Annotated in this window: 57 protein-coding genes and 1 pseudogene (1 of these 58 running past the window's edge); 46 read left to right on the forward strand and 12 right to left on the reverse strand. The window is 37.3% G+C overall.

Features of this window, described 5'->3' with window-relative positions; translation table 11 throughout:
• Positions 1 to 467 precede the first annotated feature (467 nt).
• The gene (gene mtnN / locus ACQKN4_RS09770) at positions 468 to 1,160 is read left to right on the forward strand and encodes a 5'-methylthioadenosine/S-adenosylhomocysteine nucleosidase (RefSeq protein WP_079562864.1); all 693 of its coding nucleotides are present in this window, start codon (positions 468 to 470) and stop codon (positions 1,158 to 1,160) included.
• A 465-nt stretch (positions 1,161 to 1,625) separates the two neighbouring features.
• Here mtnN and sigK read toward each other — a convergent pair whose 3' ends face one another.
• Both sigK and pssA read right to left on the reverse strand, forming a co-directional pair.
• Positions 1,626 to 2,333: an RNA polymerase sporulation sigma factor SigK gene (gene sigK / locus ACQKN4_RS09775; protein ID WP_049667745.1), complete on the reverse strand. Its 708-nt coding sequence runs from the start codon at positions 2,331 to 2,333 to the stop codon at positions 1,626 to 1,628.
• Positions 2,334 to 2,420: 87 nt separating this feature from the next.
• Complete coding sequence (gene pssA / locus ACQKN4_RS09780; RefSeq protein ID WP_079562895.1) at positions 2,421 to 2,921, reverse strand: CDP-diacylglycerol--serine O-phosphatidyltransferase; 501 nt, start codon at positions 2,919 to 2,921, stop codon at positions 2,421 to 2,423.
• Between the two features lie 136 nt (positions 2,922 to 3,057).
• Here pssA and ACQKN4_RS09785 point away from each other — a divergent pair, with 136 nt between their 5' ends.
• The 13 genes from ACQKN4_RS09785 (at position 3,058) to ACQKN4_RS09845 (ending at position 11,530) form a co-directional block, all read left to right on the forward strand.
• Positions 3,058 to 3,840: a phosphatidylserine decarboxylase gene (locus ACQKN4_RS09785; protein WP_079562865.1), complete on the forward strand. Its 783-nt coding sequence runs from the start codon at positions 3,058 to 3,060 to the stop codon at positions 3,838 to 3,840.
• Between the two features lie 36 nt (positions 3,841 to 3,876).
• Positions 3,877 to 4,398, forward strand: a complete 522-nt coding sequence (locus ACQKN4_RS09790; RefSeq protein ID WP_079562866.1) for a YqeG family HAD IIIA-type phosphatase — start codon at positions 3,877 to 3,879, stop codon at positions 4,396 to 4,398.
• Positions 4,395 to 5,498, forward strand: a complete 1,104-nt coding sequence (yqeH, locus tag ACQKN4_RS09795) for a ribosome biogenesis GTPase YqeH (RefSeq protein WP_079562867.1) — start codon at positions 4,395 to 4,397, stop codon at positions 5,496 to 5,498. The genes ACQKN4_RS09790 and yqeH overlap by 4 nt, the downstream gene beginning before the upstream one ends.
• 30 nt (positions 5,499 to 5,528) lie before the next feature.
• Positions 5,529 to 6,359, forward strand: a complete 831-nt coding sequence (gene aroE, locus ACQKN4_RS09800) for a shikimate dehydrogenase (protein WP_079562868.1) — start codon at positions 5,529 to 5,531, stop codon at positions 6,357 to 6,359.
• A 5-nt stretch (positions 6,360 to 6,364) separates the two neighbouring features.
• Entirely contained in the window at positions 6,365 to 6,667 is a 303-nt protein-coding gene (gene yhbY / locus ACQKN4_RS09805; RefSeq protein WP_079562869.1) for a ribosome assembly RNA-binding protein YhbY, read from the forward strand.
• A 9-nt stretch (positions 6,668 to 6,676) separates the two neighbouring features.
• Positions 6,677 to 7,267 (forward strand): nicotinate-nucleotide adenylyltransferase, encoded by a 591-nt coding sequence (locus ACQKN4_RS09810; RefSeq protein ID WP_079562870.1) that lies wholly within the window; start codon positions 6,677 to 6,679, stop codon positions 7,265 to 7,267.
• Positions 7,236 to 7,808, forward strand: coding sequence for a bis(5'-nucleosyl)-tetraphosphatase (symmetrical) YqeK (gene yqeK / locus ACQKN4_RS09815; protein WP_427483551.1), 573 nt, complete (start codon positions 7,236 to 7,238; stop codon positions 7,806 to 7,808). The genes ACQKN4_RS09810 and yqeK overlap by 32 nt, the downstream gene beginning before the upstream one ends.
• A complete protein-coding gene (gene rsfS, locus ACQKN4_RS09820) occupies positions 7,805 to 8,149 on the forward strand; it encodes a ribosome silencing factor (RefSeq protein ID WP_079562872.1) in 345 nt (114 codons plus the stop codon). Before yqeK ends, rsfS begins: the two co-directional genes overlap by 4 nt.
• A 2-nt stretch (positions 8,150 to 8,151) precedes the next feature.
• A complete protein-coding gene (locus ACQKN4_RS09825) occupies positions 8,152 to 8,892 on the forward strand; it encodes a class I SAM-dependent DNA methyltransferase (RefSeq protein WP_240518338.1) in 741 nt (246 codons plus the stop codon).
• Positions 8,893 to 9,090: 198 nt separating this feature from the next.
• Positions 9,091 to 9,663, forward strand: coding sequence for a helix-turn-helix domain-containing protein (locus tag ACQKN4_RS09830; RefSeq protein WP_079562874.1), 573 nt, complete (start codon positions 9,091 to 9,093; stop codon positions 9,661 to 9,663).
• A 108-nt stretch (positions 9,664 to 9,771) separates the two neighbouring features.
• The gene (locus tag ACQKN4_RS09835) at positions 9,772 to 9,948 is read left to right on the forward strand and encodes a toxin-antitoxin system TumE family protein (protein ID WP_368483756.1); all 177 of its coding nucleotides are present in this window, start codon (positions 9,772 to 9,774) and stop codon (positions 9,946 to 9,948) included.
• Positions 9,949 to 10,353: 405 nt separating this feature from the next.
• On the forward strand, positions 10,354 to 10,629 hold the full coding sequence (locus tag ACQKN4_RS09840; RefSeq protein WP_427483552.1) for a DUF4085 family protein: 276 nt from the start codon (positions 10,354 to 10,356) through the stop codon (positions 10,627 to 10,629).
• Positions 10,583 to 11,530, forward strand: a complete 948-nt coding sequence (locus ACQKN4_RS09845) for a DUF4085 family protein (protein WP_427483553.1) — start codon at positions 10,583 to 10,585, stop codon at positions 11,528 to 11,530. The genes ACQKN4_RS09840 and ACQKN4_RS09845 overlap by 47 nt, the downstream gene beginning before the upstream one ends.
• Positions 11,531 to 11,695: 165 nt before the next feature.
• Here the strand turns inward: ACQKN4_RS09845 and ACQKN4_RS09850 are convergent, their stop codons facing one another.
• On the reverse strand, positions 11,696 to 14,281 hold the full coding sequence (locus ACQKN4_RS09850; protein ID WP_427483554.1) for a polynucleotide kinase-phosphatase: 2,586 nt from the start codon (positions 14,279 to 14,281) through the stop codon (positions 11,696 to 11,698).
• Positions 14,278 to 15,573: a methyltransferase domain-containing protein gene (locus ACQKN4_RS09855; RefSeq protein WP_427483555.1), complete on the reverse strand. Its 1,296-nt coding sequence runs from the start codon at positions 15,571 to 15,573 to the stop codon at positions 14,278 to 14,280. Before ACQKN4_RS09855 ends, ACQKN4_RS09850 begins: the two co-directional genes overlap by 4 nt.
• Before the next feature lie 308 nt (positions 15,574 to 15,881).
• On the opposite strand from ACQKN4_RS09855, the gene ACQKN4_RS09860 reads away from it, so the two are divergent.
• The 3 genes from ACQKN4_RS09860 (at position 15,882) to ACQKN4_RS09870 (ending at position 19,824) form a co-directional block, all read left to right on the forward strand.
• Positions 15,882 to 16,529: a helix-hairpin-helix domain-containing protein gene (locus ACQKN4_RS09860; protein WP_427483556.1), complete on the forward strand. Its 648-nt coding sequence runs from the start codon at positions 15,882 to 15,884 to the stop codon at positions 16,527 to 16,529.
• Between the two features lie 455 nt (positions 16,530 to 16,984).
• Positions 16,985 to 17,554 (forward strand): ComE operon protein 2, encoded by a 570-nt coding sequence (locus ACQKN4_RS09865; protein ID WP_079562880.1) that lies wholly within the window; start codon positions 16,985 to 16,987, stop codon positions 17,552 to 17,554.
• Between the two features lie 140 nt (positions 17,555 to 17,694).
• The gene (locus ACQKN4_RS09870; RefSeq protein WP_427483557.1) at positions 17,695 to 19,824 is read left to right on the forward strand and encodes a DNA internalization-related competence protein ComEC/Rec2; all 2,130 of its coding nucleotides are present in this window, start codon (positions 17,695 to 17,697) and stop codon (positions 19,822 to 19,824) included.
• A 50-nt stretch (positions 19,825 to 19,874) separates the two neighbouring features.
• On the opposite strand, the gene ACQKN4_RS09875 is transcribed toward ACQKN4_RS09870, so the two are convergent.
• Complete coding sequence (locus tag ACQKN4_RS09875) at positions 19,875 to 20,012, reverse strand: YqzM family protein (protein WP_079562882.1); 138 nt, start codon at positions 20,010 to 20,012, stop codon at positions 19,875 to 19,877.
• Between the two features lie 164 nt (positions 20,013 to 20,176).
• Between ACQKN4_RS09875 and holA the strand changes: the two genes are divergently transcribed.
• Positions 20,177 to 21,187, forward strand: a complete 1,011-nt coding sequence (gene holA, locus ACQKN4_RS09880; protein ID WP_079562883.1) for a DNA polymerase III subunit delta — start codon at positions 20,177 to 20,179, stop codon at positions 21,185 to 21,187.
• Between the two features lie 142 nt (positions 21,188 to 21,329).
• Here the strand turns inward: holA and rpsT are convergent, their stop codons facing one another.
• Positions 21,330 to 21,578, reverse strand: coding sequence for a 30S ribosomal protein S20 (gene rpsT, locus ACQKN4_RS09885; protein WP_079562884.1), 249 nt, complete (start codon positions 21,576 to 21,578; stop codon positions 21,330 to 21,332).
• A 162-nt stretch (positions 21,579 to 21,740) separates the two neighbouring features.
• On the opposite strand from rpsT, the gene gpr reads away from it, so the two are divergent.
• The 3 genes from gpr (at position 21,741) to ACQKN4_RS09900 (ending at position 26,060) form a co-directional block, all read left to right on the forward strand.
• Complete coding sequence (gene gpr, locus ACQKN4_RS09890) at positions 21,741 to 22,757, forward strand: GPR endopeptidase (RefSeq protein ID WP_427483558.1); 1,017 nt, start codon at positions 21,741 to 21,743, stop codon at positions 22,755 to 22,757.
• A gap of 52 nt (positions 22,758 to 22,809) precedes the next feature.
• Complete coding sequence (spoIIP, locus tag ACQKN4_RS09895) at positions 22,810 to 23,655, forward strand: stage II sporulation protein P (protein WP_240518340.1); 846 nt, start codon at positions 22,810 to 22,812, stop codon at positions 23,653 to 23,655.
• A gap of 509 nt (positions 23,656 to 24,164) precedes the next feature.
• Positions 24,165 to 26,060, forward strand: coding sequence for an acyltransferase family protein (locus ACQKN4_RS09900; protein ID WP_427483559.1), 1,896 nt, complete (start codon positions 24,165 to 24,167; stop codon positions 26,058 to 26,060).
• Positions 26,061 to 26,395: 335 nt separating this feature from the next.
• Here the strand turns inward: ACQKN4_RS09900 and ACQKN4_RS09905 are convergent.
• Positions 26,396 to 26,497: pseudogene (locus ACQKN4_RS09905) on the reverse strand (tyrosine-type recombinase/integrase); the annotation flags it as partial.
• A gap of 424 nt (positions 26,498 to 26,921) precedes the next feature.
• Between ACQKN4_RS09905 and fmdA the strand changes: the two are divergent.
• From fmdA to ACQKN4_RS09925, 4 genes are all read left to right on the forward strand, one after another.
• Positions 26,922 to 28,100, forward strand: a complete 1,179-nt coding sequence (fmdA, locus tag ACQKN4_RS09910) for a formamidase (RefSeq protein ID WP_079562888.1) — start codon at positions 26,922 to 26,924, stop codon at positions 28,098 to 28,100.
• 20 nt (positions 28,101 to 28,120) lie between these two features.
• Positions 28,121 to 28,390, forward strand: coding sequence for an FmdB family zinc ribbon protein (locus ACQKN4_RS09915; RefSeq protein WP_240518341.1), 270 nt, complete (start codon positions 28,121 to 28,123; stop codon positions 28,388 to 28,390).
• A gap of 965 nt (positions 28,391 to 29,355) precedes the next feature.
• Positions 29,356 to 31,182: a translation elongation factor 4 gene (gene lepA / locus ACQKN4_RS09920; protein ID WP_079562889.1), complete on the forward strand. Its 1,827-nt coding sequence runs from the start codon at positions 29,356 to 29,358 to the stop codon at positions 31,180 to 31,182.
• A 497-nt stretch (positions 31,183 to 31,679) separates the two neighbouring features.
• On the forward strand, positions 31,680 to 31,835 hold the full coding sequence (locus ACQKN4_RS09925; protein WP_170939016.1) for a hypothetical protein: 156 nt from the start codon (positions 31,680 to 31,682) through the stop codon (positions 31,833 to 31,835).
• 234 nt (positions 31,836 to 32,069) lie between these two features.
• Here the strand turns inward: ACQKN4_RS09925 and ACQKN4_RS09930 are convergent, their stop codons facing one another.
• Entirely contained in the window at positions 32,070 to 32,975 is a 906-nt protein-coding gene (locus ACQKN4_RS09930; RefSeq protein ID WP_079563528.1) for a LysR family transcriptional regulator, read from the reverse strand.
• A 132-nt stretch (positions 32,976 to 33,107) separates the two neighbouring features.
• Here ACQKN4_RS09930 and hpaI point away from each other — a divergent pair, with 132 nt between their 5' ends.
• From hpaI to ACQKN4_RS10015, 17 genes are all read left to right on the forward strand, one after another.
• Positions 33,108 to 34,034: a 2,4-dihydroxyhept-2-ene-1,7-dioic acid aldolase gene (gene hpaI, locus ACQKN4_RS09935; RefSeq protein WP_079563527.1), complete on the forward strand. Its 927-nt coding sequence runs from the start codon at positions 33,108 to 33,110 to the stop codon at positions 34,032 to 34,034.
• Between the two features lie 70 nt (positions 34,035 to 34,104).
• Positions 34,105 to 35,622 carry a 5-carboxymethyl-2-hydroxymuconate semialdehyde dehydrogenase gene (gene hpaE, locus ACQKN4_RS09940; protein ID WP_079563526.1) on the forward strand — a complete coding sequence of 506 codons (1,518 nt, stop codon included), beginning with the start codon at positions 34,105 to 34,107 and terminating at the stop codon, positions 35,620 to 35,622.
• 27 nt (positions 35,623 to 35,649) lie between these two features.
• Positions 35,650 to 37,119: a 4-hydroxyphenylacetate 3-monooxygenase, oxygenase component gene (hpaB, locus tag ACQKN4_RS09945; RefSeq protein ID WP_427483560.1), complete on the forward strand. Its 1,470-nt coding sequence runs from the start codon at positions 35,650 to 35,652 to the stop codon at positions 37,117 to 37,119.
• 30 nt (positions 37,120 to 37,149) lie between these two features.
• Positions 37,150 to 38,133, forward strand: coding sequence for a 3,4-dihydroxyphenylacetate 2,3-dioxygenase (gene hpaD, locus ACQKN4_RS09950; RefSeq protein ID WP_427483561.1), 984 nt, complete (start codon positions 37,150 to 37,152; stop codon positions 38,131 to 38,133).
• Positions 38,134 to 38,156: 23 nt separating this feature from the next.
• Entirely contained in the window at positions 38,157 to 38,630 is a 474-nt protein-coding gene (locus ACQKN4_RS09955) for a flavin reductase family protein (RefSeq protein WP_079563523.1), read from the forward strand.
• 21 nt (positions 38,631 to 38,651) lie between these two features.
• Positions 38,652 to 39,548 carry a cytidyltransferase gene (locus ACQKN4_RS09960; protein ID WP_427483562.1) on the forward strand — a complete coding sequence of 299 codons (897 nt, stop codon included), beginning with the start codon at positions 38,652 to 38,654 and terminating at the stop codon, positions 39,546 to 39,548.
• 28 nt (positions 39,549 to 39,576) lie between these two features.
• Positions 39,577 to 41,019, forward strand: a complete 1,443-nt coding sequence (locus ACQKN4_RS09965; protein WP_427483563.1) for an aldehyde dehydrogenase family protein — start codon at positions 39,577 to 39,579, stop codon at positions 41,017 to 41,019.
• 62 nt (positions 41,020 to 41,081) lie between these two features.
• Entirely contained in the window at positions 41,082 to 41,435 is a 354-nt protein-coding gene (locus ACQKN4_RS09970; protein WP_170939056.1) for a DUF485 domain-containing protein, read from the forward strand.
• A gap of 4 nt (positions 41,436 to 41,439) precedes the next feature.
• The gene (locus ACQKN4_RS09975) at positions 41,440 to 42,996 is read left to right on the forward strand and encodes a solute symporter family protein (RefSeq protein ID WP_427483564.1); all 1,557 of its coding nucleotides are present in this window, start codon (positions 41,440 to 41,442) and stop codon (positions 42,994 to 42,996) included.
• Positions 42,997 to 43,049: 53 nt separating this feature from the next.
• On the forward strand, positions 43,050 to 43,808 hold the full coding sequence (locus ACQKN4_RS09980) for a fumarylacetoacetate hydrolase family protein (RefSeq protein ID WP_427483565.1): 759 nt from the start codon (positions 43,050 to 43,052) through the stop codon (positions 43,806 to 43,808).
• Between the two features lie 33 nt (positions 43,809 to 43,841).
• Entirely contained in the window at positions 43,842 to 44,630 is a 789-nt protein-coding gene (locus tag ACQKN4_RS09985) for a fumarylacetoacetate hydrolase family protein (protein WP_427483566.1), read from the forward strand.
• A 14-nt stretch (positions 44,631 to 44,644) separates the two neighbouring features.
• Positions 44,645 to 45,031, forward strand: coding sequence for a 5-carboxymethyl-2-hydroxymuconate Delta-isomerase (locus ACQKN4_RS09990; RefSeq protein WP_427483567.1), 387 nt, complete (start codon positions 44,645 to 44,647; stop codon positions 45,029 to 45,031).
• 394 nt (positions 45,032 to 45,425) lie between these two features.
• Positions 45,426 to 46,919 carry an aldehyde dehydrogenase family protein gene (locus tag ACQKN4_RS09995; protein WP_427483568.1) on the forward strand — a complete coding sequence of 498 codons (1,494 nt, stop codon included), beginning with the start codon at positions 45,426 to 45,428 and terminating at the stop codon, positions 46,917 to 46,919.
• A 261-nt stretch (positions 46,920 to 47,180) separates the two neighbouring features.
• Positions 47,181 to 47,999 carry a helix-turn-helix transcriptional regulator gene (locus tag ACQKN4_RS10000; protein WP_079563515.1) on the forward strand — a complete coding sequence of 273 codons (819 nt, stop codon included), beginning with the start codon at positions 47,181 to 47,183 and terminating at the stop codon, positions 47,997 to 47,999.
• A gap of 421 nt (positions 48,000 to 48,420) precedes the next feature.
• Complete coding sequence (locus ACQKN4_RS10005) at positions 48,421 to 48,984, forward strand: APC family permease (protein ID WP_427483569.1); 564 nt, start codon at positions 48,421 to 48,423, stop codon at positions 48,982 to 48,984.
• Positions 48,938 to 49,801, forward strand: coding sequence for an APC family permease (locus tag ACQKN4_RS10010; RefSeq protein WP_427483570.1), 864 nt, complete (start codon positions 48,938 to 48,940; stop codon positions 49,799 to 49,801). Before ACQKN4_RS10005 ends, ACQKN4_RS10010 begins: the two co-directional genes overlap by 47 nt.
• Before the next feature lie 121 nt (positions 49,802 to 49,922).
• Positions 49,923 to 51,302 (forward strand): aspartate aminotransferase family protein, encoded by a 1,380-nt coding sequence (locus ACQKN4_RS10015; protein ID WP_427483571.1) that lies wholly within the window; start codon positions 49,923 to 49,925, stop codon positions 51,300 to 51,302.
• A 494-nt stretch (positions 51,303 to 51,796) separates the two neighbouring features.
• Here the strand turns inward: ACQKN4_RS10015 and ACQKN4_RS10020 are convergent, their stop codons facing one another.
• Both ACQKN4_RS10020 and ACQKN4_RS10025 read right to left on the reverse strand, forming a co-directional pair.
• Positions 51,797 to 52,414, reverse strand: coding sequence for an exosporium glycoprotein BclB-related protein (locus tag ACQKN4_RS10020; protein ID WP_427483572.1), 618 nt, complete (start codon positions 52,412 to 52,414; stop codon positions 51,797 to 51,799).
• A gap of 223 nt (positions 52,415 to 52,637) precedes the next feature.
• The gene (locus ACQKN4_RS10025) at positions 52,638 to 53,162 is read right to left on the reverse strand and encodes a SpoIIIAH-like family protein (protein ID WP_427483573.1); all 525 of its coding nucleotides are present in this window, start codon (positions 53,160 to 53,162) and stop codon (positions 52,638 to 52,640) included.
• 209 nt (positions 53,163 to 53,371) lie between these two features.
• On the opposite strand from ACQKN4_RS10025, the gene ACQKN4_RS10030 reads away from it, so the two are divergent.
• Entirely contained in the window at positions 53,372 to 53,875 is a 504-nt protein-coding gene (locus tag ACQKN4_RS10030) for a GNAT family N-acetyltransferase (RefSeq protein WP_427483574.1), read from the forward strand.
• 107 nt (positions 53,876 to 53,982) lie between these two features.
• Here ACQKN4_RS10030 and ACQKN4_RS10035 read toward each other — a convergent pair whose 3' ends face one another.
• Entirely contained in the window at positions 53,983 to 54,408 is a 426-nt protein-coding gene (locus tag ACQKN4_RS10035; protein WP_427483575.1) for a GNAT family N-acetyltransferase, read from the reverse strand.
• Between the two features lie 306 nt (positions 54,409 to 54,714).
• Here ACQKN4_RS10035 and ACQKN4_RS10040 point away from each other — a divergent pair, with 306 nt between their 5' ends.
• The 3 genes from ACQKN4_RS10040 (at position 54,715) to ACQKN4_RS10050 (ending at position 56,643) form a co-directional block, all read left to right on the forward strand.
• Entirely contained in the window at positions 54,715 to 54,960 is a 246-nt protein-coding gene (locus ACQKN4_RS10040; RefSeq protein WP_427483576.1) for a YoaP domain-containing protein, read from the forward strand.
• 358 nt (positions 54,961 to 55,318) lie between these two features.
• The gene (locus ACQKN4_RS10045; protein ID WP_427483577.1) at positions 55,319 to 55,576 is read left to right on the forward strand and encodes a hypothetical protein; all 258 of its coding nucleotides are present in this window, start codon (positions 55,319 to 55,321) and stop codon (positions 55,574 to 55,576) included.
• Between the two features lie 71 nt (positions 55,577 to 55,647).
• Positions 55,648 to 56,643, forward strand: coding sequence for a zinc-dependent alcohol dehydrogenase family protein (locus ACQKN4_RS10050; protein WP_427483578.1), 996 nt, complete (start codon positions 55,648 to 55,650; stop codon positions 56,641 to 56,643).
• 141 nt (positions 56,644 to 56,784) lie between these two features.
• Here the strand turns inward: ACQKN4_RS10050 and ACQKN4_RS10055 are convergent, their stop codons facing one another.
• A protein-coding gene (locus ACQKN4_RS10055) for a PLP-dependent cysteine synthase family protein (protein ID WP_079563506.1) crosses the window boundary here: on the reverse strand, positions 56,785 to 57,671 show its 3' portion. 109 nt of this gene lie beyond the right edge of the window; only the last 887 of its 996 coding nucleotides appear in the window; its start codon lies off the right edge, out of view; the stop codon is at positions 56,785 to 56,787.

The following is a 57,671-nucleotide window of genomic DNA, read 5'->3' on the forward strand; positions in this document are numbered from 1 at the left end:
TGCGAAAGCGAAGCGACAGCAACATGGTTTTAACTGTGCGAAAGCGAAGCGACAGCAACATGGTTTTAACTGTGCGAAAGCGAAGCGACAGCAACATGGTTTTAACTGTGCGAAAGCGAAGCGACAGCAACAACAACAACACACGACTGAGTGACCAACTTCATGTTGCTGCCGCTACGTTGCACTACGCTTTCGCACAGAAAACATTTGTTGGCCCAAAGCCTCCGGCGGACGTCGCGGTAATCGGAAAGGAGTGCTTAAAAAGGATGTTAGCCTAAAATCATCGCATCCATGCGATAACGGCTAGCTGACCTGCATCGGTAAAAACGCCACGTCCTGTGGCATTTCCGAAATGACCGACATCGTGTCGGCCCTCGTGCAGGCCTAAGCACAAAGCCGATTCCCGGACGCAATTATGCCGAGGCATAATTGATTTGAAGTGCATAAAGAAGGGAAGTAACGTAGATATGAAAATCGCAGTAATTGGCGCAATGGAAGAGGAAGTAGAGCTTTTACGAGCGTCTATAGAGAATGCAAAAAGCACAACAATTGCAGGAAGTGAATATACAACAGGAACTTACAAAGGCAACGAGGTAGTTTTATTAAAAAGTGGTATTGGTAAAGTGAATGCTGCAATGTCAACTACTATTCTATTACATGAATTCAAACCTGATGTAGTCATTAATACGGGTTCTGCAGGAGGCTATGATGAAAAGCTTGAAGTAGGCGCAATCGTTATTTCAGATGAAGTCCGTCATCATGATGTAGATGTAACGATTTTCGGTTATGAAATGGGCCAAATGGCTGGTATGCCAGCAGCTTATAAATCAGATGAAAAACTTATGAAAGTGGCTGAAGAGGCAGTAGAGGCTGTTGGAGAGCACCAATATGGTATTGGTTTAATTTGCTCAGGTGATGCTTTTATGAATGATCCTGTTCGTGTAGAAGCAGTCCGTCGTCACTTCCCGCAAATGAAGGCAGTAGAGATGGAAGCAGCAGCTGTTGCACAAGTATGTTACCAATTTGGTACTCCGTTTGTTGTTATTCGTGCTTTATCAGATATTGCTGGAAAAGAATCGAATATTAGCTTCGATGAGTTTTTACCAGTAGCTGCAAAGCATTCAACACAAATCGTACTAAAAGCTATCGAATCGTTATAAAGTCTATTATCAGCAGAGTTTTCTTTATCCCCCTGAGTATTAGGCTTCACCAATCTGCGGGATAAACTACACAAAAAAGTCAAAATGAGTGCCTTTTAGTGTGAGAAAAATCACAGTTTAAAAGTCGCACGAATGCTAAACTGTTGTTAATTAAATCTCTTCATATTCAGATGGGAGGCATGCATAATGCTATTTTTAACAGCAGGTGTAGTCATTATAACAATGTTAATCGGTACTCTTATTTCAGCAGAACTTTCAGAATCTGTTGAAATTCATTAAGAGAAAAAGCTCTCTTGCGACATTTTAATGACGCAAGAGGGCTTTCTTTATTTTAGCAATTGTTTTCGTAGCGAAAGCGAAGCGTCAGCTACAAATGTCTCCTTTTGTACCGATAAAAATACAAGATTCATTGCGGAATAATGTCATGTATTTATTGAATTATTATTAGTATCAATTTACAATATATTACTCAATAATTTTTTGATCTCGTTTATATAATTGATAGAGTTTAATAAGTGCTCGCTTTTCAATGCGAGATACATAGCTACGAGAAATATTTAAACGTGCAGCGATTTCCTTTTGTGTGAGTGCATCCTGCTGGTTAAGACCATAACGAAGTGTAACGATTTCGAGCTCACGTTCGTCGAGCATATGCAAATAGTGATATAGTTGTGCAACATGCTCTTTATGTTCAATTTTTTCAGTTGCACTTTCTTCATCGCATTGTAAGAGATCTCGGATTTGTAGGGCATTACCATCTTTATCTGTACCGATTGGCTCAAATAAGGAAACATCTTTTTGCACTTTTTTCTGTGTACGCAGATGCATTAAAATTTCATTTTCAATACAGCGGGCGGCATAAGTGGCCAGACGGGTTTTTTTGTCAGGCGTATAACTTTCTACAGCTTTCATCAGACCAATCGTACCGATGGAAATATAATCATCAAGTTGCTCATGCTTTGGGTGAAATTTTTTCACAACGTGTGCGACAAGTCTCATATTACGTTCAATTAGATCAAGACGCGCTTGCTCATCACCGCCTAAAAATCGTTCAATACAAGCAGCTTCCTCTTCTTTTGAAAAGGGTTTATGGAAAGTTTGCCCCTTTAAATAGCCAAGTAATGCTGGGATCTCAAGCCATAACTGCAACATAGATGTAAAAATTCCGCTCATTGAATGATTTCATCCTTTCCCCATTTTTCGACAGTATATGTTTTAAAGCTGTGTTAAATGAAAAAAAGTGCAACAGCAAATGCGCTGTTACACTTTTTTTAACGTGATTGTACTAATCATTAGTAATGCTAGTATTGGGAATAGGAAAAGATAAAATACTGGGTGGAACGTATTAGATGCGAAATACGTTAAAGTTAAGACTGTACCTGCCGCAGTAATCGGTAACCCTGTAAAATAGCCGTTTGCTTCTGAAATGTTGAAGCGGGCTAATCTCATCGCACCACAGACAATATACAATACTGTCATTGTCATACCGACAAAACCAAAGTCGCCTAAGACAACTTTATACATTAATAATGCAGGTGCCACACCAAATGATATAATATCACTCATAGAATCTAATTGTTTACCTAAATCAGACACTTGTCCAAGTGCTCTAGCCACCTTCCCATCATAGCGATCAAGAAGGGCTGCGATAAAGATAAACAAGACACTGTAGCTATAGTATTCATGTAGTGTAGTCATTATGGCCGCGCCGCCGAAAGACATATTACTGATTGTGATAAAATTTGCTGCTTGCGATTTCATTTTCTTAACCGTGGTATCCACCAACTTGTGATAAAAAAACAAGGGGGATCACTCCTTTGCACTTAAGATATTGTACCATTATACTTCGAATGCGAAAAAATTGACAGTCTAAATTAATCGATAGGGGTTTTGTTTTATGAAAGAAAAAATATATCAACGCTTGATTGAGTTAACAAACGGTAAGCAATCTTCCCAGCTTTTGCAATCTATTGCAAAAGCAAAGTGGAGTAAACGTATTATCCCTAGTTACATGAAAGTATACGATATTAAACTTGAAGAGGTTGCGAAACACCAACAACAATTTTCAAGTTTACATGATTTTTTTACAAGAGAGCTTTTAGAAGATGCACGTCCAATTGAACAAAATCCCAGTACTTATGTGAGTCCAGTGGATGCCAAAGTAGAATCGTTTGGGCGTATCGAATGGGATATGACATTCCTTGTAAAGGGTAAACCTTATTCATTACAAGATTTACTTGGCAATACAGAACGTGCTTCACAATATGCAGATGGGCATTTTATCGTGTTTTACTTGAGTCCGGCAGATTATCACAGAATTCATAGCCCGATTGATGGAAAGGTGCTACGACAGTATACACTTGGTCAAAAATCCTATCCTGTTAATCAGCTCGGTCTTTCATACGGTAAAAAGCCAATATCGCACAATTATCGTTCTGTAACGGAGCTGAAAGTGGCAAATAAACAACAGATAGCGTTTATTAAAGTTGGCGCTACCTTTGTAAACTCTATTGTGCTCACTAATACAACAACACAATGGCATAAGGGTCAAGAAGTCGGATATTTTTCATTTGGCTCAACAGTAGTTATGCTGTTTGAAAAGGATGCAATAGAATTTACGGAAAATGTTGTACAAGGAAGCCCAATTCAAATGGGTGAAGCCTTCGCAAATATGCTATAATGGTCGAATAATACGTTTAGATTAGGGGTCGCTATTTTGTATAATTTTTTATTACCAAATGAATTTGTCACGAGTATTTATGAAATTACACCGGAAAAGCTTCAAAACTTAGGTATTAAAGGGATTATTACGGATTTAGATAATACGCTTGTGGAATGGGACCGTGCAGATGCAACGGAAGAGCTTATTGTTTGGCTTCGCATTATGAAAGAATCTGGCATTCGTGTTATTATTGCGTCGAATAACAAAGAAGCACGTGTTAAGCAGTTTGCTGAGCCATTAGGTATTCCTTATATTCATAAGGCGAGAAAGCCACTTCGTAATGCCTTTTATAGCGCCATTATTCAATTGGGGCTACGACCACAGGAAGTAGTAATGGTAGGAGACCAACTACTAACAGATGTAATGGGCGCAAATCGTCTAGGCTTGCATACGGTACTAGTAAAGCCGGTTGCACAATCAGATGGGCTCGTAACAAAATTCAATCGATTTATTGAACGCCGTGTGTTCAATACTTTAAAACGAAAAGGAATCAGTACTTGGGAGGAAAAAGAATGAACGAAATGCCAAATTGTATTGGCTGTGGTACAACAATTCAAACAGAAGATAAAACAGCAGTTGGGTATGCACCCCCATCATCATTAGAAAAAGACGTGGTCATTTGCCAACGTTGCTTCCGTTTGAAAAATTATAATGAAATTCAACCAGTGTCATTAACAGATGACGACTTTTTACGTATTTTAAACGGTCTTGGAACTCAGCAAGGCTTAATCGTAAAAATTGTTGATATTTTCGACTTCAATGGGAGCTGGCTACCAGGACTGCACCGCTTCGTTGGAAAAAATCCTGTGTTATTAATCGCGAATAAGGCCGATCTATTACCGAAATCTGTGAAACCGAAAAAAGTGATTAATTGGCTAAAACGTGAAGCAAAGGCTCTAGGTCTACAACCTGTTGATGTACTTTTAGTAAGTGCTCATAAAGGAAAAGGGATGGCTGAAGCGATGGAAGCCATTGATGAGTACCGAAATGGACAAAATGTTTACGTTGTAGGCTGTACAAATGTTGGGAAATCCACGTTCATTAATCGCATTATCAAGCAGGCTACGGGTGAAGGTGAAGTAATTACAACTTCTCATTTCCCAGGTACAACTTTAGATATGATTGAAATTCCACTAGATGATGGAAGCTCATTATATGATACACCAGGAATTATTAATCATCATCAGATGGCGCACCATATTGACGCTAGCGAATTAAAATATATTATGCCTAAAAAAGAAATAAAGCCAAAAGTGTATCAACAAAATGCAGGACAAACATTATTTATTGGTGCCCTTGCTCGTTTTGACTTTATTCAAGGAGATCGTTCCGCATTTACGGTACATGTAGCAAATGACTTACCAATCCACCGTACAAAGCTTGAGAAGGCAGATACATTGTATGCAGAACATAAGGGGGAGTTGCTTGCACCTCCAACTGCTGAATTTATTGAACAACTACCGCCATTAGTGCGTCATGAGTTCTCAATCAAAGAAGCGAAAACAGATGTTGTATTCTCAGGTCTTGGGTGGATTACTGTTCAGCATGCTGATGTAGTTGTAGCAGCTTATGCACCAAAGGGTGTACAAGTTTCTATTCGCCCATCACTAATTTAAGTTGTACAAGTAGAGAAGAGGGACTAGGAAATGAAGAAATGGTTTGCGGTTATTGGTGATCCGATCGAGCATTCAAAATCCCCTGCGATGCATAATGCTTGGTTCGAGGAACTGTCGATAGATGCGACATATATTCCAGTACGTGTATCTTCTGAAAATTTGGAGGCAGCGGTTGCTGGTCTAAAAACATTAGGTGCAAGTGGTTGGAACGTTACAATTCCACATAAAACAGCGATCATTCCTTATTTAGATGAGCTAGATGAGTTGGCAGAAAAAATGGGAGCTGTCAATACGGTTGTCCGTACAAAAGAAGGAAAATTAAAGGGATACAATACAGACGGTGTTGGTTTTGTGCGCTCGCTTGAAGAGGCGGTTAGCAAGTCACATAAAGACAAGCCAGTTCTTCTGATTGGTGCGGGCGGTGCTGCTCGTGGCATTGCTTTTGCAATGCAGCAGCAAGGTTATACGAATTTAACCATTGCCAATCGCACAGTGGCAAACGCAAAGGCAATTGTCGATGAAATGGGTATAGGTAATGCTATTTCTTTAGCAGATGCGGAAGAATCATTAGCTGATTTCGGCATTTTAGTGCAAATGACATCGGCAGGCCTTGCTACGGGCAATTTTTCAATGCCATTTTCATTAGAACAACTTGCAGAAGGCGCAATTGTGGCCGATATTGTGTATAATCCATTAATGACGCCTTTTTTAAAAGCGGCTGATGAAAAAGGAGCAACCGTCGTTACGGGTCTTGGAATGTTTGTTCATCAAGGGGCTATTGCTTTTGAGCATTGGCTTGGTGAATACCCGAATACAAATTCAATGATTGCCCAACTAAAGGTGCAATTAGGAGGATATTAATTTTTATGTTAACAGGTAAACAAAAACGTTTTTTACGTGCAGAAGCACATCATTTAACACCAATTTTCCAAGTAGGAAAAGGCGGCGTTAGTGACGAAATGACAAAGCAAATTCGTGAAGCATTAGAAGTTAGAGAGTTGATTAAGGTACGTATTTTAGATAACTGTGAAGAAGACAAGCATGAAGTGGCAGAAGCACTTGCTAAAGGTGCTCATGCAGAGCTTGTACAATTAATTGGACTAACAGTTGTTTTATATAAAGAGTCACGTAATCATAAAAAGATTGCATTACCAAAAGCAGCGAAATAAGGTGAAACGATGAAAAAGGTCGGTTTACTGGGAGGTACATTTAATCCACCGCATATTGGACATTTAATGATGGCTAATGAAGTACTTCATGCTTTAGATCTTGATGAAGTTCGCTTTATGCCCAATGCATTACCACCACATAAGTTTGCACGTCATGATGCTAGTGATGTGGAGCGCCTTGAAATGGTGAGGCGTGCAATAAGTCCATATCCGTATTTTTCTGTGGAGTCGTATGAGGTGGATAAGGGTGGCGTATCCTATTCATATAAGACACTTTCTGCGATGTGTACAAGAGAGCCTAATGTGAAATTTTACTTTATCATTGGCGGCGACATGATTGATTCGCTTCATTCATGGTACTGTATTGATGAATTAGTGAAGCTTGTGCAATTTGTAGGAGTAAAGCGTCCAGGAACAGAGGCCACAACAGAGTATCCTATACTAATGGTGGAAGCTCCCCAAATCGATTTATCGTCCACACTGCTTCGTGAACGCCTTGCTACTGGAGGAACGGTTACTTTTTTACTGCCAGAAGCGGTAGAGACGTTCATACGAGAGGAAGGTCTTTATGGAACGCGAACAGTACCTAGCGGCGATTAAGCCACGCATGCCTGAGAAGCGCTATATTCATACCATTGGTGTAATGGAAACTGCCATTGAGCTAGCGAAATTTTATGGTGAGAATGAAAAAAAGGCTGAAATAGCAGCCATCCTTCACGATATTGCTAAATATGCAGATATTGAATGGATGGAGCAAATCGTCCTTGATGAAAAATTAGATGCTCGCCTTATTGGTTGGGGTAGTGAATTACTACATGGTCCAGTAGGTGCTTATATTGCAGAAAGCGAATTTGGCATTGTTGATGAGGATATGTTAAATGCTATTCGTTTTCATACAACAGGACGCGTGGGCATGAGCCGTTTAGAAAAAATTATTTTTGTTGCAGATATGATCGAACCGAATCGTAAATTTGATGGTGTCGATCGTCTGCGAAAAAAAGCAAAGAAAAATTTGGATAAAGTGATGAGCGCTTGTGTACGCCATACATTGGCATTTTTAATTGACACAAAACAACCAATTTATCCATTATCAATAGAATGTTACAACGATATGATGAAAAGAGAGGACAGTGAAGGATGACTTCAACTTTATTACAATCAGCTTACAAAGCAATTGACGACAAACACGGTGAGGATATTGTCGTTTTGAATATGGAGGGCATTTCACTTTTAGCAGATTACTTTATTATTGCTCATGGTAATTCTGATCGCCAAGTGCAAGCAATCGCACGTGAATTACAAGAGGTAGCAGTAAAAGAGGGCTATGAAATTCGTCGTGTAGAAGGCTTCGATGCAGCACGCTGGGTTCTTGTGGATCTTGGAGATGTTGTAGCGCATGTATTCCACAAAGATGAACGTGCTTATTATAATTTAGAACGTCTATGGGGCGATGCACCGCAATTAGACATACCAGAGGCTTAAGTGTGAGTAGCTACGAACGATTTGCACACGTGTATGACGAGTTGCAAACGGATATCCCTTATGAACGTTATGTAGGATGGGTTTTGCAGCATGCACCGAGCACTCAATATCAGAATCTTTTAGATATCGGCTGCGGTACAGGCGTGCTTAGCTTGTTGTTCGCGCAGGCAGGCTACAAGGTGAGTGGGGTTGATTTATCGGAAAGTATGCTCTCCATTGCTGCAGAGCGCTTTGCTGATGCAGGATTACATGTGCCTCTCTATTGTATGTCGATGGATGAATTAGATGGCTTTGGTGCGCTTGACGTTGTAACGATTGCTATTGATTCGCTGAATTATGTAATGGACGAAAAAGCTGTTTATTCAACATTAGAACGTATTCATGGTGCTTTACGAGATGAAGGCCAACTGTTTTTTGATGTACATTCGTTATTTAAAATGAATGATATATTTTTAGACGGTCCGTTTACGTATGACGATGGTGACATTAGCTATGTATGGCATACGGAGCCTGGAGATTTTGAACATTCCATTGTCCACCAAATGACGTTTTATGTGCGTGATGCTGCGAGTGATTTGTATGAACGCTTCGACGAGGAGCATAATCAGCGCACGTTCTCAATCGATCAGTATATGGCATGGCTTCAGGAAATTGGCTTTAAGCATGTAGAAGTAACAGCTGATTTTACTGATGAAGGTCCTGAATATGAAAGTGAACGCATTTTTATCCGTGCGGTGAAATAGAAGAACAGCTTGCTGGTAAACTGACCAGCGAGCTGTTTTTTGCTTTGTGAACAAGTTCTTTACTAGAAAACAGAATTGTAATATCGATTTTGAAGTGGCGAATAATATTCTCTTGGGGATTCTATCCCTGATACATTTTCAGAATCAGTTCGATATATTCAATTAAGAGAAACGAAATTAAAGCCAGCTGAAAAATTCATGTCGGACACAATCAAACTAGTTTTTGATCAAGTATTAGAACTATTGGATGAAAAAAATCAGAAAACAAATGAGTTAAGTGCTGTTAAGTTGGCATTTGAAAAATTGTTTTTAGAAACGACAGATTGCGGATATATAGATTATGATTACGATATAGCCGAGTTAGTCTCTACTGAGCAAGCAGCAGAATATTTAGGGGTTTCAAAGCCAACTATTTATAAGTATCTAAATAATGGTCTAGAATATAAAATAATTAACAACGTTAAAAAAATTCCTAGAGTTGCACTTAAATTATGGTCCGATCCAGTTACATCGTTTGAAATGCAACGGATACACCAAGAGAAAAATAGTAGAGCCCAAACACTGGAAGAAAAGTTGGAGGTTATCCAAGGTAGAATAACTGAATATGAAATTGAATATGGCGGAGAGTTTGAACATCTGTATGGAAATAAAAGTGATAGCCTAATTGATGGATTAGATGAGGCTGTAGACGTTTTTGATTGGAAGGGGTATATAGTGCAGAAAAATGCTTTATTAAAGCAAATACAGGCTAAGAAAGGTACAAATGCCTAAATTAACTGATTATGCGCCATATTAACTCGCTTTAATCCAATCTTACGTCAACCTACAGATTTATTAGTTGAAGATGATCCTATTAATCCAGACAATACAGTAATTAAAATTACATTCTACTTTCTTAGCGGTTTTTATAGCGAAACCCAACTTAGGGTTCGTGAGTGGTTTGATAAAAGTGACAATAAAATACAATACCGCTATTCATGGGAAAGAAATAGAAAGAAACCTGGTCATATCAGTGCCTGGGAAAATGAGCACCATTTTGTTCCGCCCACATGCTAACAGAAGTGCTCAAAAGTACCAGGGGATAGGGCACAATTGCAGGATAATTGGACAATAAGAGATTTAGAGAGCGTGTTAACCGTTGTGGAAGAGTTTATTCGTGAAAATAAACCGTACGATAGTAAGATGTTGTAATCAGAATTCTGAAAATAAAGAAAATGTTAAGAAGTGGTTTGTGTCTATGCATACAACCGCTTCTTTTAATAATGCTATAACCGAAGGGCTACCAATAAGTTCTTTAATGAAAATCCTGATTACAACAATTGAGTTTGTCACGAAAGTGAACAGAAAACTGCAAAAGAATAAGAGATAATTCATTTTCGATTCAGAATACATTGCATGCTAAATAAACGAAATAATTGTAAGAGTATTTTTTCTAACTACTCAATTAAAGGAGCTGAAATTATGTGGCACTTAACAATGCAAGATAAAAAAGCATATGAAAATGCGATGAGACTATTTATTTACGAATCAGATGAGGAATGGACAGATTACCTTGCCTATGCAAAGGAAAATGATATTGATCCATATAAGGAAAAGAAGCAAGAGTTAGATGTAATACGCGATAGTTTAATGAACTATTTACCACTGCGATTTCATACATATATTTTAGATAGTACGTTGAATACACCAGATGTTCCTAAAACATATACGAGAAGATTTTTTAGGATGGAGAAATGAACAGGAGCAGCTATTTGAAAATATTCTCGATGCGGCATATGAGGAAAAGCAGAAAACGTTAGCTTATATGAAACCGAAGGAGAGAGAGGTCTTTGAACAAAGCCTTCATGATGCAACAGTAGTTAGTATTCAACGTAATGATACTCAAGTTGAATTAACATTTGATATGGCAGGGGGCTTTACTGCAAAATCAATCATCTCTCTAACGTTTAACAATATTATAAGTGAGGTAGGTCAATTAGAACAAGAGCAGTTTTATATTTATGATGAGCTCAGAAAAACAGCGAATGGAATGGCACTACGTGTTATTTTTGATTGTCCAGAAGTGGAATGGACGATTGAAGCAGAGGAGTTAGACGCTGAATTTTATTATCGCCCAAAAACATATAGTGATTTTGCTGAAAACGGTAATTTTTCTACATACGTTCAAACATTGCAGCTAGGGCATGGCTTAATCTTTATTACACCTCAATTTAAAAAAAGAGTAATCGGGATTCAGCAACACGCACCGTTTTTAATTTTAGAAAATAGCAATCTATATGAAAATGACCAAGGCGTTTTTGTAGATACAATACGTGTGGCAGACAAATTAGATGATTGTATTCATTTTTTACATACAGATACATATGAAGATCCGTATGCACATTTTAGTGAGCCAGTACCTATCCAGGACTTGGAGGAGGCGGCCCTAGGTATAGATTTAGAGTTAAAGGTGCGCGCATGGAATACGATGTATGCCAATCCAGTACAGCTCGCGGAGAAGATTAATCATATATTAATGCAGATGAATCCCGCACAAGAGGATGATATGATGCAAAATGTATTTATTCGCCATTTTTACAATGAGGGAATCTTAACGGCTGAGCTCCAAGTGAAATTTAATGACATCTTAACAGAATAACGCGTGTAGAAAGTAAAAGTGCCACACTGTCCAATATGCAGTGTGGCACTTTTTACATTATGACTATAAAAATAAAAGTGACGGATAGAACGTCAGAAAAAGAGTTCTTCACCAAAATGTTTGAGAAAGCAACACATTGTGCTCACCTATGCATGGCGATCTTTACTAAAGTCTAGGGTCGACAGGATCACTTTCGAGTGCTAGTGTCCCGAGTACACATTCATGAATGCGGGCAGTCGATTCACATTTAACAAAACGTTCTATTCCTTCTAGTCCGAGTGCGAATTCACGCAATGCATGCTTCATTTTTTTACTTGGATTACGTTCCTTCAGTTTCGTTAAATGTGAAGGCTCTAAATAGTCCATACCATAAATAATTCGTAAATACTCACGACCACGTACTTTAATCGCGGGCTGAATGAGCTTGCCATTATATTTTGTGACAAAAATTTCAGGTTTAATAACAATACCTTCATGACCAGCAGCAGTCATTTCCTCCCACCAAGTAATAATCTCTTGTTCAGAAGCTTCATCCGTAATGACTTTAAACGCTGTCTCAATAAATAGTGTTGAATTTTTGGCAAATAGTCGATTCATTTCCATATGCCATATATGCGGTTTATGGAAAAACGTTTCCGAACTATGTGCTAATACATGGAAGGGTGCAATTTGAATAGATGAAGCATCCTGGACATCCCAACAATAATTTTGGTAAACAGTTGAAAATCGTTGTGCATTTTCAAGTAACCCCTTATACTCCTGAAGCCATTGTGAAACATCGATTTGTACTGTGTCACGTAGTTTCTCCATAAGCTTTGTACGGTCCATTAATGCTTGCTCAGCTACATGTGCATACTGTTGATCGATTAATTGTTGCGCTTTTAAGTTCCAAGGTAAAATTTCTGCATCGAGTAGTACGAAATTTGTATTAAACTGTTCGAAATAATTTTTCTCTATTAATTCTGTATGAAGTTGTTGCAAAATTTTTTGTTCCGTCTCTTTATCGAAAAACCGTCTTCCTGCTCTAGTTGTAATGATACCAAGTGTTTCTGTATCAACGTATTCCTTTGCAATAAGCGCATCTTTAAACAATAAAAGAACAGCGCGACTGCCCATATGTTTCTTCTCGGCAATCATTGTCTGGACACCGTGCTTTTTATAATAAGCAAATGCCTCAGAAGGGTGTTCCAACGTATCTGCTAACGAAGATGTTTGTGGTGTTGGGCTCATCGTTGGTGGAATATAAACTAGCTGTTCTAACGGCAGTGCATAATGAGAAATACTGTCGATCGCTGCTTTTGCATGAGCACCGCCTATTTGTACATTGTTAAAGTAGGCAGTTTCCACTGTGAATCCTTCTAAAAATGCTCCGATGTTTGGTGGTGTAAAACGTTGAGCTTTTGCCTCAAGTAGAGGATTTCGTTCGATACCGGCATAGTTTTTATACGCCTTCACAAACTCAAGAGTCTTTTCAGGATAGCGAAAAGCAGTTAGCTGCCCCCCAAAAACAACTCCTTGATCAATATTCAACGTATTATTTTGCTTTAACGGCTGAATTTTAGGATCATGCCCCCAAATAATAAGCTGTGATGTTTGATGCTCTATAAACCAATCATTACGAATAGGTTTTCCAGATTTATCTTGCCCCTGAACATCTCCGTAACGACAGAAATCAGAAATTCTTGTCGATTGTTTGCCTATATAACGGTCACGGATACCTGCGTGTGTAACTACAGCTGAAGAAATGCCATTATTCACTAACAAATAGTGAGAGGGAGCAGCGAGTAAACATTTTGCGAGACGAGCTTTTAAGGCATTTGTTTTCTCCGCTCCGAAATCTTCTTCATAAACGTTAAATTCAGCTTCAACTAGCTCATCTCCATGATGTAATGTTACTTTGCGTCCATCTAACCAACGAGCGATCTTCCAGCCATGATTACTGTCAGTCATATAGGCAAGCCCACGCTCTATATGGCGCTCAAAAAAGTCCATTGTTGCGATCGATTTTGGTCCTCGGCTCATAATATCACCAACTGAAATAAAGCGTCGACCTTGTGGATGAATATAGTAACCTTCCTCATTTTCTTCGTAGCCTAGCTTACCAAGTAATTCAATAAATTCATCAAAGCAGGCATGAATATCACCAATAATATCAAGCCCAGCCTCTACATTTAACAGTAGCGGTGACTTTTGTTTTGATAATGTTAGTCCATCCGTCTCGGTCACAATATAGGTTTTAGCAAACGACTCTTTTTTAATAAATCGTTTTTCTGCTTTTAATAAGCGTGCCTGCTGTTTAATACGTTTACTACCTCTTGGGTCTTTGCGCAAAGTATCTCGATGTAACAATGCATCAAGAGGAATGTCCAATACAATTGCACTAACCGGAACATGTAGCTTTTTCCCAAGCGAAATATATTTTTGACGTTCCTCTGATTGTAAATGTGTAGCATCAACAAAGGTACATTTATTTAATGAGCTTCTAGCCTCTAATACGCGTTTCATAACTGCAAAGGCTTGTGCTGAAATAGCGAAATATTCATCATACAATAAATCTGCTTCTTCCTTCGAATGATGTTGAAAATCGATATAATCTGTATCTGAAACAAGTGTCCGATAAACATCAGAGCTAATAATTTCAGAAGGAGAAAGCATACCTGTATTAACCCATTGTTGTAAAAGAGTAGATTTTCCACTATTGGATGGACCAATTAGCAGAACAATCCCTGCATGTGGAATCTTGATGTTCATACATTCTCCTCCTTTTTCGTATAAATGCACATTTGGGTAGGTTGTCCGTAAATATCATGTTGATCGCCGATGCCAGTAAATGAAAGCTCATATTGTTCATTGCGACTCATCGCATGACACCACTCTTGAAATTGTTTGCGTGTCCATTCAAATCGGTGATCCTCATGACGCATTTCATCTAATTTGTAAACAGCATTGTATTCAGCATTTGGTGTTGTCACAATTAATGTTTGAGGACTATATTGTGTTAAAAGCAACTCCATTATTTTAGGTAATCGTTCCTCATTAATATGTTCAATGACTTCACATAAAACAATGACGTCTTTATGTACTAATCGTGCATCGTAATAAAATAGCGAGCCCCATGTAGGTTTTGGGGTTACAAATGCATCCTCTAAGCCTTCAAAACGCTTGATTGCTTTTTTCATTGCAGCTTCACTTGGTTCAACCGCAAGCAACTCGTCAATTCCTTTGACGTAGGCAAGTAAACTTGAAAGCTTTCCTTCACCAGAACCAAAATCAACAATTGATGATCTTCGAGGTAGATTTTTAATGGTTTCAACAATTTTTTCGTAGCGCAATGTATTGAGTGACCGCGTTACATTTTGTGGTGCTGTGTTTCCATCATATAAATGGGAGAAGCGTAGAGCTTTTTTATAAATAAATTCTTTCATTGGATGTGTATCTAACCAGCCTTCTCCGTATCGTTTAAGCTTATCAACTTCCAATTCATCGATAAAGTAGTGCTTATAATCATCTAAAACAGGGATCAGTACAAAGAGATGCTGTAGAGCTTGTTGTAGCGTAATGTCCGCAGATAATGTGAGAAAACGCGCGCGATGGTCGTTAGACAAAGCTTCGATGTTGACAGTGTATCCAAGAGGCTGAAACAATTCATTTATCTTTTCATTTGTCATAGCAGAAGCGATTGGACCGAATTCAAATGAAAATGAAAATGTTTGAGCTACCCATTCAATATATTGTTCTTTTGGTTTGCCATTTAACGCAGTACCTAAAGCAGAACGGATAAGGGATAAAAAAATACTACTAGCGGCGAATTCACGGTCATTAATATAATGTGTAATATCAAGTGCATTGTCATTTTGAACAAGTGCGAGTGCATTTGGTGTAACAAATATTGTCACAACAAGGCTTGTTTCAGAAAGCTCATGATAAACAAGTCGAACTAAATGATCTTTTACACGCCGTTCATATAAATTATTCGGATTTTTTGATAGTAAGTAGGAGATAGCTTTCACATTTTCTCCCTTTGCCTGTATTGTTAGCTGCATATTCTTCCTCCATTCAGTACAAAGGCATAATGGGTCTTTTTTATTGTGGCTCATCACCAAAAGTGGTAGATGACAATTTTTTAAATATATGCGCTGTAAATTAGTTGATTTCCGTTCGGATGGTGAGCCTTTATGATTCCAATAATAACATGATTTCACATCATTATGTCAGTGTCATAATAAGCAAAGGGTAGGGATATCTTCGTTTTTGTCTTAATAGATAATTTATCTTTTCAACGCATGAATGATATTGTAAGATGAAATAGACTCCATATGATTACCTTTTGCAAAGGAAAGGATGTTAGTTGATGATCCAATCTTTTTGGCAAAAGTATAAAAAAAGTATGTTGATCCCCGGCATACTTGTTATCAGTGGACTTAGTTACTTCTTTTTTTCGAGTTCTGACTCTTCACCTCCCCAAGAAGAGCTCATTGAAACAATCCAACCTATTGAACAACATGAAATAAAAGAATCTGTTGATGAAGCGGTCATACAGCAGGTGTTTGTTGATATAAAGGGTGCTGTTATGTATCCTGGTGTCTATGAGTTACAGCCTGATAAACGCATTATAGATGCCGTACATCTTGCAGGTGGCTATACCCAGGATGCTGATACGCAACTCATTAATCATGCGCAAAAAGTTGAGGATGAAATGGTTATTTACATTCCTCAAAAGGGTGAAAAGCTAGACGAGATTACCTCATCTATTTTGACGATGCCTACTGGTGGAACTTCACAAGGCGACAACGGTATGAAAGAGCAAAAGGTCAATTTAAATAAAGCAGATGAAGCAATGCTTACGACATTATCAGGTATTGGTCCATCAAAGGCACAAAGTATTATTTCGTACCGTGAGGAAAATGGTGGCTTTAAAACAATTGAGGATTTAAAAAAAGTGAGTGGTATTGGCGACAAAACATTTGAGAAACTGAAGGATTTTATTACAGTTAAGTAATGGTAGCAGGTATGTTTATTTGGAAAAATAGGTCGATAAAAGATATTTTTTTGTTGCTATTTGCTAATATATTCCCATTTTCAACTGATTGTAGCGTAGGGCTACCCGACTCCAGCAGGGAAGCGAGACAGACGAGACCTACACGGAGCGAATGTTTTCCGTGCGAAGGCGTAGTGCTAACGCAGCGAAAGCAACCTAGCGGAGGAAGCGGCTCGACGCTCGTCCGCAGGAAGCCTTGCTTTGTGCGAAAGCGAAGCGGTAGCTCGTAGCGGAAATCAGTGCCTTCTAATTAATTAGAGTGGATAAGAATGGTTAATTAACACACCTGTAACGGCAGTAAGTTTTGAGATATTGACGACTCTTTTCAAAAAGGGCTACACTATAGTAGAAAAGGACTGTTGCAATAAAAGCACAGCGTAAATAAACAATATAAGTAAAATTTCGGAGGTAGTCATATGGAGCGAATTACTTGGGATCAATTTTTCATGGCGCAAAGCCATTTACTCGCATTACGTAGTACATGTACAAGGCTTGCAGTAGGAGCAACTGTCGTTAGAGATAAGCGAATTATTGCAGGTGGCTATAATGGCTCAATTACAGGTGATGAACATTGTATAGAAAATGGTTGCTATGTGGTTGATAACCATTGTGTGCGCACAGTGCATGCTGAAATGAATGCACTACTACAATGTGCTAAATATGGGACGCCTACAAAAGGTGCAGACTTATATGTTACACATTTCCCATGTCTACCATGTACGAAATCTATTATTCAAGCAGGGATTGAACGTGTGTATTACGCTACGGATTATAAAAATAACCCTTATGCACAAGAGTTATTTGAAAAAGCAGGTGTAGAGGTAGTACACGTTCCGTTTGATGAACGTAAAATCGACTTCTTAAGCGACGAAAAATTAGCCTTGTACATAAACATGCTAAACGAACTTCGTGAAAGTGGTATGCCAGCAGAAAAATTGCTTCCATATGAACAGAAGGTGAGTTCATTATTTGGCAAAAAGCTTTAAAGCATAAATGGATTTACGTAGCACTAGCTGTACTTGTTGCTTCAATAGCGGCACACAAGTCAGCTTGGCTACTTGCCGTTCTTCTACTTTTCGCATTCTGGATTAAATGGAAAGGTGAAATACGTTTAATTTCAGCGCTTGTGATTGTCTTTGGATTTCTTTCCTATTTCTTCATCATTACATTCCAACTGACGGGTTCTTCCCCTCTACCGTCAACATTCCCAATAACTTGGTCGAGCGAATATAAAATAAATGGTCAAAAGCTCAGAGGCTTTGTAAAAACTGAAACAGATGAGAAGCTGTATGTCGTCTATACTTTTTCGTCAGAAGATGAGAAACGCTTTTATGAAACTATGTCATTGACAGGTAGGACCTATCTTGTTCAAGGAGAACTAATAGCACCCCTTCCACCCGCGCATGAGTATGTGTTTTCTATGGAAAAATATTTAATCAGTAAAGGTGCTAGGGGAATATATGAAGTTTCAAACTGGACCTTTATAGAAGAGAAAAAATCCATTCGTTCGTTTCTTGCTAAACAGAGACACTATATGAAAAAACATATTGAAATAACATTCCCGAAGTCGCTAGTTGCAGAGGCACAATCACTTCTAATAGGATTGCAGGATCAAGTCGACCATGATCTTCAAAGAGCTTATCAAAAGCTTGGCATCACACATATATTTGCTATCTCTGGTTTACATGTGGCGTTCGTCACATGGTTGTTTTTTGAAGGTCTTCTACGTATAGGCGTAAGGACGGAAATAGCGACCTTAGTGTTACTCATTATCTTACCTATATATGGGGTGATAGCTGGAGGTGCTCCTTCCGTATGGCGTGCAGTATCTGTCGTAGAATTAATCATGTTAATGCGGTACTTTAGGTGGCACGTATCTATTGATGATGCACTAGCCATTAGCTTTATTTGTTTTGTTCTTCTTGAGCCAGGTGTCATTTATCAGATTGGCTTTCAATTGTCATATTTAGCAGCGGTTAGTCTCGTCTATTCAGCTGTCATTTTTAGACTTTTCGCGAACTGGTTAATCCGCTTATTTTTCATTACATTCGTGTGCCAGCTTCTTGTTTATCCATTATTGCTCCATCATTTTTATGAAATTTCTATTTCTTCATTTCTAGCAAATATTATTTTTGTACCACTGTTTTCCTTTGTCATTCTGCCTTTTAATATGACCATGTTTGTTATAACAATACTATCAATGCCAGTAGCAAAAGCTTTATTTGATTTGTACGAGCCGCTCCGTGTTTGGCTTACGAAGTTTATTTTATATCTTCAGGATTTGCCGTTTCAGCTGTGGTCGCCAGGGAAGCCTGCTATATGGCTTATTTGCGTGGCGTTAATAAGTGTATTAGCAGGCCTCTATTTTATCGAGATAAAACAGTATGGCAAATTTGCAGTTGTGATCTTCATTCCTGCATTATGTATTCATTTTTTGCCGATGCTGTTTAGCGAAACTAAACTGACTTTTTTAAATGTTGGTCAAGGTGATTGTACAGTTATTGAATTACCGTTTAGAAAGGCTGTGTATGTCATTGATTCCGGTGGCTTACTACGCTTTGAGCAGCAGGATATATGGAAGACGTCAGAAAGTCCATATGAGGTCGGGAGGCAAGTTGTTGTACCGTTTTTGAAAGGAAAAGGGATACGAAACATTGATATTTTTATCGCCACTCATGCAGATGCTGATCACGTAGAGGGCGCTGAAGAGATTTTGCAAGAGATTAACATGCATGAAATTCACCTCACCCCTGGTTCAATGGACAAGCCAGTAATGCGGGATTTACTGATGGAAGCCAAAAAGAAAAGAGTTCCTGTGAAAGAAAAAATGCAGGGAACAGCGTGGCGCATCGGAAACACTAGTTTTCATTATTTATGGCCCCGAGACACTCTATATGAGGGCAATGATGATTCAATCGTTTTATATATGCAACAGGGCTCATTTCGAACATTGTTAACAGGTGACTTAGAGGAGCATGGCGAACAGGAGCTTCTTCAACTTTACAACAAGCAGTTAGCGGATATGACATTGTTGAAGGCCGGGCACCATGGTAGTAAAACATCAAGTATTGAGCCGTTTGTAGAGCTGTTACGGCCCGAACTAACCATTTTCAGCGCTGGGCTCAATAATCGTTACCGTCATCCAAATGAAGAGATTGTGGAGCGTTTTACAAGTCGACATTTATCTACATTAACAACTGGAATAGATGGGACGATTGAAGTAAGAATTCGTAAAAATAGTTGGTCTGTGCAATAGGAAAAAGACCTTGTCCAATGAGCAAGGTCTTTTCCTAGACATAAAATTAATTATCTAGATGCTACTTCTACTATAATTGCGATAAGAAACATAAGCGTAAACATCCCAAATGATACACCGAAGCCAACTCCAGAATCGGTTGCATCGTTACGGCTACATTGTATGTTTTTTCCTTCAAATGGATTCATTGTTATCCCTCCAATTCTGTTATTTATTATAAGACATCAATTTCATAAAAGCTATAAAGAAACGGAGAATTTGCCATATGGCAAGGAATCGACACAATTCGGTCAAAGTCACAGAGGAATAAAAATCATGTATACTAGTAGTATTGCTACATGGAGGGAAAATTATGATTTCAACGGTTTGGAATAATATTAAAAAAGGACAGCTCTCACCAGTTTATTTACTCGTTGGTGAAGAAAGCTATTTTATAGACGAAACAGTTAAACGGTTAAAAGAAGCGATAGGGTCCGAAGAAGAGATCGAGATGTCAACATTTGATTTGGAAGAAATGCCAGTAGATGTCGTTATAGATGAAGCAGATACCATTCCTTTTTTCTCTGAGCGAAAGCTTATTATTGCTAAAAACGCATCTTTTTTAAAGGCAACAGAAAAGGGAAAAGAAAAAATTGACCATGATATAAAGCGTTTAGAATCATGGCTCGCTAACCCTTCTGATTTTTCAGTAACAGTATTTATCGCGCCGTATGAGAAATTGGATGAACGTAAAAAAGTGACAAAGATGATGAAGGAGCATGCGTTATTAGTCCAAGCTGAAACTCCAAAGGAACAGGACTTAGCAGTGTGGATACAAAGTATAGTGAAAGCAGAAGGCAACAGCATAAAACAAAATGCGATTGAGCAGCTTGTCGCAATGGTTGGACCAAATATGCTACAGTTGCAAATGGAAATTGAGAAGCTGACTATTTATGTTGGAGATGGTGGTGAAATAACTGCCACGCTAGTCGAGGATTTAGTAGCAAAAACATTAGAGCAGGATGCCTTTAAAATGTTAAATGCTTACTTTGCAAACGATTCTGTTGGAGCATTGTCTATTTATCACGATTTACTACGTCAAAAGCAAGAGCCTATCATGCTTGTTGGATTACTTGCATCAAATGTGCGTACGATGTCCAATGTCTTTTATTTATTAAAAAAGGGTTATCATCCACAGCAAATCGCAAAAAATTTAAAAATACATCCTTATCGTGTCAAGTTAATGGTTGAGCAGCGTAATCGTCCGTCAGAGGAAAGCTTATTGAAGGCTTTATATCAGTTAGCAGAGGTCGATTTACAACTGAAATCAACAGGAGGCAATCGTGAGCGTTTTTTAGAACTCTTCTTACTTCGCCGACTTTAAGGGATAACGGTTGTGTAGAATAAAAACAACTATTGATGAGCTGTCCGAAGCGATATGGGCAGCTCTTTTAGGCGTAATTGATTTTTCTTATAAATAAAAAGATCAGCAACCCTTAATAGAGTATACTGATCTTTTACAACAATTACGCTTTTTTAGCAAGGCGAGACTTTTTACGAGCCGCCGCGTTTTTGTGGATAAGTCCTTTTGAAGCTGCTTTATCTAAAGATTTGTAAGCTGCTTGTAAAAGTTCTTGTGTGTTTTCAGCTTTAGCAGCAACAGCGTTTTCAGCTTTTTTCACTGTAGTACGCATTGCAGATTTAGCTTTAGTGTTAGCAGCGTTAGCTTTTTCGTTAACTTTTACGCGTTTAATCGCAGATTTAATGTTTGGCATATGTTTCACCTCCTAAAATAGGTACGAGATGATATCTTCTCATTGATTTCTTGTGTCAATACAACAAAAATCATTTTAACAAACGCTTGGCCAAATTGCAATAGATAAATGCAAAGAATATTTACTTGACAGTTTGAACAAACTACAGTTGAGGTGAACTGTATGCAAAATTTTAATTGGCAACGTACAGATTTAATCGATGAATCTGAAGAGGTTGTATTACATCAAACGAAAGAACAAAAAGAAACGCTTGAAGAGTCGAGTGGTATTCAAATTGAAGATCGGAATGCTGGTCGGGTAAAAATCACTGATGTAGTAGTAAGTGCAGAAGGCGAGCAGCAAATTGGGAAAAAGAAGGGGCAGTACATTACTCTCTCTGTGCCTACTTTGACGTTAGAAGATCGAGATGGATTTGAGCAGCTTGAGAAAGAATTGCTTGGGAATTTTAAAAAAATGCATGAATCCATGTCATGGAAAGAAGATGACAAAATATTAATTATTGGTCTAGGTAATCGTACAATTACACCTGATGCTATAGGACCATATCTTATTGATCATTTGCATAGTTTAGATGTAATTGATGAAAAGTTCGTCATGTATGCGCCTGGTGTAACGGGGCAAACAGGATATGAAACTGGTGAATTTGTGGCGGCCATAGCTGAACGTTTAAAGCCAAAATTAATTATTGTTGTAGACGCACTTGCAACAAGAGCTAGTGATCGCTTATGTAAAACAATTCAATTAACGGATACAGGGATACACCCTGGTTCAGGCGTAGGAAATAAGCGTAAGGAGATCTCATATGAGATGTTAGGCATTCCTGTTACTGCAATTGGTATCCCTACAGTAGTTGATGCACCTGTATTAATTGCCGATGCTGTAGAGGTAATGCTACGCTCTATAGCTGCACGAGTGTCAGAGCGGAGTAACCCTTCATCAAAATTGTCATTGTCTTCTTGGCAACCAGATATAAATAAAGAACTAGACATGTCTTTAGTACAGCCGATTTTTGGTGAATGGGCTACGTGGTCTAAAGAAGAGCGTCAGCAATTGTTTGCAGAGACTTTCGCAGGCTCGCATAAACAGCTGATGGTTACTCCAAAAGAAGCCGATTATTGGATAGATAATTATGCAAAACTCGTATCATCTATGCTTATGAATTGGGCAAATAATCTATAATTTTTTCCGTTCTAAAAGGCACATCCTCTCCATACGATAAGGGGAGGAGGGTGTGACTTTGCTAAAAAAACTACAGTGGTCATTTGGTTTATTATTGTTCTTCTTCGTATTACCTGTCATTGCTGGGCAACTTCCGTTCAACAAGCAAGCATCGACTCCGATTAAAGAGCCAGAGGATAAACCAGTCGTGTTTGCCGCTACTAATTTACCTGAACAAAGTGTCCTAGAGGAGACAAAAGAGGAAACTAAAGAGGAAATAAAAGATCCATTTAAAGTATTGTTAGTATTTACGCATTCACAGGAATCATATCAACCAATGGTGCAAGCTGTTAGCGGGAAAGCGGCAGTTTATGATGAAAAAACAAATATTTTTAATTTAAAAGATACTATTTCTAAGCATTTTAGTATGAACGGTATACAAACGGACGTTTTAGATGTTGATGTGATGAAGGAATTAAAACGTCAGAAAAAACTTTTTCCGGCAGCTTACAACGTTGTACGTCCTTATTTAGCAAAACGTTTACAAGAGCAATCCTACGATTTAGTGATTGATTTGCATCGAGATTCTGCCAGGAAAAATGCGACAACGATAACTCATAATAACGAATCATATGCACGGATTGCAATTGTCATTGGTGCAGAGCATAAAAATTATAGATGGAATACTGCGTATGCAGAAAGTTTATCAGCTACAATGAATGAAATCGTGCCGAAAATTTCTAGAGGTGTTATATCAAAAAGTGGTGACAATGTGGATGGACGTTATAATCAAGATTTAACAAAAGAAATGATTTTAATCGAAATAGGTGGAATTGACAATACAGAAGAAGAATTGAATCGTACAATTGCTGTAATAGGAAAAGCTATAGCAAAATCTTTTGTTACAGAAAAACAATAGTAAAAACAATAATATTAGAGAATATCATAATAGTCTCTATTTTTGCCAATTAGGCGTTACATTTAATATTTTTAAAAAGAATAATTGTTTACAAAAATGCTAGAAATTTTTTTAGGAAAAATAGAGGTTAAGCCTTTTAATTATTCGTTTCTTGCCTTATAATTTTCGAGTCAGCACATAAAGATTTGACTTTGAATTGTAAAAGTTTTGCGGCATATGCAATAGGCGAAATACGCTTTTAAAGCATCTACCTTTTTGGAGATGCTTTTTTTATGGGGAAAATGAACCTTTATTCCAAAAAGGATAAAGGGGGCAACTATACATATGAGAAAAATTTCATGTTGTTTATGTGATAAAATGTAAACTTTTATCAATACTCATCCGTCATTTATATAAGTGAATGCACTGATTCAATCGTTAAAAGGGGACGATGTAACTTAAAACTAACGTTTACACTATAAAAATGTCGCAAAGGTTTATGGATTACCGGAAGAAGAGGACGGAATATTATGTCAGGCAAGGCAGTCAATCATCGTTATATCCCTGGGTTAGACGGGGTTCGAGCTTTAGCAGTACTAGCTGTGATAGCTTATCATTTTAACTTCAAATGGGCCAGTGGTGGGTTCCTAGGAGTTGATATCTTTTTTGTTTTATCGGGTTACTTAATTACTTCTACTGTTTTACCCTTAAAAGGAAATCAGTTAACGGTAGGATTAGGGGCATTTTGGATTGGGCGATTTCGACGCCTACTACCTGCTGCATACGTAATGATTATTACTTCATTCGCTTGGGCTACCTTATTTCATAAGGAGCTTCTAGATACATTGCGTGGAGATGCAATATCCTCTATTTTTTATTCAAGTAATTGGTGGTTCATTTTTCATAAACTCTCTTATTTTGATAGTTTTGGATCTCCTTCACCTATAAAAAATTTATGGTCTTTAGCCATTGAGGAACAATTTTATCTAATTTGGCCAATTGTGTTAATTCTAGGGCTTTATCTTGTTAAAAAGCAGGCTAAATTAGCCATTTATATCTTTATCGCTGCAATATGCTCAGCTGTGTTAATGGGCATAATGTATGAACCAGGAGCGGATCCAAGTCGAGTATATTATGGGACAGATACGCGTTCTTTTGAATTACTTATAGGCTGCTGGCTAGCGCTCGTTTGGCCGATGAAAAGACTATCTTCTCAAAAATTATCTACCGACCATGTCAATAAACTAAATGCAATAAGTTTGGTTGCTTTTAGTATTTTCATTTTAAGTATTATTTTTGTAGATGAATATCAAACTTTCTTATATAGAGGAGGTATGTTCCTATTCTGTTTGAATGCAGCTATATTAATAGCGTGTGTTTGTCATCCAATTAGCATTTTAGGAAAAATACTTTCGTTGAAGCCTCTGCGTTGGATAGGTTCAAGATCGTATGGAATTTATCTATGGCATTATCCGATTATGGTATTGGGTACGCCAGTCCATGAAATAGGTAATCCTGCGTACTGGCGAGTTGCATTACAATTAGTTCTTATTTTAATGATTGCTGAATTATCGTATCGATTTATCGAAATGCCAATACGGAAGGAAGGATTCCGTGCCTACTATCGACAGCACCTTGTCGTTAATAAAAATAAGTGGAGCAGCCTTACAATTGCTAGAAAAATTTCAACGGTGCTCGTTCCACTATTCCTGTTAGTATTTTTTACTGGGATGACAGGTGTAGTAGGTGAAGAAAAAACGGAGTCAAAAGAGTCTCAACCAACAGAAATTAAAATCGATGGTGGAGAACAACCGTCTAAGCAGAATGATGCCGTAGCGGAAAAAGAAGCACTAGAAAGCGACTCAGGGAATGTTGAGAATGAAAAAGCTGAAGCTAGCCCTCCTGACAAAGAAGAACCTAAGCAGGGTGAAAATGATACAACTGCTAACCCTGAAAGTGAATCCTATAATGGAATATTAGCAATTGGAGATTCTTTAATGATAGACATCGCTTCAAGTTTGCATAATATCTATCCAAACATTACGATTGATGCAAAAATTGGCCGCCAAGTTTCACAAGCAATCCAATTGGCACCTAATTATGCTAGTTTTAATCAGCCAAATAAAGCTGTTATTATTCAACTTGGCACAAATGGTTTCTTTACGAATGATCAGATTGATGCACTACTTGGAGCTTTCGTCAATGCCGATATTTATTTAGTGAATACTCGGGTACCACGTGCTTGGGAAGGTAAAGTGAATTATTCATTACAACAAAAAGCTCAAGAGCATGATAATATTACATTGATTGATTGGCATTCGACTGCTATTAATCATCCAGAATTTTTTGCTCCAGATGGCGTACATTTAGAACAAAAAGGTATTAATACGTTAACGAGCCTAATTCAACAATCAGTCAATATATAATTTAGTAATAAAATATCCAGAGTGCACGTAAGTGTAGCTGGATATTTTTTGTAGGAAAATCTTAAGCACTCTGGCACTCTATTTAAAATAACCATTGATTTAACTTCTTTCAGTGGTTGTCCAAACACCCGCTGAAATAGAGGAACTCAGTCTAAGTACGCCACGTCCTGTGGCAACGACTGAGTGACCAACATCGTGTTGGCCCAAAGCCTCCGGCGGATGTCACGGAATTATGCCGTTCTAATGTTGTGGTTTGTATAAGGTTCATAGTATAATTCATACTTGTTTGAAGTTTCAAGAATCCCTTTTGTATCAAGGGTTCAGAGCGTTTGAGACTAGTTATTAGCCCCGGAATTTTCCCCACTTGCCAATAAACTTTGACTAAACAATTTTACAGACTGCTCCTCTAATTCCTTCAATACATGACCGTAAATTTTTATAGACTCAGCCTACAGTCCAGATACGAGATTTTCATTCTACATTGGCGTTCCAGTATACTGTACTTTATTGTCGATACATATTTGCATAAAAAAAGATTAATGAGCCTAGTTACAAACCATTTTTAGATGCACAATAAATGACAAAGAAATTAAATAATCCAACTTTATATAAATAGTAGTTGTATGCATCCATTTTTCTGCTAAATAATCAGAAAATTTAGGTAATTAAGATGAGTTGAAGGGAATACTGAGTGTGTGTGGTTTTTAAATAAGAAATAATCCATTTGACTACCCTCAATTCATTCTAGTTTATTTCTCAGTCTAGAGATAGAATATTCAGAATAATTTGACGTTACTATTTATCTTTGATAATATGAAATCGCATACATCACTTACATAGAAACTGGGGGGAGTAAAGCAAATGGTGAAAACTCTGTATAAACTAGATTTAAGCAAATCAATGGAAGAACAGGCGCATCCTGGTCACAATCGATGGCATCCAGACATACCAGCAGCATTTTCAGTAGATCCAGGCACTTCTTTTAGAATGGAATGTAAAGACTGGACAGATGGACAAATTAAAAATGATGATAGTCCAAATGATATTCGGGATGTGAATCTTGCACGTGTTCATGTGTTGAGTGGACCGGTTTATGTGAACGGCGTTGAACCTGGAGATTTACTTGTCGTAGATATTTTAGATATTGGTACTTTTCAAGATTCGGCGTGGGGGTTTAACGGCATTTTCGCAAGAGAGAATGGGGGAAGTTTCTTAGTTGACGAATTTCCAGAAGCAACTAAATCAATCTGGGATTTTGAAGGCATTTATACGACTTCGAGACATGTACCTGGTGTGAAGTTTGCTGGGATTGTCCATCCTGGCTTAATAGGCGTTGCTCCCTCTATGGAACTTTTGCAAAAATGGAATGAACGAGAAAAAGAACTCATCATGACCAACCCGGCCCGGGTTCCAACGTTGGCCAATGCACCGACTCCGGAGAGGGCAGTGCTCGGCACATTAAAAGGGGCTGAGTTTGATCGAGTAGCTAAGGAAGGAGCTCGAACAGTACCACCAAGGGAAAATGGCGGAAACTGTGATATTAAAAATCTATCTAAAGGGTCGAAAATCTTCTTCCCAGTATTTGTGGAAGGGGCTAAGTTATCGGTAGGAGATCTTCATTTTTCACAAGGGGATGGAGAAATCACATTTTGTGGTGGTATCGAGATGGCAGGATGGATTGATCTAAAGGTGGATGTCATTAAAGGTGGCATGGAAACCTATAAAATTTACGAGAATCCTGTATTCCAACCGGGCCCAGTAGATCCAAACTATAATGATTTCCTCGTTTTCCAAGGGATTTCAGTAGATAATAAGGATGGGAAACAACATTATTTAGATGCTAATCTTGCGTTTCGTCGGGCATGCTTGAATGCCATTGAGTATTTAAAAACGCTTGGTTATACAGGTGAACAAGCCTATATGTTGCTGAGTACAGCACCAGTTGAAAGTCGAATCAATGGCATAGTTGATGTTCCAAATGCTTGTTGTACCATTGCAATCCCTACAAAAATATTCGATAAAAATATTATGCCAAAATGATAGGATAAGGAGGTTTATTCTTGCCTAGTTACACATTTCGTTGCAATGATTGTGGAGATTTTACGTTATTTTTTAAATCGATGGCAGGGAATAAAGACAAATCAATTTGTCCTATTTGCCAATTAGAGTCAAATCGAGTCTATTTTGCACCGAATGTGTATACACTTTCGAGAGCACTTAGTTCGCAAATCGAAAAGGGAATGGAACCCCAAATTATGAGTCGAGAAGAATTAGGGACCAATAAGCCAAGGAAAAAGGCGGGCGCAAATCGTCCGTGGCAATTCGGGTAAGCACCTATTGCTTCATTGGATATATTGGATAAAGATGCCATTCTATCGTTCAGAGGCGCCTACTGTGATAGGCGAAAATAATTGTCGGTAGTTTTTTTTTCAGATCCCGACAGAAGACTCCCACTTCAAGCGTTAGCTAAGTGGCGAGTAGTTTTCAATTCAACGTATATTAATCATCTCTAAACGACAAAAAAGCTGATTGCCCGTTGTAAAATGGCCAATCAGCTTTTTGTGGAGTCTTGAAGTGCATTATAAAAGCGCCTAGCGGTTTAACAGCTTGTCTGGACATAACTTAGACACAATTCTGACAAACGGAGAGGCATATCATTTGTTAAGTAATTTGTTCGATTTCTAATAATTAAGTTAGAACCGTAACATAATCCACGAATATCTTCATCAAACATCAGTGTATGGATCTCTAGCCAATTCCAACAAATACTCCTAATATTTCGCAGTGGATTTGATCATTTTCATCTGTGAGGAAGAGGTCGATCTCTTGATATCTGCCTCGTAAATCTTCTGGAAATTTTTCGAATTATACTCGTGAAGTTTATTATTAATCGGATAAACAATGGCATGTCTTTTTAGAGAGTGGTATTTTACGTGATAAAAATGTAGATAAATGCGAAAGATGTTCTGAACATATTCCTTGGACAAATATGTATAGTGCTATTTTTATGTAAGTGAGATATTCTTATAATTTACCAACAAAAAAGATTGAAGCAATTAGCCTCACTCTTTCTGACTTACGCATTCTTTTACACACGCTCGCCGTATTTTATTAGTCCCAAACTAGCCCCAAATAGCCTCGAAATCATGCTGTAATATACATTAACCTGCAAAATCTAAAAACCGCATAAAACACTTACAAGTATTGATGTAATAGGCTTTCTAGTCTAGTTGTTGTTGTACTTTGCATATCATTCATAGTATAATTCATTATAGTTTAATTAGGAGTGGAAAAGATGAACCGAGAAGCACGTTTAAAAAGACAAGAGAATATTCGAAATTTCTCTATTATTGCACATATTGACCACGGGAAATCAACGCTTGCTGACCGTATTTTAGAGCAAACGAAATCATTAACATCTCGTGAAATGAAGGCACAGCTCCTTGACTCAATGGATTTAGAACGTGAGCGAGGCATTACGATTAAATTAAATGCGGTACAATTAAAGTACGAAGCAAAAGATGGCGAAGTGTATACATTCCATTTGATCGACACACCAGGGCACGTCGATTTCACATATGAAGTATCACGTAGTTTAGCTGCTTGTGAAGGTGCTATTTTAGTTGTAGACGCAGCACAAGGTATTGAAGCACAAACACTAGCAAATGTTTATTTAGCTCTTGATAATGACCTTGAAATTTTACCAGTTATCAATAAAATCGATTTACCAGCTGCAGACCCAGAACGCGTTCGTCAAGAAGTTGAAGACGTAATCGGGTTAGATGCTTCTGAAGCGGTTTTAGCTTCTGCTAAAGCTGGTATCGGAATTGAAGATATTTTAGAACAAATTGTAGAGAAAGTGCCTGCACCAACTGGTGATCCAGAAGCACCTTTACAAGCCCTTATTTTTGACTCTGTTTATGATGCTTATAAAGGTGTTATTATTTCCATTCGAATTATGAATGGTACAGTAAAACCTGGCGATAAAATTCGAATGATGGCTACTGGAGCAGAATTTGAAGTTATCGAAGTTGGTGTACACACACCGAAAGTTGTAGCACAGTCTGAATTAACAGTTGGTGACGTAGGCTATTTAACAGCCTCCATTAAAAATGTAGGGGATACTCGTGTCGGGGATACAGTTACATTTGCTAATCGCCCAGCAGCTGAGCCATTAGCAGGTTATCGTCGTTTAAATCCAATGGTATACTGCGGATTATATCCAATCGATACAGCGAGATATAATGACTTACGTGAAGCGTTAGAAAAGTTAGAGCTTAATGACTCTGCACTTCAATATGAGCCAGAGACATCGCAAGCACTGGGATTTGGTTTCCGCTGTGGCTTCTTAGGGCTTTTACACATGGAAATCATTCAAGAGCGTATTGAGCGTGAGTTTAACATTGATCTAATCACAACGGCGCCTTCTGTAATTTACAATGTTCACATGACAGATGGATCTTCAGTTAAAGTTGACAACCCGTCATTTATGCCGGATCCTCAAAAAATTGATCGAGTGGAAGAACCATATGTAAAAGCTACCATTATGGTACCGAACGATTATGTAGGAGCTGTTATGGAGCTTTGTCAATTAAAACGCGGTAACTTCATGACAATGGATTATATCGATACTACACGTGTCAGCATTATTTATGAAATGCCGTTATCAGAAATCGTTTATGATTTCTTTGATTATTTAAAATCAAATACGAAGGGCTATGCGTCATTTGACTATGAACTCATTGGTTATCAGACTTCAAAACTAGTGAAGATGGATATCTTATTAAATGGTGAGCAAGTCGATGCACTAAGCTTTATCGTGCACCGTGACTTTGCGTATGAGCGAGGTAAAGTCATCGTTGAAAAACTAAAAGAATTAATCCCACGCCAACAATTTGAAGTACCAATTCAAGCAGCTGTTGGACAAAAAATTGTCGCTCGTTCAACAATTAAAGCGATGCGTAAAAACGTTTTAGCAAAATGTTACGGTGGGGATATTTCTCGTAAACGAAAACTTCTTGATAAACAAAAAGAAGGTAAAAAACGTATGAAACAAGTAGGTTCAGTCGAAGTACCACAAGAAGCATTCATGGCTGTTCTGAAGATGGATGATTCGAAGTAATTCAGTAGTGATAAGTCAGTAGTGATAAGGGTTTGTAACGTATTTAGATAATTTATATAAGGGTTAAATGGTAGGGTTCCCCACCATTTAACCACCATAAAAAAATACGTTATCAATTCTTATATATCTTGAGCGAATGAATCAAAGATGTTCGCATCATCTCTGGCCATTTTCTCGGTGAGGTGGACATAGCGATCTTCTGTTACGGCAGCTCAGCTATGCCCCAATCTTTTTTATACAGTTTTAACAGGTGAGCCATTCTCATTAATATTGTTGCATGTGTGTGACGCAATGAATGATAGTTAAACTGATTTTAATGTTTCACTAATTTTCCAAGTATTATATTTGATGACACTTGGCGTACAATGTGCGCCATTTTCTTTTTTACATACATAATCATGTTACAGTAAACGAGTAAATGTAGCATAAGCTAGCGTTATTTTTATGCCTTCATCCATCTTTTTGTTATGATTAAGTAGCATCAAGGAGGGAACAAAATGAAAATATATAAAAATGATGACGAAATGATTGATGATTTATATACAATCATTCGGTACATTCAATCGAATCACCAAGAAAATTCTGAGGTACTTGAAACATCTTATGAAATAGAAGATGCAGTAAGCAAAATAAGAGAATCTTTAGGCGTTTAATTCGTAGCCCTCCACAATCATCTGTGGAGGGCTTTTAATTTGCAGAAAAGGAAGGTGTCAGATGAAAACAGACACATTATATACATCCATATAATAGCCACTTTCTTGATTCAACAATAGAGTGGACCACCTCTAGAGCATCCACTGTCATACTCTCTTTGGTAGAAGGGAGTAATTAAAATCTTTAAAACTGATTCAACACATCATGATATATAGAATCATGTAATTATTGAGTCATTCTACATGTGAAATATTTAAACTGTATTCCTTCTTAAAAGTTTCAATAAATTTAATAGCACTTTTTGAAAGGTAACGGTCCTTTAACCAGATAACGGCGGAATCTGATTGAATACTTAGTTCTTCAAGCTCCAATATTTTCAGGCCATTCATAGAAAATGAATGTAAGACAGACCTTGGGAGTAAGGAAGCACCGACACCTTCTCTAACTAGGGACATAATCATAGCAGCGTCTGAACATTGACAGACAATATTTGGTTCATAGTGATATTTTCTACAAGCTTCTATAACCAGTTCGTATTGACCAACACCCTTAAAACGTTGTAGCAACATTAGTGGCATACTTGAAAGTTCATCTAGTCTTAATGTATTTTCATAATTCCACGTCTCAGGGATAACGGCAACAAAATGGTCCGGAGGTAATGGCAGTGAAGATAAGTCATCTGATTCTGCTTCTAAAGGTAACCGCACTATCGCAACCTCAATATGCCTATTTCTTAAATCTTGTAATAATCGATAGGTATCCCCTTCGTATAAACGAAATGTTACGTTTGAATACTTTTCTCGGAAAAAGCGAATGCGTTCAGGTAGGTAAGAAAAGCATGTTTTTACAGATCCAATTGATAAGATTCCCTTAAGACCTTCTCCTACCTCTTTCACTTCCATAATTGTTTCTTCAATCTGATTTAAAAGATTGGTAGCTCTCTTATACAAAACTTTTCCTGCTTCTGTTAGTTCTATATTCTTTCCATTTCGTACTATCAAAAGAGTACTAAGTTCTTCCTCCAGCGCTTTTAGCTGTTGACTAAGGGGGGGTTGGGCCATATGTAACTTTTTCGCTGCTCTAGTGATTTGGCCTTCTTCAACAATAGTGGCAAAGTATCGCAATTGTCTTATATCCATGAAATTCCTCCTTAGAAAGCATATTTATTTTATATACGTTACAAACTTTTTAAATATTTTAAATATTTTAAACTTAATGATACATTAATCTTGAAAACGATTCCATGAAAAGGTAGAAAAGGAGAAGATAAAATGTCTAGAATTCGAAAAGCTAAGGAAAGTTTAAAAGGTTCGATTGCACCAGTTATTACACCATTCAAGGAAGATGAAAGTTTAGATTTACAGACATTTAAAAGTTTAATTAACTGGCAAATAGAAAGTGGGAGCCATGGTATTTCGGTAACCGGGACTTCTGGGGAACCTAGTTCTCTAACAATCGAAGAGAGAGAGCTTGTGATGGAGACAGCAAGTAAAACGATTAACGGACGAGTTCCATTTATACCAGCAACGGGATCAGTTAATCATAATGAAGCGCTTCGGCTAACAAAGGCTGCTCAAGAAATGGGAGCAGATGCTGCGATGGTCATTGTTCCATACTATAACAAGCCTTCCCAGCAAGCATTATATAAACACTATAAAACTATTGCCAATGCCGTGGATATTCCAATAATTATATATAACATTCCTGGAAGAACAGGAGTGAATATGGAAGTAACAACAATGGCTCGACTTGTTGAAGATTGTCCGAACATTATTGGTGCCAAAGAGTCAAATAAAGATTTTGAACATGTCAATCGGGTGCTATTAAATTGTGGTAGAGATTTTAGTCTATTCTCGGGAATTGAACTTCTTTGCTACCCAATGTTAACAATCGGTGGGAAAGGTTCTATTAGCGCTACAGCAAACGTTGCACCGGCGAAAGTAGCAGAAATGCACAATGCTTGGGAGGAAGGAGACACTGAAAAAGCGTTAGATCTTCATTTTGAATTAATGACATTAAATGATGTGTTATTTAAAGAGACTAACCCTGGACCAGTAAAAGCAGCGCTGGGCATGATGGGTAAAATTACGCCAGTTTTACGCAAGCCAATGGATTTACCATCTGAGGTACTTCAAAACGAAATTCGTGAAGTTTTAAATCAATATGGCATCTTGTCAAATGAGATTGTAACTAAATAATTATTCAAAATCTAAAAAATTCTCTTACTCCTTGTTATAGGAGTAAGAGAAGAATGAGGAGTGTAATAACATGCAAGTTCAAGTAACTGAGACTCAAAAAAATCACGTACACAAGCAAGTAGCAAATGTAAAACTATATATTAATGGACAGTTTGTCGACAGTAAATCAGATGCTATTTTTGAAAATAAAAATCCATTTACTAATGAAATAAACAACTATATCGCTGAGGGGCGTGAAGCGGATATAAATCAAGCAGTTCTTTCAGCAAAAGAAGCGTTTGAGAATGGTCCGTGGGGCAAGTTGAAATTGAAAGAAAGAATGAAATATATTAATAGAATTGCAGATCTCATCGATGAGGAGATTGAAGAAATCGCTTTCTTAGAATCATTAGATACAGGTCTACCAATTAGCCAAACGAGAAATCAAACCGCACGTGCTGCAGAAAATTTCCGTTTTTATGCACGTATGGTTGAGACAAAATTGCATGGCGAATCTTACCCAATGGATGATGAATTCATTAATTATACAGTTTATAAACCATTAGGAGTTATAGGGTTAATTACGCCATGGAATGCCCCATTCATGTTAGAGACTTGGAAAGTAGCGCCTGCATTAGCAACTGGAAATACTGTTGTGCTAAAACCAGCTGAACTTTCACCATTGACTGCAAATAAATTAGCTGAAATTATTCATAAAGCTAAAGTTCCTGATGGAGTCTTTAATGTCGTTCATGGATTTGGAGAAACAGCAGGGGCTGCTCTTGTTGCTCACCCAAATGTGAAAGCGATTTCATTTACAGGTGAAACGACTACAGGTTCCACTATTATTAAAAATTCTGCGGATACTTTAAAGAAAACCTCGATGGAGCTTGGTGGGAAATCACCTTTAATTGTATTTGATGATGCAGATCTTGAACGAGCTTTAGATGCAGCAATATGGGGGATTTTCTCTTTTAACGGGGAACGTTGCACATCCAATTCTCGAGTATTCTTGCATAAAAATATTAAAGTTCAATTTGTTGAAAAATTATTAGCACGTGTCGCAAACATTAAAATTGGTGACCCAATGGATTCATCAACTGAGCTTGGTCCGCTAATTGAAAAAGGTCACTACAACAAAGTAAAAAAATATATAGAAATCGCTAAACAAGAAGGTTGTGAAGTAGTTCAGGGCGTGGTTCCGGAGAAGGTAAAGGCAGGTAATTTTGTACCACCGACACTTTTATTAAATGCAAAAAATGACATGAGAGTATGTCAGGAAGAAATCTTTGGTCCCGTTATGGCCGTAATCGAATTTGAAACAGATGAAGAAGTACTTCATATGGCAAATGACGTATCTTACGGACTAGCTGGCTTTGTATGGACAAAAGATTTAAAACGAGCACATCGTATGGCGGATGCTATTGAAGCAGGTATGCTTTGGATTAACGCTCAAAACGTACGAGATCTTCGAATTCCATTTGGCGGTATGAAAGATAGTGGAATTGGAAGAGAGGGTGGTCATTTCGCAATGTTTGAATTCTATACAGAACCAAAGGTAATCCATGTTGCTATAGGTGACCATCATATTCCGCAATTTGGGAAGTAAAAACTATTTTCTAAGGGGGACACAATAATGCCAGCAAAAACAGGAGAGCAATATATTGAAAGAGTCGATAATGCACAGGCAAATATATGGATTGATGGCAAACGAGTAGAAGGAAAGATTTCAGAACATCCAGCTTTTAAAGGAGTAATGAAAACTCAGGCAGAACTTTACGATTTGCAACATGATCCAGACAAAAAGGATTACATGACATATGTATCTCCAACAACTGGTGAACGGGTAGGGACATCTTTTATTCAGCCAAAAACAAAAGAAGAATTGGTGACACGTCGCAAAATGATGCAAGAATGGGCGAAATATAATGGTGGCATGATGGGACGTTCCCCTGATTACATTAATGTCGGGATGATGGCGTATGGTTCGGCTGCAGAAATGTTCGGAAAACAGGACTCCATCTATGCCGAAAACATGGCCAACTACTACGAGTATTGCCGTGAAAATGATTTATCTTTAACACATACGTTGATTCAGCCTCAAGTCAATAGGGGAGTAAATTCAGCACAGCTTCCAGATCCGTATATTGCAGCACGAAATAAAGAGAAAACATCTGAAGGGGTCGTTATCAAAGGGGCAAGATTACTTGCTACTCAAGGTGGTATTACCGATGAAATCATGGTATTCCCATCTACTTTGTTAAAACAATCAGCTGAAGAAAATCCATATGCATTTGCATTTTCTATTCCTAATAACACACCGGGCTTGAAATTTATTTGTCGAGAATCTTTTGATTATGGTAAGTCTCATTTCGACCATCCACTAGGATCTCGCTTTGAAGAAATGGATACCATTGTTGTGTTTGATGATGTTGTCGTTCCGTGGAATCGAGTCTTTGCTCTTGGTGATGTTAATGTGTGCAACCAGGCCTACAATGAAAGTAATGCAGTTGTTCATATGACACATCAAGTTGTATCAAAAAATATCGCGAAAACAGAGTTTGTACTTGGTATTCTTCAATTAATGGCAGAGACCATTAATATTGGCCAATACCAACATATACAGGAGAAAATCTCTGAGGTAATTATTGCACTTGAAACGATGAAAGCATATGTCGTTGCTGCCGAAGCAAATGCAAAAGTGGATAGATGGGGAACTATGACACCAGAATTTGCACCGTTAAATGCAGCGCGTCATTACTTCCCGAAAATTTACCCACGCTTTACAGAAATTATGCAATTAATGGGTGCAAGTGGCTTAATGGCGATTCCAGCAGAAGCAGACTTCAATTCTGAAATTCGTCCGGATCTTGATAAGTATTTACAATCAGCCACTGGAGATGCTTATGATCGTGTGAAACTTTATCGTTTGGCATGGGATGTATGTATAAGTTCATTCGGTACTCGACAAACACTTTATGAGCGCTTCTTCTTCGGTGATCCAGTTAGAATGGCAAGTACGCTTTATAACGGGTATGACAAACAAGAATATGTTGATCGTGTAAAAGAATTTTTGAATCGATCAGAAGCGTTAGTTAAAAAATAACTAATTAATCGATTAAGGGAGATGAGGAGTATGGATTTCAATATCATTCGTATTGCCAGAACTGTTATAAATGTGAAGGATTTAGACCGTTCAAAAGATTTTTATGTAAAAGCGCTCGGTATGATTGAAACGGAAACTAAGGACGACTGTGTTTATTTGAAAGGGCTTGAAGAACACACACACCACAGCTTGGTCCTTAAAAAGTCCGAGACGTTAGGGGTACACGCACTCGGTTACAAAGTAGAAAAAGAAGAAGATCTTGACCGTCTGGCTGAATTGTTTCAAGCAAAAGGCTTAAAAACAAAGTGGCTAAAGGAAGGTACTCAGCATGCTCTTGGGCGTGCACTGCATGTACATGATATTTCAGGAATGCCTCTTGAATTTTTCTGCAAGATTGAAAAAGCAGAGCGCTTACTTCAGCGCTACGATTTATACAGCGGTGCACGAATTCAGCGGATTGACCACGTAAACTGTGCTGTACCGGATGTAGAAAAAGCTTACAACTTCTTTATCAACGAGCTAGGCTTTGCATGTTCTGAATATACAACTATAGAAGATGGAAGTATCTGGGCTACGTGGCTCCATCGCAAACAGACCGTGCACGATCAAGCCTTTATGAACGGAGATGGTCCGCGTCTTCATCACTTTGCTTACTGGCTACCGGATCCACTTGCTCTAATTCATTGTTGCGATGTTTTAGCTTCTCTTGGTTATTCAGAGAACATTGAAAGAGGTCCAGCACGCCACGGTTTATCCAATGCGTTTTTCTTGTATTTAAGAGATCCAGATGGATATCGCATAGAGCTGTATAACGGAGATTACTTAACAAGTGACAATGACTTCGAGCCGATTCGATGGGATTTAAATGACCCACGTCGTCAAACATTATGGGGGGCAAAAGCACCGGACAGTTGGTTTAATGAAACATCTCCGTTTTTAGATATTGAAACGAATGAACAAATTCAATCAAAAGCACCAAACCTAGCACAGCGCAAACCAGAGCTTGTTATTTAAATAAAAGGAATGGAGGAATTTTAATGGATGATCGTACATTTCGAGATGCGATGGGTAAATTTGCAACGGGCGTAACAGTTATTACAACGGACATTGATGGAGAGCCACATGGCATGACAGCAAATGCCTTCATGTCAGTGTCGCTAAACCCAAAACTCGTACTAATATCAATTAAAGAAAATGCAAAAATGCTCGATAAAATTAACCGTTCCGGTAAATTTGCAGTAAATATTTTATCGGAAGACCAGCAAGAAATTTCCATGTTATTCGCCGGCCAGATCAAAGAAAAGCGAGAACCAGAATTTGACCGCCTAAACGAAATCTCGGTAGTAAAGGATGCACTAGCTAATATTGTATGCACTGTATATGGAAAGCAAGTAGCTGGTGACCATACACTGTTCCTTGGAGAAGTGGAAGAAATTGTTCTTCGTGAAGGAAACCCTCTGACATTCTTTGCAGGAAAATATGGCCAGATCACTGCACCGCAGTTAACTTAACATAAAAGGAGAGGGCAAACGATGGAGACAATTACTATTAAAAGTTCAATTGATAAATCAAAGTTCACTGAAATGGAAGCTTGTGTTTTGGCTCTTGGTTTTTTTGATGGCGTTCACATCGGCCATCAAAGAATTCTTGAAACAGCAAAACGAATTGCTGTGCAAAAACAATGCGCCTTTGGTGTTATGACGTTTTATCCGCACCCAAAAGATATACTCTTTCCTCATTTGGAGCCAATGACTTATTTAACTCCGCTTCCTTTGAAAGAAGATCGGTTTGAAAAGCTGGGTGTTGAGAAGTTATTTGTTGTTGAGTTTAGCCCTGAGTTTGCTCGTCTTTCTCCTAACGATTTTGTTGAACAATACATTATAGGACTTGGATGTATACATGCTGTAGCAGGCTTTGATTATCATTATGGCTATAAAGGACTCGGTAATATGAAAACGTTATCAGAGTATAATCCCGGAAGTTTGGAAGTAACGACTGTTCCAAAGATCCAACATGATGATGAAAAAATTAGTTCAACAGCAATCCGAAAATTGCTTGATGAAGGTCATGTGCAAAAGATTCCTATGTACCTTGGCGATTTTTATGAAATTAATGGAGAAGTAAATCAAAGTTCCCTTTTTTACAACAACCATCAGTTTCTTAAATTAATAGTAAAAAAGAGATACCGAATGCCTAAACCAGGTATTTACCATATTCAAGTTGAAATAGATGGTAATAATTATGATGGAACCTGCCACCAAATATCTATAAATGAGCAACACCCTTCATTATTAATACAATTAAAAGATTGTTCTGTATACCCATACAAGAAGCGGATTAAGGTAAAGTGGCTAGATTATAAATATGGCAAGCAGAATGAGTCCTACGGAATGAATGAATACATGAAAAAAGATGAGCTAGTGATCTAATGAATAGAAAGCTAGAAAGGAGTAGACTATGAATTTAAAAGTACAAGCAAGAAAGAAAAACTTATACATTGATGGTCAATGGCAAGAGGCCACTGAACATGCATCCCTAACATCTCCATACTCTGGAGATGTTATTGCATATATTCCTAAGGCTAATGAAAAAGAAGTGAATGAGGCAATCGAAGCTGCATGTCGTGCAAAAACAGTAATGGCGAAAATGCCAGCTCACGAACGTGCAGCTATTTTGGAACGTTTGGTAGGTTTGTTTGAGAAGCGTTTAGATGAAGCTGCAGAAATTATCGCTTTAGAGGCAGCTAAACCAATTGCTACTGCGATCGAAGAAGTGAAACGGACAATACAAACGTATAAGTTTGCAGCTGAAGAAGCAAAGCGAATTCATGGAGAAACAATTCCATTGGACGCTGCACCAGGTGGAGAAAAACGAGTTGCATATACGGTGCGAGAACCTATTGGGGTTATTGGAGCGATTACTCCATTTAATTTCCCGATGAATTTAGTTGCCCATAAAGTAGGTCCTGCCATTGCCGCAGGAAATACAATTGTATTAAAACCAGCATCTCAAACCCCACTATCTTCTTTCTTTTTAGCAGAGTTGTTACAGGAGGCTGGTTTACCTAATGGAGCTCTTAATGTGATTACTGGAAGCGGAAGAGTCGTGGGAGATAAAATCGTGACCGATGATAGAATTGCAGCTATTACATTTACGGGAAGCCCAGCTGTTGGAATTGGTATTCGAAACAAAGCAGGACTGAAGCGCGTGACATTAGAACTGGGTTCAAATGCTGCCGTTATTATTGATAAAGGGATCGATATAGATTCAATTATTAATCGTTGTGTGAAGGGAGCCTTTTCTTTCCAAGGTCAAGTATGTATATCATTACAACGAATTTATATTCATGAAAGTTTGTACGAAACATTTGTGCAAAAATTCGTTGAAGAAACTCAACAACTCAAGATTGGTGACCCTTTAGATCCACGTACGGATGTTTCAGCGCTTATTTCAAAAGAAGATGTGGGACGTACTTTAGATTGGATTCATGAAGCGAAACAACATGGAGCAGAAGTAGCAACCGGGGGAATCGCAAAAGGGAATATTCTATTGCCAACAGTATTATTAAATGCAGATTCTTCTTTAAAAGTTTCGTGTCAAGAAGTGTTTGCTCCAATTGTTATCATCAATAAAGTTCAAACAGTAGAGGAAGCAATTGAGCAAGTAAATGATTCGAGATATGGTCTCCAAGCGGGAATCTACACAGATAATGTTCATACAGCGTTAACAGCAGCTGAAAACCTTCATGTTGGAGGCGTAATGATTAATGATATTCCAACGTTTCGTGTAGATCACATGCCTTATGGAGGTGTGAAGGAAAGTGGAGTTGGAAGAGAAGGAATAAAATATGCTGTAGAGGAAATGACAGAGCTAAAACTAGTAGTTTTTAATAGAAATTAAAAATCGAAAAATTAGAAGCATTTAAGAACCCTATTAAATTATTAGGAAGAGGTGCTATCAATTTGGAGCTAGTAAAAGAACAGAGTAGTGTAAAACAAGACATCGAACAACAAGACAACAAACAAATAGATTATAACAAAATTTCCACTTCGGAGGATTTTAAACAACTACTTTTAAATAAGAAAAAGTTTATTATTTCATACACCATTTTTTATTTGGCATATTCTCTAGCTTTACCATTCCTAGCCTTGTTTACAACTATATTAAACGTCCAAGTAATAGGAGACATTACGTTAGCGTGGATTTACGGTATTTCAATTATCTTCATGTCATTTTGGGTATGCAGTGTTTATGTAAAGAAGTCTGCTGAATTTGACGAAAAAGTAAAGCAAATCATAGTAAAAGAGGGGCTGTAGACATATGGGATGGGATTTAATACTTCTTTTTGTACTTATGTCAATAGGGGTACTTTTCATTACGTACTATGCTTCCAAAAAAACAAAAACGGCGGGTTCATTCTATACAGCTGGAGGTGGTCTGACTGCTAGACAAAATGGGCTTGCTTTAGCTGGAGACTTTATGTCTGCATCTACCTTTTTGGGGTTAATTGGAGCCTTTTCTTTAACGGGATATGACGGATTTTTCCTTATGTACGGTGCCCTAGTTTCTTTTCTTGTCATTTTATTTTTAGTTGCAGAACCATTAAGGAATCTTGGGAAATATACGTTAGGTGATATGATTACTGCTCGATTTAAGTTTAAACAAGTACGAGGTGTAACAGCCTTCAATACAATAATCATCTCAGTTTTTTATATGCTTGCACAGCTTGTTGCTGCAGGAGCTTTATTCAAATTATTATTAGGCATTCCGTATAATACTTCAGTCCTTATTGTTGGTGTTGCTATGTTAGCTTTTGTTTTGTTTGGAGGAATGACCGCAACAAGCTGGGTTCAAATTATTAAAGCCGTTCTTTTAGTAGGTGGAACCTTTATTATGTTTGTAATGGTTATGTGGAAATTTAATTTTAATTTTATTGGCATTTTTACTGATATGAAAACAGCCACTCCTTTTGGAATTGATTTCTTAAATCCTGGTTTAAAATATAAAAATGGTTGGGATGCAGCTTCTTTAACTCTTGGGCTCATTCTTGGGACAGCGGGTCTACCCCATGTATTAGTTCGCTTTTTAACTGTACCTAATGCTCAGGTTGCCAGAAAGTCAGTTGTTTGGCTTATGTGGATCATGGGGCTATTCCATATTATGGTCATTTTCCTTGGGTTTGGAGCAGCAAAGCTAGTTGGAACTTCGAATATTATAGAGGCTAACCCAGCAGGGAATATGGCAGCGCCGTTATTAGCAAGGTATATTGGCGGAGATTTTATGTTTGCTTTCATTTCTGCGGTTTCTTTTGCTACGATTCTCGCAGTTGTCGCTGGAATTGTGGTTACGGGAGCAACAGCATTTTCCCATGACTTTTATAACGAAATTTTAAAAGACGGGAAGGCAACCGAAAAACAGCAAATGTTTATGGTACGTCTTGCATCGATTCTCATCACTGCTATCGCCATTTCCTTATCACTATTTCTTCAAAATTTCAATGTTGCCTTTGTAGCATCAATCGCTCTAACATTAGCAGCGAGTTCGAATTTACCAGTTATTTTATTAACTATTTTTTGGAGAAAATTCAACAAAACTGGAGCAATATTTGGGATGCTTATAGGATTAATTAGCACGATTGGTCTGGTCATGTTGAGTCCAAATGTTTGGAATCCAGAACCAGGTGTAGCTTTATTTACTGGTAATCCTATTTTCCCTCTTGCATCACCAGGAATTCTTTCTATACCGCTAGGTTTCTTAGGCTGCTATATTGGTACATTAATAGGGGCCCGCAAGTCAAAAAATGTAGAGGATAATTTTTCGGAAATTATCGTTAAGTCAAATATAGGTAATGATGTTAAAGGTGTAGTTAATCATTAGTGTTTAAGTAATCATCAGAAGAATTTACGAGTTTATGAGAGGAGTGAATTGTTATGAGTAAGGCAATTATTAAATTTAGTGAAACCCTTCACGCAAAAGAAGTGGAAGTAGATCCTCAAAGCAATACAATTATTCTCGGTGATAGAAATTTAACAGTAGAGCAGTCCTCTTTAGAGGCGCCGATTTCAGGTACAGTATATGGGGCTTTATTAAATTATAGTGGCGAGCTTAAAGCATTAGGTTCATCGTTAACGAACGAACCTTATAAACAACCTCCCAAAGCGCCTGTCTTATATATAAAACCGGTGAACACCATTACTGGATTTAAGTCTTCAATTCCATTACCCGAGGATACGTCTCATCTGCAAGTAGGTGCCTCATTAGGCATTGTCATTGGAAAAGATGCTACTCGTGTAACAGAAGAAAAAGCTTTAAATCATGTATTAGGATACACCATTGTAAATGATGTGAGTATTCCACATGAGAGTTTTTATCGACCAGCTATTAAGCAAAAAGCAAGAGATAACTTTTGCCCTGTAGGTCCATGGATTATTGAACGAGATGCAATCGTTGACCCTGATAAGTTGACAATTACTGTATTCGTTAACGATGAATTAAAACAAAAGAATACAACGGCTAATTTAATTCGTCCTGTATCGCAATTGATTTCTGAAATTTCTGAATTTATGACGCTGTATGAGGGAGATGTTTTACTGATTGGGGTACCTGAAAATCCTCCGCTTGTTAAAAAGGGAGATCGAGTACGAATTGAAATCGATGGAATCGGTTATTTGGAAAATACAGTTGAATGAGAATCTCATTGTTTTAAAAGGAGCGCGATTATTATGAAACATGCACGTGTAGTATTTCAGGATGTCGTTCATCACGCAATTGAAACAGATGACGGTCATCTTAAACTAGATAATGGACAAATTGTTTCTGAGGAGGAAGTGGTCTGGCTACCGCCTGTCCAACCTAGAACTGTTTTTGCTTTAGGACTAAATTATGCAGATCATGCAAAGGAACTTGCTTTTCAAGCACCAACTGAACCTTTAGTTTTTCTAAAAGGTCCTAATACTTTTATCGGTCATCGAGGTCAGACTTACCGACCGGATGAAGCTACCAATATGCATTACGAATGTGAACTTGCAGTTGTCATTGGGCGTTCCGGGACTAACATTAAACGAGAAGATGCATATGATTATGTAGCAGGATATACCGTTGCAAATGACTATGCCATCCGTGACTATTTAGAAAACTATTATCGTCCGAACTTAAAAGTAAAGAATAGAGATACTTGTACACCAATTGGTCCATGGCTAGTCGATGCACAAGATATTGAAGATCCTATGAATCTTACATTGCGTACTTATGTAAATGGAAAAGTTACGCAGGAAGGCACAACGAAAGATATGATTTTTAATATTCCTCAATTAATTGAGTATTTAAGTAGTTTTATGACATTAAATAAAAACGACATTATCCTTACTGGTACGCCTGAGGGCTTAGCTGATACAAAGGAAGGAGATGAAGTCATTACTGAAATTGAAGGAGTGGGACGACTAGTAAATACCATTATTAGTGAAAAACATTTCTTAAGAACTAAAAGTGATAACGCTATTTTTAGTCAGTGAAAGGGTGAAAATACATGCCGCATTTTATTGTTGAGTATACCGATAATATAAAGAAAGAAGCAGACATTCCGAATTTGCTTAAAAAAGTGAATGATATTTTGATTAGCCGTAGTAATCTTTTTCCGACTGGAGGAATTCGATCAAGAGCAGTAGAACTTCAAAATTACCGAGTAGCAGATGGAGCGGAAGATGATGCATTTGTTCATGCTATATTAAAAATTGGGGCGGGGAGATCGACTGAAAATAAGAAAGAAACTTGTGACGAACTATTCGAAGTAATCAAGGATCATTTTGCTGATTTATTTTCTAGACGATATCTGGCATTATCTATGGAATTGATTGAATTCAGTGAGGAAGGTACTTACAAGTATAACAATATTCATAAGCGTTTTAATAAGTAAGAAGGCTGAAAGTCAATCTGCGTTAAAGGTAATAGATTTAAATTTGGCTAAAAGAAGTTCTCTAGATTTTTAATCTAAGATCTTCATTACTGTTGTTTCATTGATTAAAAGGCTCATAGTCGACATTTTTCAGAGGGTATGAGCCATTATATCAAGACAACATTCAGGAGGATTCGTTAATGAAGGGAAAAAATGGGAAATACAATGTGGACAGGACTATAAAAAGAAAACAGAAGTTATATAAAAACCATTTGCTCAGAACTTTTGCTTAGGGTAAATAATTTAGTTTGTAAGAGTAGTTCCGCTTTTTACAATAAAAAAACAATTGATATCGCTTACAATTTAGGTTACATCGCGTTAAGTTTAGATTTTCATTTCAGAAAGGGGCCTTTAAATGATAAAGAATCAGGCTTTAGATGTGAACTGCATTGAATGGGCAAGTAAAATAAACAAAAGTTATATTGGAGGTCAATGGGTAGAGGGGGGGAGTAAAAGAATTTATTCAATAAAGGATCCGTATGATCAGTCAACTATTACATCTGTAGAATTAGCGAATATAGAGCAAATAAAAGACGCTTATCACAAAGCAAAAGCAGCACAAAAGGAATGGGCTAAATCTACTCCAGAACAAAGAAGAGAGGTTTTAACAAAAGCATTAGACTATTTAGAGAAAAATAAAGAGCATATTTTGGAATTAATTACACGAGAAACAGGTGGAACACTACTTAAAGCTCATATTGAGTTTGGCTTTGGGGTTAATGACATAAAAGATTCTATTAATATGGTTGATGAAATATACACACCCAAAAATTACGTATCTACTACGCCAGGAAAGGTTAATCGTGTATATCGATTACCTTTAGGTGTTATTACGTCCATCACGCCTTTTAACTTTCCATTTAACATGGCAACAAGAACAATTTTCCCTGCCATTGCTCTCGGGAACAGTGTTGTTCATAAACCAGATCTCCAAGTTGGAATAGTTGGTGGACAAGTTTTTGCAAAGGCTTTCGAAGAAGCAGGACTTCCAGCTGGAGTGTTTAATTCAATTTTAACTGATCTTCAAGAATCAGGAGATGAATTCCTGTTAAATACGAATTCTTCGTTTATCAGTTTTACAGGATCGACTGCAGTAGGAAAACATATTAATAAGGTAACAGGCGGAACATTAAAGCAAATGGCATTAGAACTTGGAGGCAATAATCCTTTAGTAGTTTTAAGAGATGCCAACGTTGAACAAGCAGTGAAAGTTGCCATCTTCGGGAAATTTCTGCATAGTGGCCAAATCTGTGCGATAACAAACCGAATTATTGTTAATAGAGATATTTATGATGAATTTGTTGCTAGATACGTAGAAAAAGTAAAGGGATTAACAGTAGGAGACCCCAAGGACCCTAACACAATTATTGGACCTGTTATAAATGAAAAACAAGCTGATAAAATTATGGATTTAGTTAATAAAGCAAAGGAAAGTGGATTAAAAGTTGCTATAGAAGGTGACCGTACAGGGAATGTTATTTCTCCATTTGTATTTGTTGACGTACCAAATGATTCAAGTCTTGCATCTTGTGAAATCTTCGGTCCTGTTGCACAAATTATTCCGGCTGAAAGTGATGAAGAGGCCATTCGTTTTGCTAATGACACGGAATATGGATTATCCTCTTCCATTATGACTAGTGACTTAGAAAGAGGGGAAAGATTAGCCCTTGAGATCGAATCTGGTACAACACATATAAATGATATGCCTGCAGTGCTAGAAGGAAATGTTCCATTTGGTGGAGTGAAACAAAGTGGAATTGGACGTTTTGGATATGAATGGATTGTAGAGGAGTTTACTGTTGCGAAATGGGTATCTGTACAGACGAGTAAATTAGATTATCCGTTTTAGGATTACAGTGAAATTCAAATTACAGATTTTCCGAACGAGCTACACCCTGCATGCGCTTTCTCGTTTCGGAAAATCTGTAAATAGAGAGCCAGAGAGTAGACGTAGATGAGGACCAACCGTTAATAATTGCGAAATAACTACTTACACTTACTTTCTGTAAGAAAAGTAGTAAATCGTTGATTTGGCTGTTACTTGATTAATCGAGGATATATTAAGTATCGATTTGTAAGCGCTTACTAATATGTGTTAAAGGGGGTATAAGTGATTAGTTCTTTAAATTCGAAAATAATTAGTTACTTGCCGTCTCAGCCTGACTTTGAATTTCAGACAGATTACTATATTGAACAAAAAGTTAGAATTAAACCAAACCAACCATCTATTCTGTTTTATCAATTTAAAATGGGAGGGGTAAGTAGTCAAATTTCTGTTATCCCGGATGGGTGTATCGATATTCTCATTAATTGTGATCAGCATTACGGTAATATTTGTGGAAGCGTTACTAAAAGTAGAGTGATTAACCTTCTCCCGAACAGTACATACTTTGGTATGCGTTTTCTGCCATGTCTAGATATTAAGAAAATAAAATTCGGTATAAAAGACCTTACAGATAAAGAAATTTCCTTAAATGAAATGTTTCCTGTAAATACGAATATTTTAGAAAGGGTAGTAACCGACGAAAGTTTTGTGGAGAGAGTCAATATATTCAATGAAATATTGGAAAACCAAATTTTTGAGATGGATAAATCAACAAAACTAATAAAACAAGCATTATATAATATATACGCGACAAGAGGTAATATTACCATAACTCAACTTGCAGAAGAAGTAGGATATTCAACTAGATATTTAAGAAAACAATTTGAAGACCATATTGGAATTTCCCCAAAATTATTTAGCCAAATAGTAAGATTTCAATCATCACTAAATATGCTTCTAAGGACAACCCACTTTACGTTAAATGATGTTATTTATGAGAATGGTTATTATGACCAAGCCCATTTGATTCATGAGTTTCGGAATTTTGGATGCATGACACCTTATCAATTAACTGGGCAAAAAAGTTGCCTGAAAACCAGCTAAATAATGTTTGTATTGCTAAAGCAATTACTTATTTAAGTAATTGCTTTTTACGTGCGCCTGGCATGAGCATATTGGAACAATTCATGAGTAAAAATTTAGAATGTTCCGGTTTTTACAATATTAAATGATCTTCATCTGATAATCTGTAATTAATATTAAGAATGCTTATTGTTCCTACTACAGTTCGTAGGAAAAAATGGCAATAAACAAAACGAAAGAGGGGGAGTCAGATGAATGACGAAATATCAACTGTTTATTAATGGTGATTGGGTTGAGGCTGTGTTAGGCAGAACGTTTGAGTCTATTAACCCCAGAACTGGAAATGTACAGTTAGACAAAGTATGCCTGAGTTGACTTGAATGAAAAGGTTTGAATATGGAGGATAACGCTTTGTATAAATAACAAAATTATAATAACGCCAATGGGGGTAGGGATTATAGAAACACAAAAATCAGTAGAGAACATTCAAATTTTATCAGATGGGCAAAGTCTAAAAAGAAGTTTAAAGATGCGTGATTTAGTTATTTTTGGTCTTGGCTTTATGGCACCAGTTGCAGCGATGTCAATGTTTGGAATTATCACTTTGGTATCTCAGGGCCATTCTGTCCTCTCATATGTTCTTGGTTTTGTTGCAATGTTATTTACGGCGTACAGTTTCGGTAAAATGGTTGAAGCTTACCCAGTTGCGGGCTCAACCTATACCTACGCCCATCAAGCGCTACACCCTAAAATAGGATTTATAGCTGGATGGGGAATGCTCCTTGATTATCTGTTGATACCCATGCTAACTTTTTTGATCAGTGCAAGTTTTGCAAACGCCCTTGTACCAAGTATTCCGGTTTGGGGTTGGGTTCTCATTTTCGCTATCCCAATCACGATTGTAAATATAATTGGAATTGATATAGCGACTAAGTTGAATTCAGTTTTAGTGCTCTTCGGTGATTGCCTTCGTTTTCAGCGCAAGTCACTTTATTATAACGGGTGAGTTATCTTTAATAAGCTATAAGGCAATTTATGATGGTGATTCATTTTCAATAGGAGCAGTTATTGGCGGGGCAGCTATTGTTATTGTCGCTTACCTAGGTTTTGATGCTATAACAACCTTAGCTGAAGAGACGAACGTAGCGGGGAATAAAATTGGTTTGGCCATTATGTTTACCTGTGTCATTCAAACGGTATTTTATGTTTCCGTCACTTATTTAGCAGTGATTCTTGTAGGAAATTATTTAACCATTGATAATCCCGACACAGCCTTCTTCAACATTTTAGAGACGATAGGGGGCGGGTTTCTTCAGACTTTTATTACATTTACGATTATCGCATCTGGAATTGCAAGCGCCTTAGCAAGCCAATCAGCTTCAAGTCGTCTGCTCTTGGGGATGGGACGTGACAATGTCATCCCTCAAAAATTTTTTAGCTATATCCATCCAAAGTATAAAACACCGATGAATAATATTTTATTAATGTCAATCATCGGAGTTATTGGTGCAGTATCTTTGGATTTGCAAATTGTCTCCGACTTAGTTGCATTTGGTGGATTATTAGGATTTGCTTTCGTGAATATTTGTGTAATTAATCATTATTATTTAAAAAATAAGCAAAAAAATATCGTTAAACATTTGATTGTTCCATTAATTGGGATGTCAGTTTGTCTTTATATTTTGTGGGGGCTTTCAACAGCTGGAAAAATAGTTGGATTTACTTGGATGGGAATTGGTGTTTGTTATTTCGCGATTCGATCCATGTATTCAAAAGAATCCAAGAAACTCTTAACAGATATAGAAGGGCAGAATATTAGTTAAATAAAATAACAATTTTTATACCTACTCAGAGCATTAGCTAAATGAATTAACAAAGGCTTTATTGATAGGACAACTAGTTAGGAAAGTTAATTATATTTGTCTATTAAAGGAGGAATAAAATATGCAATACGTTACAAAACGGAATAACCTAAGCAAATTGGAATTATCAGAGCTTGATAAAAAGCATTATTTGCATCCGACTACACCACCAAGAGCTCATTATTTATCAGGGCCTTCAACAATCTTTACAGAAGGTAAAGGAATTTATCTGAAAGACATAGAGGGGAAAGAGCGTATTGATGGGGTTTCGATGCTTTGGAATGTTAATCTTGGCTATGGAAATGAAGAGCTTGCTGAGGTAGCAAAACAGCAGATGTTAAAACTTTCTTACAGCTCTTCATTCAGCGGACAATCCAATGAGCCCGCTATCCTTTTAGCACAGAAAGTGGCCTCGTTAGCACCTGGTGATTTGAATGTTTGCTTCTTCACATCGGGAGGTTCGGAATCTAATGATACTGCATTTAAACTAGCCCGTTTTTATTGGAAAGTAAAAGGTCAGCCAGAGAAAACAAAAATTATTTCTCTTGAACAGTCATTCCATGGGGTTACAGTAGGAGCCACAAGTGCTACAGGAATCGAGGGATTCAACAAATTTACGAACTCCAATGCTCCGAACTTCCTTACAGCTGCAGCGCATGTTTTGAATGCAGAGCTTGGTGATAAAAGTGATCCAAATTACTCGCGTTCGATTCGTGGGATAATTGAATCAGAAGGATCCGACAACATAGCCGCTGTCATTCTGGAGCCAATCCAAGGAGCAGGCGGGGTAAGGTTCCCTCCTGACGGATACCTTCAAGCTGTTCGCAAACTTTGCGACGAACACAACATTTTGCTTATTGCAGATGAGGTGATTTGTGGGTTTGGAAGAACTGGAAAGACCTTTGGTGTTGATAATTGGAACATTGTTCCGGACTTTCTATGTGTTGCAAAAGGAATCTCAAGTGGCTACGCACACTTGGGTGCCGTAATTATGAGAGAGCATGTAAGAGAAGCATTTATTCAATCAGATGAAATGATGTTCCATGGATTCACATACAGTGGACATCCAATGGCTTGCGCGGTTGGTTTAAAGACACTTGAGATATTAGAAAGGGATCAAATTGTTGAGAATAGTAGACTTCGCGGTGAACAATTATTAAAAGGACTTAAGTTTCTCGAAAGTAATCATAAACATATAACGAATGTAAGAGGTCTTGGTCTACTTGCCGGTATTGAGCTAGTTAAAGATCCTGAAAACGGCATCGCATTTGATCCATCGGTACACGCCGCAGCTCTGTATACAGATATATGCATGGACTTAGGGCTACAATTGCGTTACTTCGATTGGAAGGGAACAAATACGGTTGCTCTTGCTCCACCGCTTATTATTACAAGCCAACAGGTTGAAGAGATTATTAACAGAATGTCTGACGCTCTTAAAAGGTTCGAAAAACAAATTTAATTCACGCTAGCAAAATCTATTAAGACTATTGATAGTGATAGTAAAGACTATATCCAATGAACAACTGTTGACCAGGCGCTCATAACATATGAGTACCTGGCCTTTTTGTGTTTATTCATCATACGGTCTAAACTTGTTACGGAGCAATGTAAGTTCATCTTTTTCTCTAGTATCATACTTTTTAAAAATAATTTCGGTTGTTCTTTAGCTACTATTTAAGAAGTAACCCTGTACATATAACGTAAGTAAGGCAAAAAGCAAGACAATAAGTAGGATATTTATTGTTCCTAAGTAGTCATAGTCAAAATTACTATGGATAAAAAGAAGGTATACTAACGATTGCTAGTACATTAAGAGCTGTATTTGCAGGGGCTTATGGAAAAGCTTAAAACGAGTAATTAATTAGACAATTGAAATATCATCTGTGGAGGACGAAGCGCATAGAGAGAGCCCTGTACCGTTCAATTACTGGCTAGAGGAAAGGGGTGTTGTTTTTATACAATATTAATTCCTGCACTCGCATTACCAAGAATAATGTCAACGGCAGTTTCTCCTGGTACCGATGAAATATAAAATACCATTAATAAACGATCACCTGCAGTTACTGGTACGGGTGAGATAGTAGCCGATGCAAATACTAAAAGGCCTACGGGTATAGGTTCTGTAATAGATGGAACTAAATCAACGCTAGCACTTGTACCAGTAAAAGTATTACTTCCTACAGGTGCAAGAAAAATTTGAGCACGGATTGTCACAGATCCTGATTCTACCTGCCCAGCAAGTGCATTATATGAGGCTGAAATAGCAGTTATATTCCCGTCACGTGGGACGGTGAAGGCTTCACTTAAAAGTCCGGTTAAATTAATCGTATTATTTGCAAGAGGTACAAGGTCTACAGCCGAACCAAACCCTATGAGACTAGCAAGTCTATTGCCAAGTATATTTTCAACGACTGTTTGTCGTCCAGAGGAGAAGGGAATTATTGAACCACCTTGATTTTCTCTGCCATTCCCAATTTTTGAATTGATACAATTGATATCTGTGGCCACAAATGGTCCTAAGTTATTACAATCTTTACTTGCTGATGAACGATTACAATTATTTTTGCACACAAATTTCCCTCCTTTCATCGCTATGATATGTTGAAGAAGGGAAGTGAGAAGGGCTATAAACTTTATAATTATTTCTTTATTTTTAAACGATGAAAAAAGCCTCTCATTTTGAGCGACTTAATGTTGTTGTTTCTATTGGGAGAAGGGGGCATGCTATCAAAAAAATCTCTACATGTCGTAAGTAACGTTTGTTTATATATTGAATACCATTTTTCTCTAGTCTTTAATAATTATTAGCGCCAAATTTAACTTGCACATTAGCATCCTCGCATTCTTTTATTACCAGATAGATAATTCCGTTTGCGGAATATTTAGATAGTTCCTTTGCCATCACTGTTACAGAAACTTTTTTGCCTTCTATTCTTACTAAAGCATCGGGATAGCCTAGTGACTTAATTTGCATCTCAAGCATTGTTTCTGTGGATTCTTCTTTATTGAGAGTATCAATTTCAATAGCTGCCTTGTTTTTTTCTTCAGCAAAATACCCATCTGATGTAATTTTTCGAGTTAATTTTTGGCGAAGTTGATTTCGTTCATTACTAACTTGTAGGCGCGTTTCTTCAAATAAAGAGCTTGGAGAGGAAACTTCTTTTGTCACATTCTGTAAAGTTTCTTTTTGATCTGCATTTTTTTTAAATGTAATCTCCTCTTTTGATTGTTTTGGTGAATCTATCAAAGAATAGACTGAAATAACCGCTACTAGAGTTAATAATATAAGTAACCAAGACGATTTACTTTGTAGGTGCATGTACTGTCCCTCCATCAGTTTAATGGTTAATGAGCCATCACTTGAAAGATAGTTAAGAGAGCATCGTTTTATTTACCTTAAATATATTCCTAAGAGACCTAATTCTTACATAAACCTTGAAAATAAATTAAGTCCACAAATTTGCACAAGTCTGTTATGGATTGTTATAAACTTAGAATAAGAGAAAACGATTTAAGGAGGAAATTATTTTGATAATTATAGAAACAGAAAGGCTAGAATTACGAGAATTTAATGATGAGGATATTTCTGTCCTTTACACAATTTTTTCAGATGCTGAAACAATGAAATATTATCCATCCTCATTTAACTTAGAACAAACTAAAAATTGGATTGAGAAAAATAAACAAAGATATCGAGAAGATGGTTATGGTTTATGGGCTGTCTGTTTAAAAGAATCAAAAGAATTAATTGGAGATTGCGGCCTTGTTAAACAAATCGTTGATGGAAAAAATGAAGTTGAAGTGGGCTACCATATTCATAAAAAATATTGGTCTAAAGGATATGCAACTGAAGCAGCTAAAGGTTGTGTGGAATATGGATTTGCACATTTGGGACAAGAAAAATTAATAAGTATTATTGATCCAAAAAATGGAGCTTCTATTCGTGTGGCTGAAAAAAATGGCTTAATGAAGGAAAAGGAATCGTTTGTTTTTAATAAAACTCACGATATATATTCATTAAATAAGTTGTAATTGTAAAACATAATGAAGACTAAATGATTACAACTACAACTTTTTGATACTTTATATAGAGGATTATTTATTATTTTAGTTAGATAGGAAGTTCCTTTAGGAGATTTTTATGAAAGATCCTTTTTTAAATAGTAGTGCTTATAATCCCGTCCAACATTGTCCAATGTACCGTAAACTTGATATCCGTGATTTTCATAAAAATCTAAAGCCTGAAAACTTAAAGTATCGACCTTTATGAAATCACAGTTGTTATTCAAAGCTATTTGTTCGATTTCTACTAATAATTTAGAGCCATAACCTAATCCGCGAATTTCCTCATCGATCATAAGTGTATGTATCTCTAACCAATTCCAACAAATTTCTCCCAATATGCCACCACGGACTTGGTCATTTTCATCTGTAATGAAGAGGTTGATTGCTTGATATCGGCCTCTTAAATCTTTTGGAAAGTGTTTTAAATTGTATTCGTAAAGCTTTTTATTAATTAAAGATTTTTTATGTTCATTTTGCTCCTGTAAGATTTTATATTGCATACATTTTTCCTCCTCTTTTATAATGGGAAATTTCGCTTCCAAATTATATGGTGGCTATTCTCATTCTAATAATGTTCCGTTTTCGATTGTTCACATTTGCGGTAAATTTTAGATAATAGTAATAAAGAAAAGAAATTACTATCCGTTATCTACCTTCGATATAATAAAATAGGGTTATCATAAAAGTTTGGGATGGCATTCGTTAAAATGTGTGTCACGTTATAAGTTTGGTGATGAACTATACAATAGCAGGATTAATTTTTGTAGGTAAAGAAGCGGGTGGTAAAGTGAATTATATTCAAATTTATGCTGGCCCAATGCCCGTTTGCAGTTGGTATTATAGATGATTTGAAAAATATAGAAGAGAAAAGGGGCATTCCTTTTCATACATATCAACTAATGGCGAAAGATGAAGCACAGAATGCACCTATCATATGGACGACCTTTGGTCTATTTTACAATGGTCAGTTTATTTCATATGAAATTATGAGCGCAAACAAATTCGAAAAAGTATTTAATTACATTATGAGTAGGGAATTTATCCCCTTTTGATGAACATTAAAATTAGAGCAAATAAACAAATACCTATAAAAGAACCTAGAGTAAACGACCAAGAAAAATAATCGAAAAAGATGTATGCAATTACGATAGCAAGCATATATCCGAGAACAGTGCCCAACAATTGTTTTTGGATATTCAACGTTCTCACTCCTTACAGCTTAGGATTTTTAAAAGTTATTACCCTTATTTATATTTTATAGAATTATCAGGTAAATATCCATAAGAATTAAGAATTCAGGTAGATCAGCTTTGAAAATTAGCAAACAGTATACAGAACATTAAATATAGGGAGATCAACAGGATGGATGGCATTTAGTGAAATAATGATCTCAGTATTATTTATGAGCTTATGGCTGCTAAAACAGTTGAGGTAAATCATTATCACCATCATGCACAACAATTTTTCTTTGTGGTATTTGCAACAGCAACGATCGATATTGCCGGAGAACGAATTGTGCTACAAAAAAACGCACCAGATGGTAGAAAGTATAGTAAAGATCACAAGTACAAAGGAGATGTTTTACGACCAGTCTCCTTAAGTGAAGCAAATCCAACAATAGAGGAATATATAGGATTACACCCAACAACAGGCTGGAACGCTCGGTGAGGATGAGAAAGCTCCTCGGAAGGTTTCATTTTGGAGTAGTCACAAAACTGCTATATAAAGGAGTTAATTTTTTGAAAGCAAAAAGCATTAAATTATATGAATTTGGAAGCCCTCGGGAAGTTTTGAAGTTTGAAAATAAAATGATTCAACCTCCTCAAGAACAAGAAATTCTTGTTCGAATGCTGGCACGCCCTATTAACCCTTCTGATTTAATCCCAATATGGGGGAGTTATGCCCATCGAATTTCTTTGCCAAATATTCCTGGCTATGAAGGGGTAGGTATTGTAGAGGATGTAGGCCCGTGTGTTTCTCAGAATCTTATCGGAAAGCGTGTATTACCTTTGCGAGGGGAAGGAACTTGGCAGGAAATTGTAAAAACAAGCGTAGAATTCGCAGTACCCATTCCAGATACTATAGATGATTTTACTGCAGCACAAATGTATATCAACCCAATGACAGCTTGGGTAACATGTACAGACATATTACAATTGCAGCCAAATGATGTTTTAATAGTCAATGCTTGCGGGTCCGCAATTGGACACATATTTGCTCAGCTAGCAAAATTGTTAGGTTTTCAATTAATCGCGGTTACGAGAAATAATAGACATACTGACGATTTAATTCAGCTTGGTGCTTCCTATGTAATAGATACTTCAAAAGCACCGCTTTATGAGACAGTAATGGAACTAACAAATGGTCGGGGCGCTAATGCTGCTATTGATTCTATTGGGGGGACAGCTGGCAATGACCTTGCTTTTTGTCTGAAATCTGGAGGGGACTTTTTAGCCATTGGTCTTTTATCAGGTGTGCAAGTGAATTGGCAGAGAATCGTTAAAGAGGCAAATGTAAATGTAAATATGTTCCATTTGCGTCATTGGAATAGGCAAGTATCGGTGGGAAGATGGCAACGTACATTTCAGCATTTAATCCATCTAGTTAATAGTGGAAAGTTAAAAATGATGACGGTGGATTCTCATTATGATTTGTTAGACATTAATAAGGCGATAACGGCTGTTGACTCATCTAAAACTACTAAAGGAAAGATTTTTTTAACAAGTTATAAATAAATAGAAAGACCGAACTATCCCGAAACACTTCATGAGCGTTTCATTGAGCTAGTTCGGTATTTTTGTTAGCTGAAACACTTTTGTCCCAGCATCTTTCCTTATAAGTATGATTTGCCAAAAAAATCTAAGCTTACTGTGATTCTAAAATAAATCAGTTGATAAATATCGTAGACCAGTATCAGGTAGGATAACGACAATTCGTTTTCCTTTGTTCTCTGCACGTTTTGCAAGAGCTGTGGCGGCAAATATAGCAGCACCTGATGAAGTACCTACTAATATACCATCTGATTTTGCAACTGCGCGTGCAGCCTCATAAGCTTGTGTAGTTTCTACCTCAAGTACTTCATCAATTATATCTAAATGAACATTCGATGGTACACGGACCTCGTCAGCATCGGAGAAGCGGTGAACACCTGTGATTTCAATGATATCTGGATTATGAACGGTAGCAATGGAATTAACAGCAGGCTCTACACCAATGATCTGAATAACTGGATTTTTAGATTTTAAGTATGCTCCAGCACCACTTATCGTACCCCCTGTGCCGATTGCTGCCACAAAGATATCAATTTGTCCGTCCGTATCCTCCCAAATCTCAGGACCAGTAGTTAACCTATGAACATTTGGGTTGGCATCATTATTTAACTGATTTAAAAACACAACATTTTCTTCTTGTTCAACGACCGTTTCTCGAAATACTTTATTCGTTTCAACAAAGTCACCCTCTGTTTCCTCAAAAGCAGCTACCATTTCTGGGACATCTGAAAAAGGGACAACCTCCGCTCCGTATGCCTTTACAGCCTTTGTGCGCTCTTCACTAACACCATCCTGCATGTAAATTCGAAGCTTATAGCCTTTTGCTGCTGCAATTGCTGCTAGACCAATACCAGTATTGCCACTTGTTGTTTCGATTATTGTTTTATCTTTTGTTAATACACCACGAGCTTCAGCATCCTCAATCAACGCTTTAGCAACACGGTCCTTCACACTATTAGCAGGATTAAAATACTCTAGTTTTACGATAATTT

The organism is Lysinibacillus sp. NPDC093692 (assembly GCF_050280125.1).
In the GTDB taxonomy this organism is placed as follows: domain Bacteria; phylum Bacillota; class Bacilli; order Bacillales_A; family Planococcaceae; genus Lysinibacillus.

Excerpts from the sequence above, each read along its gene's own strand:
- ACQKN4_RS10045 (WP_427483577.1), top strand. The coding sequence starts at position 55,319 with ATGGCTGCTAAAACAGTTGAGGTAAATCATTATCACCATCATGCACAA.
- rpsT (WP_079562884.1), bottom strand. The coding sequence starts at position 21,578 with ATGCCAAACATTAAATCTGCGATTAAACGCGTAAAAGTTAACGAAAAA.
- ACQKN4_RS09975 (WP_427483564.1), top strand. The coding sequence starts at position 41,440 with ATGGGATGGGATTTAATACTTCTTTTTGTACTTATGTCAATAGGGGTA.
- ACQKN4_RS09955 (WP_079563523.1), top strand. The coding sequence starts at position 38,157 with ATGGATGATCGTACATTTCGAGATGCGATGGGTAAATTTGCAACGGGC.
- rsfS (WP_079562872.1), top strand. The coding sequence starts at position 7,805 with ATGACTTCAACTTTATTACAATCAGCTTACAAAGCAATTGACGACAAA.
- fmdA (WP_079562888.1), top strand. The coding sequence starts at position 26,922 with ATGGTGAAAACTCTGTATAAACTAGATTTAAGCAAATCAATGGAAGAA.
- ACQKN4_RS09850 (WP_427483554.1), bottom strand. The coding sequence starts at position 14,281 with ATGAACATCAAGATTCCACATGCAGGGATTGTTCTGCTAATTGGTCCA.
- hpaB (WP_427483560.1), top strand. The coding sequence starts at position 35,650 with ATGCCAGCAAAAACAGGAGAGCAATATATTGAAAGAGTCGATAATGCA.
- yhbY (WP_079562869.1), top strand. The coding sequence starts at position 6,365 with ATGTTAACAGGTAAACAAAAACGTTTTTTACGTGCAGAAGCACATCAT.
- ACQKN4_RS10040 (WP_427483576.1), top strand. The coding sequence starts at position 54,715 with ATGCTGGCCCAATGCCCGTTTGCAGTTGGTATTATAGATGATTTGAAA.
- ACQKN4_RS09930 (WP_079563528.1), bottom strand. The coding sequence starts at position 32,975 with ATGGATATAAGACAATTGCGATACTTTGCCACTATTGTTGAAGAAGGC.
- ACQKN4_RS09875 (WP_079562882.1), bottom strand. The coding sequence starts at position 20,012 with ATGAATCCATTTGAAGGAAAAAACATACAATGTAGCCGTAACGATGCA.
- ACQKN4_RS09925 (WP_170939016.1), top strand. The coding sequence starts at position 31,680 with ATGAAAATATATAAAAATGATGACGAAATGATTGATGATTTATATACA.
- ACQKN4_RS10015 (WP_427483571.1), top strand. The coding sequence starts at position 49,923 with ATGCAATACGTTACAAAACGGAATAACCTAAGCAAATTGGAATTATCA.
- ACQKN4_RS09965 (WP_427483563.1), top strand. The coding sequence starts at position 39,577 with ATGAATTTAAAAGTACAAGCAAGAAAGAAAAACTTATACATTGATGGT.
- hpaE (WP_079563526.1), top strand. The coding sequence starts at position 34,105 with ATGCAAGTTCAAGTAACTGAGACTCAAAAAAATCACGTACACAAGCAA.
- ACQKN4_RS09840 (WP_427483552.1), top strand. The coding sequence starts at position 10,354 with ATGTGGCACTTAACAATGCAAGATAAAAAAGCATATGAAAATGCGATG.
- ACQKN4_RS10005 (WP_427483569.1), top strand. The coding sequence starts at position 48,421 with ATGGGGGTAGGGATTATAGAAACACAAAAATCAGTAGAGAACATTCAA.
- yqeH (WP_079562867.1), top strand. The coding sequence starts at position 4,395 with ATGAACGAAATGCCAAATTGTATTGGCTGTGGTACAACAATTCAAACA.
- ACQKN4_RS09990 (WP_427483567.1), top strand. The coding sequence starts at position 44,645 with ATGCCGCATTTTATTGTTGAGTATACCGATAATATAAAGAAAGAAGCA.
- ACQKN4_RS10025 (WP_427483573.1), bottom strand. The coding sequence starts at position 53,162 with ATGCACCTACAAAGTAAATCGTCTTGGTTACTTATATTATTAACTCTA.
- ACQKN4_RS09900 (WP_427483559.1), top strand. The coding sequence starts at position 24,165 with ATGTCAGGCAAGGCAGTCAATCATCGTTATATCCCTGGGTTAGACGGG.
- ACQKN4_RS09845 (WP_427483553.1), top strand. The coding sequence starts at position 10,583 with ATGTTCCTAAAACATATACGAGAAGATTTTTTAGGATGGAGAAATGAA.
- mtnN (WP_079562864.1), top strand. The coding sequence starts at position 468 with ATGAAAATCGCAGTAATTGGCGCAATGGAAGAGGAAGTAGAGCTTTTA.
- hpaD (WP_427483561.1), top strand. The coding sequence starts at position 37,150 with ATGGATTTCAATATCATTCGTATTGCCAGAACTGTTATAAATGTGAAG.
- holA (WP_079562883.1), top strand. The coding sequence starts at position 20,177 with ATGATTTCAACGGTTTGGAATAATATTAAAAAAGGACAGCTCTCACCA.
- ACQKN4_RS09980 (WP_427483565.1), top strand. The coding sequence starts at position 43,050 with ATGAGTAAGGCAATTATTAAATTTAGTGAAACCCTTCACGCAAAAGAA.
- pssA (WP_079562895.1), bottom strand. The coding sequence starts at position 2,921 with ATGAAATCGCAAGCAGCAAATTTTATCACAATCAGTAATATGTCTTTC.
- gpr (WP_427483558.1), top strand. The coding sequence starts at position 21,741 with ATGCAAAATTTTAATTGGCAACGTACAGATTTAATCGATGAATCTGAA.
- yqeK (WP_427483551.1), top strand. The coding sequence starts at position 7,236 with ATGGAACGCGAACAGTACCTAGCGGCGATTAAGCCACGCATGCCTGAG.
- aroE (WP_079562868.1), top strand. The coding sequence starts at position 5,529 with ATGAAGAAATGGTTTGCGGTTATTGGTGATCCGATCGAGCATTCAAAA.
- ACQKN4_RS09960 (WP_427483562.1), top strand. The coding sequence starts at position 38,652 with ATGGAGACAATTACTATTAAAAGTTCAATTGATAAATCAAAGTTCACT.
- hpaI (WP_079563527.1), top strand. The coding sequence starts at position 33,108 with ATGTCTAGAATTCGAAAAGCTAAGGAAAGTTTAAAAGGTTCGATTGCA.
- ACQKN4_RS10035 (WP_427483575.1), bottom strand. The coding sequence starts at position 54,408 with ATGCAATATAAAATCTTACAGGAGCAAAATGAACATAAAAAATCTTTA.
- ACQKN4_RS09830 (WP_079562874.1), top strand. The coding sequence starts at position 9,091 with ATGTCGGACACAATCAAACTAGTTTTTGATCAAGTATTAGAACTATTG.
- ACQKN4_RS09865 (WP_079562880.1), top strand. The coding sequence starts at position 16,985 with ATGGAGCGAATTACTTGGGATCAATTTTTCATGGCGCAAAGCCATTTA.
- ACQKN4_RS09860 (WP_427483556.1), top strand. The coding sequence starts at position 15,882 with ATGATCCAATCTTTTTGGCAAAAGTATAAAAAAAGTATGTTGATCCCC.
- sigK (WP_049667745.1), bottom strand. The coding sequence starts at position 2,333 with ATGAGCGGAATTTTTACATCTATGTTGCAGTTATGGCTTGAGATCCCA.
- lepA (WP_079562889.1), top strand. The coding sequence starts at position 29,356 with ATGAACCGAGAAGCACGTTTAAAAAGACAAGAGAATATTCGAAATTTC.
- ACQKN4_RS09810 (WP_079562870.1), top strand. The coding sequence starts at position 6,677 with ATGAAAAAGGTCGGTTTACTGGGAGGTACATTTAATCCACCGCATATT.
- ACQKN4_RS09855 (WP_427483555.1), bottom strand. The coding sequence starts at position 15,573 with ATGCAGCTAACAATACAGGCAAAGGGAGAAAATGTGAAAGCTATCTCC.
- ACQKN4_RS09985 (WP_427483566.1), top strand. The coding sequence starts at position 43,842 with ATGAAACATGCACGTGTAGTATTTCAGGATGTCGTTCATCACGCAATT.
- ACQKN4_RS09995 (WP_427483568.1), top strand. The coding sequence starts at position 45,426 with ATGATAAAGAATCAGGCTTTAGATGTGAACTGCATTGAATGGGCAAGT.
- ACQKN4_RS09785 (WP_079562865.1), top strand. The coding sequence starts at position 3,058 with ATGAAAGAAAAAATATATCAACGCTTGATTGAGTTAACAAACGGTAAG.